This is a genomic window from Telluria sp. RT2P19 (assembly GCF_059685725.1).
Genome location: NZ_JCASIL010000004.1, coordinates 1 through 56,592, shown reverse-complemented (window position 1 = coordinate 56,592; position 56,592 = coordinate 1). Strand labels below are relative to the sequence as shown.

The window sequence follows — 56,592 nt, the reverse complement described above, 5'->3', positions numbered from 1 at the left end:
CTGACCAGCCTGGGCGGCCACCCGACGATGGTGCGGCCGCTGGTCGCGCCGATGGCCGAGGCGGCGGCCGAAACGCAGCACGGCGGCCTGCCCGAGCGCGTGCGCCACCGCATCCGCGCCATGTCGGCCGCCACGGATAATATCGGCCTGTTCTTCGGCGAAGACATCTTTGTCGCCTTCGGCGCCATCGTCCTGATGCACACCATCCTGCAGGCCGAGGGCATCGAGGTCAATCCGCTGCACATCGCGCTGTGGGGCATCCCGACCGCGATCACGGCCTTCGTGATCCATGCCTGGAACCTGCGCCGCCTGGACGCCGAGATCGAGCGCGAAGTCCAGGCCGAGGTCAAGCTGAAAGCGGCTGCCGCGAAGGATGCGCCATGACCCTCACCATCGAACATTTCTACATCCTGGTCGGGCTGCTGTTGTCGGCCGTGGCCATCATGAACCTGGTGGACCGCAGCAATCCACGCCGCTACACCACCGCGCTGTTCTGGGGCCTGTATGCCTTGCTTTACCTGGCCGGCGAGCGCATGGCGCCGGCCTGGGTGGGCGCCCTGATGATCGGCATGGCGCTGCTGGCCGGCTTCGGCGGGGTCAAAGCCGGCGCGCCGAAGACACTGGGCCCGGAACAGCGCCGCGCCAGTGTCGCCCGCCTGGGCAACCGCATTTTCATCCCGGCGCTGCTGCTGCCGCTGGTGACCGTGATCGGCGCCACCGTGTTGAAGGATGTCCGGTTAGCGGGGTCGCCGCTGCTCGACCCGGCCCACCTGACCCTGGTCAGCATGGGTTGCGGCGCCGTCGTGGCCCTGGTCGCCGCCTGCTGGCTGACGCGCGCCACGCCGCTGCAGGGCGTGCGCGAGGCGCGGCGCCTGGTCGACGCCATGAGCTGGGCGGTGGTGCTGCCGCACATCCTGGCGGTGCTAGGACTGCTGTTCTCGGAAGCCGGCGTCGGCAAGGCGGTGGCGCACCTGACGACCACGTATATCGGCATGGATTCGCGCTTCGTGGCGGTGGCCGTGTACTGCGTCGGCATGGCGCTGTTTACGATCGTGATGGGCAACGGCTTCGCCGCCTTCCCGGTGATGGCGGGCGGCGTGGGCATTCCGGTCCTGATCGGAATGTATGGCGCCAACCCGGCCGTGATGGCGGCGATCGGCATGTTCAGCGCCTATTGCGGTACCCTGATGACACCGATGGCGGCCAACTTCAATATCGTGCCGGCGGCGCTGCTCGAGCTGCCCGACAAGAATGCGGTGATCCGCGCCCAGATACCGAGCGCGCTGCCGATCCTGACAGCGAATATCTTCCTGCTCTATTTTTTGATGAATCTGTGAGGCCGTGATGATCAAGACCGTACTGCTGACCGGCTTCGAGCCGTTCAATGGCGCCACCATCAACCCCGCCTGGGAAGCCGTACGGGCGCTCGAAGGCTGGGAAGGAGAACACTTCCGGGTCGAGGTGCGCCAGTTGCCCTGCGTGTTCGGGCAGGCGATCGAAGACCTTGTGGCCATGGTCGACGAACTGCATCCCGACGTCGTGATCGCCGTCGGCCAGGCCGGCGGCCGGCCCGACATCTCGATCGAGCGGGTGGCGATCAACGTCGACGACGCCTCGATTCTCGACAATGGCGGCCAGCAGCCGGTGGATGCGGCGATCGCGGTCGATGGCCCCGCGGCCTATTTTTCGACGCTGCCGGTCAAGGCGATCGTGCGCGCGCTGCGCGACCGGGGACTGGCGGCCGGCGTGTCGCAGACCGCAGGCACCTTCGTGTGCAACCACGTGTTCTATGGCCTGATGCACCATGCGGCGCGCCAGCCGCAGCCGCAGCCCGTCAAGGCCGGTTTCATCCACGTGCCCTTCCTGCCGGAGCAAGCGGCCGCGCGGCCGGATGCGCCGCCATCGATGGCGCTGGAAGACATCATTGCCGGCATCAAGCTGGCGGTGGAGACGACCGTGAACGTCGACCTGGACGTGCGCGAAGTGGGCGGAGCCACGCACTAGGCCACAGGCCGAATCGCACCTGCCGTTTGTGGGTACGATAAATCTGACAAAGGAAGAGTCCATCGGCTGGCACCATTGCTGAGCACTTGGTGAATAAAATACGTTCACTGCGTGTCAAGCGAGAGATGATGAAGGCCTGGGCGGTAAATACATCAAGAAAGCTGCGGGAAGGAAGCTACTGCGGACGATGCAGTGCCCACAGCGGACTGCGCAAGCATGTGCGCAGCCAGACCTGCAATGGTCATCCTCCAGGGACGGGAAGCGCCGAACTGGAGGTGACCTGCCGACGCATTCGTCGCCAGCAGATCGCGTAGCGCCCTTCGCCACTGACCGCGAACGAGGTGCTCATTGCGCCGACCAGGGCCACCATCTCGGCTGAACCGGCCAGCGCCAGCAATACGTCGCCGCGATCGACACGGCCTTGTGCAAGCAGCCCGCCCGATCCGCCAGTTCGGTCGCCGTCGCGTCGCGTTCGAGCGCCGTCCGGGTCAACTGGGCGATGAACGTCGCGTCATCCAGCCCGGCCGACGGTTTCATCACCAGCGATGAACCGTCGGCGATGTCGGCCAGCGACACGCCGCCTTCGGAGCGCTTGATCCGACGTCATACCAATACCGAGGCAACAGGCCTTCAACTGACTGGAATCATGCTGGCGCCAGCGATTCGAGCACTTCAACGCAGCTTGATATGGCTGACCGCCTTCTCATCGCGCACGACGAATGCCGCATCCTCGAAACTCGGCGGTCCGAAGCGGCCCCGTGCATCGCGGCTGAAGGCGTAGCGCTCTTTGGGGATGCCCAGCACGTTGCGATCGAGTTCCCCGTTATCGTTCTCGTCCTGGTACGACAGCACGGCCCAGTTGCCGGGCGGCACATTGTCGACGGTCACGACCGTTTCGCCTTGCAGCGCCCGGGCCGACGCCGAATGCGGGCAATCCTTCAGGAAGGTCGCCTTGTCGCAGATGGCGACGCGCACCATGCCTTTGGGAGGGCTCGTGACGCCCTGGACCCTGACTTCGATCGACGCGGCCGAAGCGAGGCTGGCCGCGCCTGCGCCCGCTGCCAGGATGAGGATACGGCCCAGGGTACGATGAATCGACTGCATGAAAACTCCATAGATTAAGGGTGAATCGTGTTTGACCATCCGTATGGTGCTGCTGCGCAACCGTGCGGAGGCCTCGTCGTGATAGGCTGTGGACATCCTGTTTCCGTGTTCCCGAACCCACTATCATGCTTGCCAATGCGCTCATCGTCCTTGCCACCATTGCGTTCATGGAAGTATTTTCCATCGTCGCGCACAAGTACGTGATGCACGGCTTCGGGTGGGGCTGGCACCGCTCGCATCACGAGCCGCGCACCGGCTGGTTCGAGAAGAACGACCTGTACGCCGTAGTATTCGCCGGCGTCGCCATCGCCCTGATCTGGTACGGCACGCGCGGTTATCACCCGCTCGAATGGATCGGCGCTGGCATGACTGCCTACGGCGGCCTGTACTTCATCGCCCACGACGGCCTGGTGCACCAGCGCTGGCCGTTCCGCTATGTGCCGCGCAGCGGCTACCTCAAGCGGCTGTACCAGGCCCACCGCATGCACCATGCGGTGGAAGGCAAGGAGGGCACCGTGTCGTTCGGCTTCCTGTACGCGCCGCCGGTCGCCAAGCTCAAACGCCAGTTGCAGGCGCAGCATGGTCAGGTGCGCCGTCCGCGCGGCCAGGACGCAGCCACAGATCGCGCCGCCGCGGCCGCGCCGTCGCTGCCCGAGCAGGGCTGAGGCGCGACGCCAGCGCCTGGGCCCCACCCAGGGCCAGCAGGCGCAGCTTGGCCGCCTTCGAGGTGCCCACCCGTTCGTCCCAGGCGCGCGCGCCGCGCCGCTTTACTTCGATCCCGATCTGGCGATACACATTGCGCGCGGTGGCGATCGCCCAGGCCGAGCGCAGGGGCAGGGCGGCGATGCCCAGCGTGGCCGATTCGTAATACGGTTCGGCATGGTCGACCAGGCGCGCAGCGACCGTGGCCAGGGCCTCGCGGTGGCGCGGCAGGGCCACGTGGTCGGGCGGGATGCCGGCTTCCAGCAGCCACTCGGCCGGCACGTAGCAGCGGCCGATTTTCGCATCGTCGATGATGTCGCGCGCGATGTTCGTCAGCTGGAAAGCCAGCCCCAGGTCGCAGGCGCGATCAAGCACCAGCTCGTCGCGCGCGCCCATGATCGAGGCCATCATCAGGCCGACCACGCCGGCCACGTGGTAACAGTAGCGCATGGTGTCGTCGATGGTGCGGTAGCGCGCCTCGCCCACGTCCATCGCGAAGCCGGCCAGGTGGTCGAAGGCATAGCGCGGCGCGATCGCGTGGCCGAGCGCCACTTCCTGGAAGGCGGCGAAGGCCGGCACGCGCATCGACTCGCCCGCATAGGCGCGCCGGGTGTCGTCGTACAGGCGATCGAGCTCGAAGGTGGCGCCGAAGGCGCTCGGCGTGGCGGCGGCGAAGCCCAGCTCCTGGCCGTCGACCACGTCGTCGCAGTGGCGGCACCAGGCGTACAGCATCAATACGCTGCGCCGGGTGGCGGGCGGGAACAGCCGGGCGGCCGCCGCGAAGCTCTTGGAGCCCACCTCGATGGTCTGGGTCGCGTGCTGCATCAGGTCGGCGCCGGCGTGGGCGCCGGTGTTCATGGTCATGCGAGGACTCCTTCCAGCATCAGGCCGGCGGTCGCCTTGGCCGAGCCGATCACGCCCGGCACGCCGGCGCCGGGATGGGTGCCGGCGCCGACCAGGTACAGGTTGGGCACTTCGGCGTCGCGGTTGTGTGGGCGGAACCAGGCGCTTTGCGTCAGGATCGGCTCAAGCGAGAACGCCGAACCCAGGTGGGCATTGAGTTCGCTGCGGAAGTCGTTCGGCGTGAAGATGCGGCTGGTCACCAGCTGGCTGCGCAGCCCCGGCATATAGCGCTGCTCGAGATAGTCGAAGATACGGTCGCGGTAGCGCGGGCCTTCGGTCTCCCAGTCGATCGGCGCATTGCCCAGGTGCGGCACCGGGGCCAGCACGTAGTGACTGCCGCAGCCGGGCGGCGCCAGCGAGGGATCGGTGACGCAGGGCGCGTGCAGGTACAGCGAGAAATCGTCGGCCAGCTTGTCGCCGTTAAAGATATCCTTGATCAGCTCGCGGTAGCGCGGGCCGAAGCAGACCGTGTGGTGCTGCAGCTGCTCGTGGTGCTTGTCGAGGCCGAAGTACAGCACGAACAGCGAATTGCTGAAGCGTTTCTTTTTCAGCGCCTCGCCCTGGCTGCTGCCGCGGCCGTGGTTTTTCAGCAGGTCGGCGTAGGTGTGCACGACGTCGGCGTTGGATGCGACCGCGTCGGCCATGAACCAGCGGCCGTCTTCCAGCCGCACGCCGCTGGCGAGGTTGCCGGCGGTCTCGATGCGCGCCACCGATGCGTTCAGTTCCAGCTTGCCGCCCATGTCCTCGAACAGGCGTACCAGGCCGCGTACCAGGGCGCCGGTGCCGCCGCGCGGGAACCACACGCCCCAGCGCCGCTCCAGCGCATGGATCAGGGTATAGATCGACGAGGTGGCGAACGGGTTGCCGCCCACCAGCAGCGAGTGGAACGAGAACGCCTGGCGCAGCTGCTCGTCCTTGACGAAGCGCGACACCATGCCGTACACGCTCTTCCAGGCTTCGAGGCGCGCCAGTTGCGGGCCGGCCTGGATCATGTCGCGGAACGAGAGGAAGGGCACGGCGCCCAGCTTCAGGTAGCCCTCGTCGAACACCGCCTTCGAATAGGCCAGGAAGCGCTGGTAGCCGGCCACGTCGGCTGGATTACGCGCATGGATCTGGCGGTCGAGCGCTTCCTGGTCGTTGGCGTAGTCGAAGTGGCTGCCGTCTTCCCAGCACAGGCGGTAAAAAGGCGCGACCGGCAGCATCTCGACATAGTCGCCCATCTTCTTGCCGCACAGCGTAAACAATTCCTCGATCGCCGATGGATCGGTGATGACGGTGGGACCGGCATCGAACACGAAGCCCTGGTCTTCATAGACGTAGGCCCGACCGCCCGGCTTGTCGCGTTTTTCGAGCAGCGTCGTGTGCATGCCGGCGGCCTGCAGCCGGATGGCCAGCGCCAGGCCGCCGAAGCCGGCGCCGATGACGACGGCGCGTTTCGGTTCGATTTTCATCTGGTTCATTCTGCGGTCCTGATTTGATAGGGGTGAGTCTTGCGGACGGCGTCGAAGGCTTCCATGACGGGTACCGGCGGCTTGCCGGTCAACAGGCGCGCCTTGTCGCCCAGATGCAGCCGGCCGGCGTAGAAGCGGGCGATCAGCGGCGCGGGCAGGCGATAGAAGCGCTGCATCACGCGCCAGCGGTGATCCGGGCTGCCGGCCAGGAACAGCATGCGGTTGAGCATGCGAAAGAAGCGCTGTTCATTCCAGGCGTGCCGCGCCTGGCCGCGGATGGCGGCGAACAGCGTCGGCGCCGACAGGTCGGGTAGCTGGGCGATGCGTTCGGCCAGGCGCACCGCGTGCGGCAGCGAGTAGCCGGTGGTCGAATGAAACAGGCCGGCGCGCAGGCCGACGCTGGGCTGGCCCTGCAATTCATCCCAGTAGCGCTCGAAGTCGCCCGCCAGCACGATCGGCAGCGAGCCCTGTTCTTCGCGCAGCACTTCGCGCACCCGCCAGCCGCGTCCCTGCACATAGCTGGCGATGTTGGCGCGCAGCCGCTCGGGTTCCCAGGCGGCGTTGTCGACATAATGCGTGTCTTCGACCAGCACGCGATCCGGCCCGAACGGCAGCAGGTAGACGAAACGGTAGCCGCCTTGCTGGGCCACGCCGGCATCCATGATCACCGGGGCCGACAAGCCATGGGGGGCAGAGAGCTGCATCTCCTGGCCGAGGAAGGTCTGGTAGCCGAGCGCGAGGTGGGTGCTGGCGCGCATGCCGCGACCGTCGATGACGGCGTGCGCCTGCAGGGTTTCGCCACTGGCCAGGCGCACGCTGGTGGGTGTCACCGCGTCGATCCACACGCCGGTGCGCAGCGCGGCGCCGAGCGCCGGCGTGACCACTTGCGCCAGGTCGTCCGAGGCGATGCTGGCGTAGGCGCCGTCCAGCGTACGGGTAAGTTCGGGAAACACCACGTCATAGCGCGGCCAGCGGTGCGTCACCAGCGGTGCGATCCAGTGCAGCTGCGCCGCATCGAGGTCGGTTTCATGGAAGGACCAGGTATGGTTGCCGCCCAGGCGCGTGCCCTGCTCGAGCACCAGGATGCGCAGATGCGGGCGCTCGGCGCGCAGGCGCCAGGCAATCAGGCTGTTGGCCAGGCCACCGCCGGCCAGGATCAGGTCGTAGTCGACCGCGTTGCGCTCACCCATGGCTGGCCATCCTGTGTGGCGCCGGTTGCAGGCCGAGCACGGCTTCGATGATGTCGGCCGCACGCGGCGCGCCGCCGGCTTCGCGGATCTGGTCGGCCAGCGGCGCCATGCGCGCCTTGAAGCGCGGTTCGTCCAGCAGACGGCGCAGCTTGCGCGACAGTTCGTTCACGCTGGCGAAACGGGGCGAAGCGCGCAGGCCGACGCCGGCATACTCGACGCGGGCGGCGGCGCCCGGATGGTCGAAGGCGATCGGCAGCGCCAGGATCGGCGTGCGGGTGGCGACGGCTTCCATCACGGTGTTGGCGCCGGCATGCGAGATGACGGCGTCGGCCCGCGCCAGCACGGCCAGCTGGGGCACGAAGGCGTGCACGCGGGTGTCGCCGATGGCTTCCAGCGCCCGCACCTGCGCTGCATCCAGCCCGCCGCAGTGGGCGACCAGCAGCTGCGCGCCCTGGCGCTGGCAGGCTTGCGCAATGCGCTTGAACAGGCCGAAGCGCTGGCTGACCAGTGTGCCGAGCGAGGCGTAGACGAAAGGCCGCTGGCTCGACACGGGCGGCAGCAGCGTCGCGAACTCCTGCGCGTCCAGGCCCGGTGCGACCGTGCCCGAGTGCAGCGGGCCGACATGGTGAAAATGCGGCGGCAGCGCGCGGCGGGGGAAGTCGAAGCCAGGCACGATCTGCGCGACCTGGGCCAGCGGCGACAGGCATTCGTGCAGTTTTCCGCGCGGGCTCAAACCGAGCTGCTCGGCCGCGGCGGCGATGGCGCGTTCGTGCGGCCGCATCATCCAGTCGTAGACCATGGTGCTGCCTTCGACGATCTTGAAGGCGCGCTCGCTGTCCTCATGCATGAAGGGCATCACGGGCAGCGGGATGCCCGGCTCGCGGTTGACCGGCAGCGCGCAGGCGACCGACACGAACGGCATGCCGAGGCTTTCGGCCACCAGGCCGCCGGCCGCTTCCATCTGGTCGGCGAGCAGGTAGTCGACCTGCAGTCCGCGCAAGGCGGCCGGCAGTTCGCGGCACAGCATCGTGGTGCTGGCCGCCATGTCGAGGATCACGCGGCGCAGGCCCAGCGGCGAGCCGGGATTGGCGACCCTGGCGAGCATCGCCGGCAGCGAGCCGACCGGATGGGTGTCGCTGCCGACCGCATGGAAGCCGATGCGTGCATCCTTGACGTAGTCGATGGCGTCGGGGCGGTGCACGAAGGTGATGCGGTGCCCGCGCGCGACCAGTTCGCGCGCCAGTACCGATAGCGTGTTGAAGTGGCTGTAGAGGGCCGGAGCGACGACCGCGAAATGCGCCATGCGGACCCTCGCCGCTCAGGTAAGGCGCAATTCGGCCAGCTGGGCGCTCGGACGCGCTTCACGCGCCTTGGCCAGCTCGGGTGCGAAGCGCCTGGCCTTGCCTTCATTGGCAAATAGTTGGGACACGAAATGGCGCGTGCGGCCATTGGCGCCGATGGCGGCGCCGAGGCAGCGGTCGGCTTCGAGCAGGCAGGCGGCCAGGCGGCGCTTGGCCTCGTCGCGACCCAGAGTATTGATCAGGGTGGCCTTGCCGACGTCCTTCCCGCTGTCCTTGCCGGTCACGGCGCTGTCCTTGCCGTCCAGGAAGTCATCCTTGATCTGGAAGGCCTGGCCGGCCGCCAGCGCGAAGGCGCGCAACTGCTGCGCGACCTTGTCGTCGGCATGGCAGATGATGGCGGCCATGTCGACCGCCACGCCCAGCAGCAGGCCGGTCTTGAGTTCATTGGTGGTGGCGATGGCCTCGGGCGAACGCGCGCCGCCGTGCAGGTCTTCGAACTGGCCACGCACCAGGCCCTGGTCGCCGACCGTCTGGGCCAGGGTGGCGACCAGGCGCGCACGGGTGGCGGGAGCGATGTCCTGCGCCTGCGACAGCACCCCGAAAGCGCGGCTGAGCAGGGCGACCGAGGCAAGGATGGCGACGTCTTCGCCGAACTGGATATGGATGGCAGGCTTGCCGCGGCGCAAGCTGGCGTCGTCCATGCAGGGCAGGTCGTCCAGGATCAGCGATGCGGCGTGCACCATCTCGACCGCGCAGGCGACATCGATCAGGGCCGGAGACGAACAGCCGAGGTCGCGCGCAACCAGGATGAGCAGCAATGGCCGCATGCGCTTGCCGGCGCTGAGCGCGGAGACGCGCATCGCCCTGGATAGCTGGTCGGACGCGCCGTTCCCGGTCAATAATTGCTCGATTCGCTGGTCGACGGCGAGGCGCAGGGCCGCGATGTCATCGGTCTGCGGGCCATCGAACTGTTCCAGGCGAAGCCCGTCGTACCGCGGTGATGCTGTCGTCATGCGAGCCTCCATGGAATGTTGATGAACTTGATAATCATCATACCGGAGGTATTGTTAAAAAATACTCGGCCCAGCTCAATCGTGCGGTGGGTTTTGCTTGAAAAACATGCCGAAAAATTCATTACGGCAATTGTGGCGGGACAAAAACGGTTCGCCGCGCACCCGGTGGACGGGCGGTCGCGCCCGAATCGTTCAGTCTGGCTGCTGGTCCGGGAACAGGATCTTGAGGAAGGCGCGCACCACCGGCGCGTCGTCGAGCGCCGGATAGCTGATGTACAGGTTGGCCGACGGCGCGTGGGCATGGATCGGCAGGAAGCGCACGCCGGGCCAGCCGATGCGGCTGGTGGTTTCAGGCATCAGGGCCACGCCCAGGCCGGCGCCGACCATGGCCAGCAGCGTTTGCGGCTCGGCCGCCTCCTGGAAGATGGTCGGCTGGAAGCCGGCATTGACGCAGCACCCGATCAGGTAGCGCGGCTCGGCCGACTGGTCCAGGTGCAGGGTCAGCATCGGCTCGCCCGCGATCTCGGGCAGGGCGATCGACTCGCGCCCGGCCAGCGGGTGGCGTGCGTTGACCGCCACGCAGAACTGCTCCCTGAAGCACAGTTCCTGGCGCAGGTTGGCCTGCTTGAGCACATCCGATTCGATGCGCGGCTCACGCCAGAAGCCGACGTCGATCTGCTTGTTGCGCAGCGCTTCCCACTGGTCGTTCGGGCCCAGTTCGTGGATGGTCCAGGTCACGCGCGGAAACTGGCTCTGGAACTGCTCCAGCAGGCCGGGGATCGGCCCCCACATCGCCGAGCCGACGATGCCGACCCGCAGCCGCCCGACCTCGCCGCGGTCGATCTGGCGGATCGTGTCGATCGTCATGCGCATCTTGCCGAGCAGCTCGGCCGCCTCGACCATCAGCGCGCGCCCGGCCACCGTCAGTTCGAAGCTGCGCGTGGTGCGGGTGAACAGCTTCACACCCAGTTCGCTCTCGAGCTTCATGATCTGCTGCGAGAGCGGTGGCTGCGAGATGTGCAGGCGTTCGGCGGCGCGGCTGAAGCTTTTTTCTTCGGCCACCGCCAGGAAGTACTTCAGTTGTTTCAGGTCGATCGACATGGCGGCCCGGTCGTGTCAGGCGGCCTTGTGGTTCAGCGCCACGGCCAGGCGCGCCCCGACCAGGGCGTTGTGCTTGACCAGCGCGATATTGGTGGCCAGGCTGCGCCCGCCCGTCAGTTCCTTGATCCGGGCCAGCAGGAAGGGGGTGACCTGCTTGCCGGCCACGCCCTGGCTGTCGGCTTCGCTCAACGCCTGGGTAATGATGCTGTCGATTTCGTCCTGCGCCATCGCCTCGTCCGCGGGTACCGGGTTGCTGACCACCACGCCGCCTTTCAGGCCGAGCTGCCACTTGGTGCGGATGAAGGACGCCTGTTCTTCGGGCGTATCGAGCTGGAAGTCGGCCTGGTAGCCGCTGTCGCGCGTGAAGAAGGCGGGAAAGCCCGGCTGGCCGACGGAGAGCACCGGTACGCCATGGGTCTCGAGGTATTCGAGCGTCAGGCCAATGTCGAGGATCGACTTCACGCCGGCGCACACCACGGCCACGCTGGTATGCGCCAGCTCCTGGAGGTCGGCCGAGATGTCGAAGCTGGTTTGTGCGCCGCGGTGCACGCCGCCGATGCCGCCGGTGACGAAGACCTCGATGCCGGCCAGTTCGGCGCAGATCATGGTCGCGGCGACGGTGGTCGCGCCCAGGCGGCCCTGCGACAGCACGAAGGGCAGGTCGCGGCGGCTGACCTTGATGGCGTCGGGCGACGCGCCGAGGGTCTCGAGCTGGTCTTCCGAGAGGCCGACGCAGATCTTGCCTTTGATAATGGCGATGGTGGCCGGCACGGCGCCGGCGTCGCGGATGATTTGCTCGACTTCGCGCGCGGTGTGCACGTTCTGCGGGTAAGGCATGCCGTGCGAGATGATGGTCGATTCGAGGGCGACGATCGGCTTGCCGGCGGTGCGGGCGGCCGCCACTTCGGGCGAGAGCAGGAGGAAGGATTGCATGAGCGGGTCTCTACTTTTATTCAGTCGGTAACGATGTCGTGCACCGGGCTGTCGAACAGTCCCGGCGCCAGTTGCGGTGAAACGGTGTGCGCGCAGGCGATGGTCATGGCGGCCAGCGTCTGGCCGCGGCGGCAGGCCAGTTCCAGGTCTGGCTCGCCGTTGTACAGACTCCAGCAGACGGCGGCGGCGAAGGCGTCGCCGGCGCCGGTCACGTCGACGATGTCGGCGGGCAGGGCGGCCGCCGGCGCCTCCAGCAAGCGCGGGCCGCCGGCACGCGTAAACATGACGCCCTGGGCGCCGCGCGTGACGATCACGTCCTGCACGCCGTCGCGCTGCAGTTCGGCGCAGGCGGCGCCGATGTCGGTCTCGGTCGCAAGCGGGCGCCCCACGCGCGCCGCCAGTTCACCCAGGTTCAGGATCAGGAGGCGCAGACCATTCAGTTCGCGCGGCAGGCGCTCGATCTTCGGTTCGGAGACGGCGACGATCACCATCGGCACGCCATCGCGCCGGCTGCCTTCGAGCAGGGCGGCGACCGAGTCGCGCGGCAGGTTCAGGTCGGCCACGATCAGGGCGGCGCCGGCGCGCTGCTGCTCGCGGGTGGCGAAGAAGTCGGGGGTGAGCGCTTCGTTGATTTCCATGTCGGCCAACGCCACGCGCATGTCGCCGTCATGGTCGAGCACCGCGGTATAAGTGCCGCTGGCGGCGCCGTCCACGCGCAGCGCGCCGCGGGTGTCGATGCCGGTTTCGTCGGCGTACGAGAGCAGGGCGCGGCCGGACGCATCGCCGCCGACCGCCGTGACCAGCGCCGTGGGCGCGCCCAGGCGCGCCAGGTTCTCGGCGATGTTGCGCGCCACGCCGCCGAAGGATTCGGTCTGGCGCGCCGGGTTCGATGTGCCGAGGGCGAGCTTGCCCAGGGTGCGCAGCTTGCGGTCGAGATTGGCGGCGCCGATGCACAGGATCGGCCGGTGGTCGGGCAGCACATAGGCGCGGCCGAGGATGCGCCGCTCGCGCACCAGCGTCGCGATGTAATTGGCGACCGCGGAGCGCGACAGGCCCAGGTGGCCGGCGAGGTCTTGCTGCGAGATGAAGGGATTAGAACGGATCAGCTCGTATAACTGTTCTTTTTTCGGCATCGTGTTCGTGCGCCGTCAGGCGGATAAAACAAATGTACAATTATCCTAGACAATTGTTTTGGGGCTGTCAACGAATCTTTCACGTAGTGTAAGCACCTCTGCAGGTACCGCATGATTTATCCATAAAAGATATAAATCGGGAAGAAAAAGTGTATTTGCCATACATATCGGCATTCATGCATAGTTATAATATCTAGTTGTCCAAGTGCGCTGCGCGCGCGCGCCGGGCTCCTGCCTCTCTCATCCGCGATCCACTCCCAGCATTCAACAAGGAATATCATGTCCAGCAATACCCCATTCGAAGCCGCCGACATCATCCGCGCCCGCAAGCCAGATTTCGCGCCGCGTGTGGCGCTGATCCTCGGTTCCGGCCTGGGCGTGCTGGCCGAACAACTGGTGGATGCCGTGTCGATCAGCTACGCCGAGCTGCCGGGCTTCCCGATCAGCACCGTGCACGGCCACGCCGGCGAACTGGTGCTGGGCCTTCTGGCCGGCGTGCCGGTCGCCTGCATGAAGGGCCGCGGCCACTTCTACGAAGGCTACGGCCCTGGCGTGATGACCTCGGCGATCCGCACGCTCAAGCAGATCGGCTGCGAACTGCTGTTCGTGACCAACGCCGCCGGTTCGCTGCGCGTCGAAGCCGACGCCGGCAGCCTGGTCGCGATTACCGACCATATCAACTTCCTGCCGGGCAGCCCGATGGCAGGTCCGAACGACGAGCGCTTCGGCCCGCGCTTCTTCAGCATGTCGAATGCCTATGACGCCGAGACCCGCGAGCACGTGAAGGCGGTCGCCGCTGAGAAGGGCATCACGCTGCACGAAGGCGTGTACCTGGCCGCCGCCGGTCCGCACTTCGAGACGGTCGCCGAAATCCGCGCGTTCAAGACGCTGGGCGCCGATGTCGTGGGCATGTCGCTGATCCCGGAAGTGATCGCCGCTCGCCACTGCGGCCTGAAGGTCGCCGCCGTCTCGGCCATCACCAACCTGGCCGAAGGCCTGTCGCCGTTCGCGCTGTCGCACGAGCAGACCCTGAAGTACGCGGCGGTCGCGGCCAAGGACATGGTGACGCTGATCCACGCCTACATCGAGCGCGTCGGTTCGACCCCGCGCGCGGACGCTTAACTCCATCTGAAGAGCGAAGACCATGTCACGCGCATTCATCCTCCTGCTTGATTCCTTCGGCCTGGGCGCACTGCCCGACGCCGACAAATATGGCGACACGGGCGCCAACACCTTCGGCCACATCGCCGAGTGGGCCGCGCAAGAAGGCAAGCCGATGTCGCTGCCGAACCTCGAACGCCTGGGCCTGGCCGCCGCCGCGCACAAGGCCAGCGGCGCGTGGGCGCCCGGCTTCGACCAGCGCGAAGGCTTCACCGGCGCCTGGGGCGTCGCGCGCGAACAGTCGACCGGCAAGGACACCCAAAGCGGCCACTGGGAAATCGCCGGCGTGCCGGTGCTGTTCGACTGGGGTTATTTTCCAAAAACCGTTCCATCTTTCCCCCAAGCGCTCACCGACAAGCTGCAGGAGTTGACGGGCGTGCCGGGCTGGCTGGGCAACTGCCACGCCTCGGGCACCACCGTCATCAACGAGCTGGGCGACGAGCACGTCGCCACCGGCAAGCCGATCCTGTATACCTCGGCCGACTCGGTGCTGCAGATCGCGGCGCACGAGGAACACTTCGGCCTCGAGCGCCTGTATCAGGTCTGCGAAGCGGCCTACGAGCTGGTCAAGCCATATAACATCGGCCGTGTGATCGCGCGTCCTTTCGTGGGCGCCAACGGCGACTACAAGCGCACCGCGAACCGGCACGACTACGCCGTGCCGCCGATCGCACCGACGCTGCTCGACCACGTCAAGGATGCCGGCGGCGAGATGATCGCGCTGGGCAAGATCAGCGACATCTTCGCGGCCCAGGGCGTCACCCGCCTGGTCAAGGGCCCGGACAATATGGCGCTGTTCGACCGCCTGCTGGAAGTGGCGGATGAAGCGGGCGACAAATCGCTCACCTTCGTGAACTTCGTCGACTTCGACATGCACTTCGGCCACCGCCGCGACGTCGCCGGCTATGCGAACGCGCTGCACGAGCTGGACGCGCGCCTGCCCGAATTCATGGCCAAGCTCAAGGACGGCGACCTGGTCGTGATCACCGCCGACCACGGCTGCGACCCGACCGCGCCAGGCTCGGACCACACCCGCGAACACATCCCGATGATCTTCTTCGGGCCTGGCGTGCAGGCGCAGGAACTGCCGACCGCCGACACCTTCTCGAGCATCGGCGCCACCCTGGCCAAGCACCTCGGCGTCAAACCACTTTCGAACGGAACCGCACTGTTATGAGCCAGCCCCTGGATTTCAAACGTAATACCGGCATTGCGCTGGACCTGGGCCTGGTGGGCAGCGTCAAGGTCAACCGCAACGCGGCCGACCGCCGCGCCGCCAGCCTGGCCAACCGCCGCACGGTCAAGAAACAATACCAGGCCGCCTGGCTGGTCCGCGCCATCGAGTGCATGGACCTGACCACCCTGAGCGGCGACGATACCCCGGGCCGCGTCGAGCGCCTGTGCATGAAGGCCATGCGTCCGCTGCGCGCCGACCTGATGCAGGCCCTCGGCCTCGAGACCCTGTCGACCGGCGCCGTGTGCGTGTACCACGAGATGATCCAGCCGGCGGTGAAAGTGATCCAGGGCCGCCTGCCGATCGCCGCCGTGTCGACCGCTTTCCCGGCCGGCCTGTCGAGCATGGAAACCAAGCTGCGCGAGATCGAATTGTCGGTGGCCGCCGGCGCCACGGAGATCGACATCGTCATCACCCGCCAGCACGTGTTGACGGGGAACTGGCAGGCGCTGTACGACGAGATGGTGGCCTACCGCCAGGCCTGCGGCGAAGCGCACGTGAAGGCGATCCTCGCCACCGGCGACCTGGTCACCCTGGAAAACGTGGCCAAGGCTTCGATGGTGTGCATGATGGCCGGGGCGGATTTCATCAAGACCTCCACCGGCAAGGAAGGCGTCAACGCGACCATCCCGGTGTCGCTGGTGATGGTACGCGCGATCCGCGACTACCACGAGCAGACCGGCTTCCAGATCGGCTACAAGCCGGCCGGCGGCGTGTCGAGCGCGAAGTCGGCGCTGCAATACCTGACCGTGATGAAGGAAGAACTGGGCAATGACTGGCTGCAGCCGCACCTGTTCCGCATCGGCGCCTCCAGCCTGCTGACCGACATCGAGCGCCAGCTGGAGCACTACGTGACCGGGAACTACTCGGCCGCCCATCGCCACGCGCAACCATAACAACCGGACCCGTCATGCCAACAATCAAAGAGATTCTCAACACCATGGATTACGGTCCCGCACCTGAAAGCACCAAGGAAGCGCTCGCGTGGCTGGACCAGCACGGCCGCCGTTTCGGGCTGTTCATCGATAACGCCTGGAGCGACGCCGGCGAGACCTTCGCCACCAATAACCCTGCCGACGGCGCCGAGCTGGCGCAGGTCACGCAAGCGCTCGATGCCGACGTGGACCGCGCCGTCGCCGCCGCGCGCCGCGCGCAGCCGGGCTGGGTCGCCCTCGGCGGCCATGGCCGCGCAAAAATCATGTACGCGCTGGCGCGCCTGTTGCAAAAGCATGCGCGCCTGTTCGCCGTGCTCGAGACCCTCGACAACGGCAAGACCATTCGCGAAACCCGCGACGCCGACCTGCCGCTGGCCGCGCGCCATTTCTACCATCACGCCGGCTGGGCCCAGCTGCAGTCCGAGGAATTCGCCGACTACCGCGCCGTGGGCGTGGTCGGCCAGATCGTGCCGTGGAACTTCCCATTGTTGATGCTGGCGTGGAAAATCGCGCCGGCACTGGCCGCCGGCAATACCGTCGTGTTCAAGCCGGCCGAGTACACGCCGTTGACCGCGCTGCTGTTCGCCGAGATCTGCCAGCGTGCCGGCGTGCCGGCCGGCGTGGTCAATATCGTCACCGGCGATGGCCGCGTGGGCGAGGCGATCGTAAACCACCCCGGCATCGACAAGCTGGCCTTCACCGGCTCGACCGAAGTCGGCCGCCTGATCCGCAAGGCCACCGCAGGCAGCGGCAAGAAGCTGTCGCTGGAACTGGGCGGCAAGTCGCCGTTCATCGTGTTCGACGACGCCGACCTGGACGCGGCGGTCGAGGGGCTGGTCGATTCGATCTGGTTCAACCAGGGGCAGGTGTGCTGCGCCGGTTCGCGCCTGCTGGTGCAGGAATCGGTGTACGACCGCTTCATCGGCAAGGTCAAGGCGCGCATGCAGAACCTGCGCGTCGGCTCGCCGCTCGACAAGTCGAACGATATCGGCGCGCTGGTCGATCCGGTGCAGCAGCAGCGCATCCACGGCCTGGTCGAGTCGGCCCGCGCCGAAGGCTGCGAAGTGTGGCAGCCGGATGCCGAGCTGTCGGCGACCGGCTCGTGGTACCTGCCGACGCTGATCACCGGCGCCTCGACGTCAAACGCCGTGGCGCAGGCCGAGATCTTCGGGCCGGTGCTGGTGGCGATGAGCTTCCGCACCCCGCTCGAGGCGGTGCAACTGGCCAACAACACCGTGTACGGCCTGGCGGCCTGCGTGTGGAGCGAGTCGATCAGCCTGGCGCTGGACGTCGTCCCGCAGATCAAGGCCGGCGTGGTGTGGATCAACACCGCGAACCAGTTCGACGCCGCCTGCGGCTTTGGCGGCTACAAGGAATCGGGCTACGGCCGCGAAGGCGGTAAAGAGGGCATGTTCGAGTACCTGGTGCCGCTGGCCGAAGATGCGCGTCCTTCCGCTCCCGTGATGGCCGAGAAGGCCAAGGCCCAGCCAGCGCCGCAAGACAGCCCGTTCGCGGTCGACCGCACCGCCAAGCTGTACATCGGCGGCAAGCAGGCCCGCCCGGACGGCGCCTACAGCCGCGCCATCAACGGCGCCAATGGCGAGTTCCTGGCCGATATCGGCGAAGGCAGCCGCAAGGACATCCGCAACGCCGTCGAGGCGGCGCACAAGGCGGCCGGCTGGGCCAAGGCGACCGCGCACAACCGCGCGCAGGTGCTGTACTACATCGCCGAGAACCTGGCGATCCGCGCCGACGAATTCGCGCAGCGCATCGCCCAGCAGACCGGCTCGAAGGATGCGGCGCGCGAAGTGGCCGCCTCGATCGAGCGCCTGTTCTATTGGGCGGCGTGGGCCGACAAGTACGACGGTGCGGCGCACCAGCCGCCGATGCACGGCATCACCGTGGCGCTCAATGAGCCGGTCGGCGTGATCGGCATCGTGTGCCCGAACGAGAGCCCGCTGCTGGGCTTCATCTCGCTGGTCGCGCCGGCGCTGGCGCTGGGCAACCGGGTGGTGGCGGTGCCGTCGGAGCAGCATCCGCTGTCGGCGATCGACCTGTACCAGGTGCTCGATACCTCGGACCTGCCGGGAGGCGCGCTGAATATCGTCACCGGATCAAGCGATGAGCTGGCGCGTACGCTGGCGTCGCACGGCGACATCGATGCGGTGTGGCGCCATGACGGTTCGGCCGAGGGTTGCGCCGAAGTCGAGCGCTTATCAAGCGATTCGCTCAAGCGCACCTGGACCGGCGGCGCCCGTGGCCGCGACTGGTTCGATGTGAAGCAGGCCTGCGGCCGCGCGGTGCTGCAGCATGCGAGCCAGGTCAAGAATGTCTGGATTCCGTACGGCGTATAAGACACCGTAGCGTCGACCTACCGACAACCCGAAGCAAGGTCATTCCCGCGCATGCGGGAATCCAGGCCAGCCAGCATTGCGCTGACGCCCTGGATTCCCGCTTCCGCGGGAATGACGTTTTGAAGCTAACACCTGAAAGTAACGTTCATTATGTTCCTCCCCCAAGAAATCGTCCGCAAGAAGCGCGACGGCGGTGTCCTTTCCGCCGAAGAGATCCAGTTCTTCGTACGCGGCATCCCCGACGGCAGCGTGACCGAAGGCCAGATCGCGGCGTTCGCGATGGCGGTCTACTTCAAGGACATGACCATGGACGAGCGCGTCGCCTTCACGCTGGCGATGCGCGACTCGGGCCAGGTCATGGAGTGGAAATCCCTGAACCTCCCTGGTCCGGTGGTCGACAAGCATTCGACCGGCGGCGTCGGCGACGTGGTCTCGCTGATGCTGGGACCGATGATCGCGGCCTGCGGCGGCTTCGTGCCGATGATCTCGGGCCGCGGCCTGGGCCATACCGGCGGCACGCTCGACAAGTTCGATGCGATCCCGGGCTACAGCACCGTGCCCGACCCGGACACATTCCGCCAGGTGGTCAAGGACGTGGGCGTGGCCATCATCGGCCAGACCGCCCAGCTGGCGCCGGCCGACAAGCGCTTCTACAGCATCCGCGACACCACGGCGACCGTGGAATCGGTGGCCATGATTACCGGCTCGATCCTGTCGAAGAAGCTGTCGGCGGGCCTGGACGCGCTGGTGATGGACGTGAAGGTCGGCAGCGGCGCCTTCATGCCGACCCCGGAGAAATCGCTGGAGCTGGCCGAATCGATCGTCAACGTCGGCAACGGCGCCGGCACCCGTACCTCGGCCATCCTGACCGGCATGGACGAATCGCTGTGCCACGCGGCCGGCAACGCGGTCGAAGTGCGCGTCGCGATCGACTACCTGACCGGCAAGGCGCGCCCGGCGCGCCTGCACGCCGTGACGATGGCGCTGTGCGCCGAGATGCTGGTGATGTCCGGCCTGGCCTTGACCGATGACGAAGCTCACGCCAAGCTGCAGAGCGCGCTGGATTCGGGCGAAGCGGCCGAGCGTTTCGCGCGCATGGTGAGCGCCCTGGGCGGCCCGGCCGACCTGATGGACAAGCCGGATGCGTACCTGGAAACGGCGCCGGTCATCGTGCCGGCGCCAAGCGTGCAAGCAGGTTACGCGACGTCGGTCGACACCCGCGACCTGGGCCTGGCCGTGGTCGCGCTGGGCGGCGGCCGTGTGCGTCCGCAGGATGCGATCGACTTCGCCGTCGGCCTCACCGGCCTGGTCGAACTGGGCGACGAGATCGCCGTCGGCCAGCCGCTGGCGATGGTGCACGCGCGTACCCGACAAGCCGCCGAGCAGGCCATCCGCCAGGTGCAGGCCGCCTATCGGATCGGCGCCGGGAAACCGGCCGCGCAGCCGATGATCCACCGCACCATCCGTCCTTGAGAGTAGAAACATGAAATACACGAAACTGATCGACGAGGCGCGCGCCGCGCGCGAACTGGCTTACGCGCCGTATTCGCAATTCAAGGTGGGCGCGGCGCTCGAGTGCCGGGACGGCCGCATCTTTCGCGGCTGCAATGTGGAAAACGCCGCCTATGGCCTGTGCAACTGCGCCGAGCGCACCGCCTTCTTCAGCGCCATCGCCGCCGGCTACCAGCCGGGCGATTTCGCGGCGCTGGCCGTGATTGGCCAGACCGAGGGTCCGATCGCGCCCTGCGGCGCTTGCCGCCAGGTGATCCTGGAGCTCGGCGGCAACGCATTACCGGTGGTATTGACCAACCTGGAAGGCGCGCTGTTCGAGACCACCGCGGCGGCGCAACTGCCGAATGCTTTCGGCGGACGTGACCTGGGACATTGAACAGGCCTTGTGATCCGGGATTCGGCCACCACTGTGATGACATCCTTGCATGACCAACGTTGATTTGGAGGAAGCCATGAAGAAAGTCATCGTCCTGTTAAGTGGTCTCGTCATCGCGGCGAGCGCCGCGGCCCAGGCGGACAAGACCGGTTCGCATACCACCGAGGCAACGAGAACCGGCAATGTCGATCGGCAGATTCCGGCCAATACCGAGCGCGACAAACGCGAGAACCCGGCCGCCGAAGGGCCGGAAAGCGCGAATATCGTGGATCCTGATTTCCAGGGCAGCAGCAAGCAGGAAACCACGGCATCCGGCCTGGGCCAGCCGAAGAGGGAACGGGAACGGGCCCCGAACAAGACCCGGTCGGACACGCAAGACGTGGAAGACAAGACGAAACAATAGCGTTTCGCCATGGCGGCCCCGGCCGGGCCGCCATTGATCACCACATCAAGTCGTCAGGAATCTTGTAATCCGCGTAAGGATCGTCTTCTTCGACTTCCTGCACCTTCTTCTTGATCTGCACCACGATCGACGCGTCGCGCTGGGCGATCTTCTCGCCGATCACGCGCGGCACCAGCTCGAAGCTGCCGTTCATGTGGACGATCACCAGGCGGCCCGCCACCAGGTGCTCCACGATCTGGGCCGTCACGTGGATGCGCTCGATCTTGGTGCCGAAGGTAAAGTTATAGGGGACGTCGCCCTTGCCCTTGGATTGCTTGTTCTGCTGCACCAGCTGGGCGATCTGCGCCAGGATGGCCTTCTGGGCGGCGTCGGCGTCGCGCTGGGCGTTCAGCTCGCGCGCGCGCTCCGCATTCTTGCGCTGCATCTCGAGCGCGGCTTCACGCGACGCGTTGACTTTTTCCACGCCGGTGCGCAACACTTCCTTGTGTTGCTTGCTCTTGTCCTGGTTGACCTGCTTGACCTTCTTTTTGTCGACCAGGCCGGCTTTCAATAACTGCTCTTGCAGCGAGACCATGTTGTGCTTCCTTGAAATGATGAATGCCGCTCGCGGCGGAGCGGCGACCGTTCGCTAGCATAGCAAACTAGCCGCGCCCGGGCGAGCGTCAGGCCTGCCAGGGATCGTAGGTGCCGACCTGCCACACATGGCCTTCCGGGTCGCGGCAGGCAAAGGCGCGGCCGCCCTGCGGCACGTCATCGATCTTCATGAGGATCGTCGCGCCGCTCTCGACCACGCGCGAATAGACTTCGTCGGCATTGTCGACATGGATCCAGATGGTCTGCGTCTGCAGGCCGCCGGATCGCCCTGGGGTGGTCAGCAGTTGGCCGTAAGCATCGTCCGCCTGGCTGCCGATCATCACCATGCCGTCGCCCAGGGTAAGCTCGGCATGGCTGATCTCCGCGTTCCTGCCAGCTATGACCAGGCGTTGTTCAAAACCAAGATTTTTGCAAAGCCACTCCATGATGGCGGGAGTGTCGCGGTAGCGCAGGCAGGGAACAACGGTCGAGCTCATTGCAATCTCCTGTGAGTTGGGCCGCCTTCGATGGTAACGCAGGCCGGCTAGTCGCTTGAAATCTGGACAACTGAACCACAATATAAGGGATAGCCATACTTTGAACAGGAGCCCGCCATGAATCCGTCAGACGAAAAAACCTTGCAGGACTTCCTCGGCCAGCTCGTCGAGGCCAGGGGCGTCACGAAGGACCCCGATGCGAACGCGCTGATCCAGCGCGCCGTGGCCCAGCAGCCGGACGCGGCCTACCTGCTGGTGCAGCGCGCGCTACTGGTGGAGCAGGCGCTGGGCAATGCCAGGGCCCGTATCGCCGAACTCGAAAACCAGGGCGCCAAGGGCGGTGGGGGATTCCTCGACGCGAACCAATGGGGCAATTCCGCGCAGGGCGCGCCATCGAATCCGGTCCCGGGAGTCAAGCAGGGGGCCTACCAGCAAAACGGACCGACCGGGTCCGCAGCGCAGGCCCAGCCCGCGAAAGGGGGCGGCTTCCTGGGCGGCGCCGGCGGCGGCATGCTCGGCACGGTAGCGGCGACGGCGGCCGGCGTGGCCGCTGGCAGCTTCCTGTTCCATGGCATCGGCAACCTGCTGAGCAATGACGGGCAGGGCGCCTCGAACCATCTGCTGGCGGACAATGCCGCCGGGGGTGGCGCGGCCGAGGCGGCCGGCGGCGGGGCGTTGGCCGACCAGGCCGGCATCGGCGCCATCGACGAGCCGGGCGGCGCCGACGAGAGCCTGGCCGACAACAGTAACGAGGATAGCCTGGGCGGCTTCTTCGATGGCGACGGCTCCGATGAAGGGCTGTTCGGCTGATCCCGGGATCGGTGCATGCTCCTTGCAGGCAAGGATGACGGCGACTCGTCGACCTTCATGGAAGTGCAGCGGAAAACGCGTCAGGATGGCCGCCCCGGAACTATGCGGACCCCAGCAGCACACCCGCCGCGACCGACAGGATGACGACGCTCCACGATGGCGCCTTCCACCTTGCCAGCAGCAGGAAGAGCGCCAGCGCCACGCCGGCATCGCGCACGTCGCGCACGGCGCCTGTCCACACCGGATCGACCAGCGCGGCCCCAAGGATGCCGACCACGGCGGCATTGGCGCCCATCATCGCGTGGCGTGCGGCCGCGTGGCGGCGAAAATGGTCCCAGAACGGCAGCGTCCCGTAGACCAGCAGCAGGCCTGGCAGGAACAGCGCGAGCAGGGCGATCGCGGCGCCGGCCAGCGCACCGGCCGTCATGCCGGCTTGCGCGCCAAGGAAGGCGGCAAAGGCGAACAGGGGGCCGGGCAAGGCCTGGGCGAGCCCATAGCCGGCAAGGAAGGTCTGGTTTGGAATCCAGCCGGCGGCCACGGTCTCGGCTTGCAGCAAGGGCAGCACCACGTGGCCACCGCCGAACACCAGCGCGCCGCAGCGGTAGAAGGCATCGAACAGCGCCAATGGCGGATAGGCCGTGAGGCCAGCCAGCAGGGGCAGCCCGAGCAACAGGACGCCAGACAGCACGAGTGCGGCGACGCCGGCGGGGCGGCCGACCGGCATGGGAAATTCGGCGCTCGGCTGCACCAGGGGGTTCCCGCATAGCCAGTATCCGGCATATGCGCCAGTGGCGATAGCGGCCAGCTGTCCGGCCGGCCCATCGACCAGCACGACGACCGCAACGGCGGCGAGCGCGATCGCGATGCGCTGGCGGTCGGGCGTGAGCATGCGCGCCATCCCCCACACCGCCTGCGCCACCACGGCCACCGCGACCAGCTTGAGCCCATGCACGACGCCCGCTGCCAGTGGCCCGGCGAGGTTCGCGGTCCCCAGCGCGAAAGCGAACATCAGCAGCGCCGAAGGCAGCGTGAATCCAAGCCAGGCCGCCAGCCCGCCGGGCAGCCCCCCGCCGCGCAGGACGCCGAGCGCAAAGCCGACCTGGCTCGACGCCGGTCCGGGCAGGAACTGGCACAGCGCAACGAGGTCGCCGTAGCGCGCATCGTCCAGCCACCGGCGACGCAGGACGAACTCGTTGCGGTAGTAGCCGAGATGGGCGACCGGGCCGCCGAACGACGTCAGGCCGAGCTTCAGGAAGATCCAGAAGATGGACCAGATGGGCAGTGTGGCGGCGGTAGCAGTGGCTTGGGGCGGCATGGCGTGGACCGTGGACAAGACCGGTCGAGCATAGCAGTAATCAGGCCCACGTTAGAATGTCGCGTCCCAGTCATCCAGCGAACCACCATGCCGCTTGCATCCTACCTCGACGCCCGCCCGCAACTTGCCGATGGCGTCTATCTCCATGAATCGGCCCAGGTCATCGGCAACGTCCGCATCGGCGCCGATTCCTCGGTCTGGTGCAACGCCGTGCTGCGCGGCGACGTCAACGACATCGTGATCGGCCGCTGCACCAATATCCAGGACCTGGCGATGGGCCACGTCGCCCATCGCACGCCCCACAAGCCGCAGGGGTCGCCCCTGGTCATCGGCGACCATGTCACGGTCGGCCATTCGGTCATCCTGCACGGCTGCCGCATCGGCAACGACTGCCTGATCGGCATGGGCAGCATCGTGATGGACGATGTGGTGATCGACGACCTGGTGATGCTCGGCGCCGGCAGCCTGGTGGCGCCTGGCAAGCGGCTGGAAAGCGGATTCCTGTACATGGGCCGGCCGGCCGGGAAGGTGCGGCCGCTGACGGACGCCGAGAAGACCTGGCTGCGCTACTCGGCCGAGCACTACGTGCGGGTCAAGGACAACTACCTGAATCCACCACCGACGGCGGCCACCGGACAGCCCTGACGCACGTCACATCTGCTGGAACAGCGCCCCGTGGTTGCGGCTCACTTCCAGCTCTTCGGGATAGCCGCGCAGGCTGAGCATCTGGCGGCCGCGCAAGTCGCGCCTAACTTCGGCGATCGCGTCCACGCGCACCAGGGTCGAGCGGTGGATGCGCCAGAACTCGTCCGGGTCCAGCTCTTCTTCCAGTTCCTTGAGCGTCTTGCGGATCAGGTGCTGGGCAGTGGCCGTTTGCACCCGCGTGTACTTGTCGTCCGACTGGAAGAACAACACTTCGCGCGTGCTCACCATGCGCAGGCTGGCGCCGGATTGGGCCTGTATCCAGCGCAGGTAAGCCGGCTTGGCGGAGGGCGCACCGTTCTGCATCAGCAGCTGGTCGCCCAGCTGGGCAAGCCGCGCCAGTTGCGCGCCGATGTCCTGCGGCTTCTGTTCAAGCTGGCGGCGCAGGCGCGCCACCGTTGTTTCCAGGCGCGCCAGCGTGACGGGCTTGAGCAGGTAGTCGATGGCGCCCTGTTCGAAGGCCTCGACCGCATACTGGTCGTAGGCGGTGGCGAACACGATGTGGCAACGTTCATACATCTGGCGCGCCGCGTCGATGCCACCCATGCCCGGCATGCGGATGTCGAGGAAGGCGATGTCCGGCTTGTGTTCCAGGCCGAGGGCTACCGCCTCGACGCCGTTGGCCGCTTCGGCCAGGATGCGCAATTCGGGCCAGGCTTCTTGCAGGCGGGCGCGCAGCTGGTCGCGCAGGGCCGCTTCGTCGTCGGCGATCAGGGCCGTCGGGCGGGCGGCCGCCATCAGCCGTCTTCCGTCATGCGGTAGGGCAGGCGGATCGACACGCAGGCGCCGCCGCCCACCGGCGTTTCGATCACCAGTTCCGCATCCTTGCCGTACAACAGGGCCAGGCGTTCGCGGATATTCGCCAGGCCGACGCCGTTGCCGGCATGCAGGTTGAAGCCGACGCCGTCGTCGCGCACGTCGACATGCAGGGTGGCTCCCTCGACCCGCGAACGCACGACGATGGTGCCGCCGGCGACCTTCGGTTCCAGGCCGTGCTTGATCGAATTCTCGATCAGGGTCTGCAGCATCATCGGCGGGAACGGCGCGCTGCCGAGGAAGTCGGGCACCTCGAAGCGTACCGCCAACCGCTCCTTCATGCGCGCCTGCATGATGGACAGGTAGGCGCGCGACAGCTCGACCTGCTTGCCCAGGGTCCCGCCCGTTCCCTTGGCGCTGCGCATCTGCGGCAGCGAGGCGCGCAGGTATTCGATCAGGTGGCTGTGGACGCGCGCGGCTTCCTTCGCGTCGGTCTCGATCAGCTGGCCGATCAGGGCCAGGGTATTGAACAGGAAGTGCGGCTCGACCTGGGCCTGGAGCGTGGCCATCTGCGCCTCGGTCAGCCGTCGCTCGAGGTTGGCGACGTCGGCCTTGGTCGAGGCGTCGCGCGCCAGCAGCTCGGCGCGGCGCTTGCCGCCGGCCAGCACCTTGACGCCGAACGAGATCAGGATGAACCAGATCGCCGGCTCCGTCAGCTTGAGGAACATGCCCGTGACGAATACCAGGAACCAGACCAGGTAGAGCTGGCGCCACTCGATCAGGGCGAGCCAGTCGAAGAAGCGCCACCACAGGGCGCCCGCTTCGCGCAAGGCGTCGCGGACGAAGTCGAGCGCGCGGTTGATCTGGGCTGCGGCCATGGTGTTTACTCTTGCGTGTAATGCCTGATACGGCGCGGCTCACGGCCAAAGATGGCGATGGCGAGGAATTTGAGCAGCAGCAGGCCGACGAACAGCGCCAGCACGATCGGCACGATGGTGATCAGGGCGGCCAGCACGATTGCGATCACCAGCAGCACCGGCCACGGCATGCGGCGCAGCGAACGCGCGCTGGACTTGGCCAGGCGCCAGGTGGTGCGGCCGGCGACTTCCATATTGCGCAGGATCGACTGGAAGCGGCTGGTAGGCGTATGAATGGTTTTCATGCGAGCAAGTCCTTTCTGACATTGATGGCCCTACTGTAGGGATGCACCCATGTCATGCCAAGATCGATCCGACAAACGGTGCGATTGCGGGGCCGAGCGGTCGTGAGGACGGATGAACGGGGACTGTTCAAACCCGTCATACGCTCACTCGATCAGCTTGAGCGCTTCCTGGCGCATCACGTCGAGCATGCCGGCCTCGGGTGCGCGGGCGCAGGCCGCCACCGTCGCGTTCACGATCGCTTCCACACCCGGGAAAGCCTGGCGCGCCGAGCCGTTGCGGTGCAGGCTGTAGACCAGCATGCCGATGCTCTCTGCGATCGCCGGCAACTCGCGCAGGCTGCGCTCCGGGAAGGTCGCCGCCTGCCACGCCGCATCGGCGTTGAAATCGGCGCAGCTCTTGGCGGCGATGGTCGTCGTGTGGTCTTTCTTGAAGCGGATGGTGACCAGGCCGCTGCGCGCGCCGCCGGCGGCGATGTCCAGCCGCCTGGCCATGGCCAGCGCCAGCGCATCGAGCTCGGCCGAGCGCGAGGAATCGCGCACCAGGGCCGCCGCCGCGCGGTCCTTGTCGCCCTGCGCCAGTTCGACCGTCACGTCGCCCTGCACGCCGCGCGCCGCCAGCGCTTGCGGATAGCTGGCGTCGCTTGCATAGACCGTGATCTCGCGCCAGGTCGGCAAGGTGGCCTGGGCGGCCACCGATTGCGGCGCCAGCGCCAGCAGGGACAGCGTCAGCGTCGAACATGCCGCCAGGGTCTTCATCGTGGTGGCGGGCCTTGCCATCAGCGGGCCGTCCCGTGCAGCCAGTAGTCGCGCAGCAGGCCGTAGAATGCAGTGTCGGCATACTCGCCGTGCACCAGCCAGCGCTGCGGCATATAACCCTCCTGGCGAAAGCCCAGCTTTTCGAGCACGCGGCCGGAAGCCTCGTTGCGCGGATCGATATCGGCTTCGACCCGGTTCAGGCCCACCTCGCGAAAGCCATGGTCCAGCGCGGCGCGGGTGGCCTCGAAGGCATAGCCCTTGCCCCAGTGCGCGCTGCCCAGCGCATAGCCGAGTTCACAGCGGCGGTTCTGGTTGAAGAAGTGGTGCAGGGCCACGGTGCCGACCAGTTCACGGTTCGATGCGAGTTCGATCGCGAAGCGCAGCTCGGTCTCGTCGCGGTAGGCTTCCAGTGCGCGTGCGATGGCCGTTTCGGCGAACGAGATATCGGTCCACGGCTCGGCGCTCCAGTAGCGCACCACGGCCGGGTCGGAAAAGATCGTGTAGAGGGCCGGCGCATCGCTCGCGGCCAGCGGGCGCAGCACCAGGCGTTCGGTGGTGAGAACAGGGGTGGTATAAGTCGACATGGTTTGCATTGCCAGTGTGATAAGCGTTAGCATACCACTGCTCTGGGGACTGTAGACAGGGCCGTGGAGTGCTGCTTTCCTGTCATTAACATCATGCACGCCGCATGTTCTTGCGCCTGCATTGGGCGCCCTCCGGATGCCTGTTGCAATACGCGCCATTCTTGTTCAAACTTCAATGTCGACAAGGCGCCACCAGGCGAGGAGCGCACCATGCACGAATCCAGGCCCACCACGATGTCATCCTTCTGGATGCCATTTACCAATAACCGTGACTTCAAGCGCGATCCGCGCCTGTTGGTCTCTGCCGAGGGCATGTATTACCGCGACGTCGACGGCCGCCAGTTGCTCGACGGCGCCGCCGGCCTGTGGTGCGTGCCCTGCGGCCACGGCCAGCCGAAGATCGCGGCCGCCATTGCCGCCATGGCCGGCCAGCTCGACTACGCGCCGACCTTCCAGATGGGCCATCCGGCCGCCTTCGAACTGGCCGAGAAGCTGATGGAATTTTCCGGGCGCCGCTTCGGCCACGTGTTCTATACCGGGTCGGGCTCGGAAGCGGTCGACACCGCGCTCAAGATCGCGCTGGCCTATCACCGCGCGTGCGGGGAGGGCGGACGCACGCGCCTGATCGGCCGCGAGCGCGGCTACCACGGCGTCGGCTTCGGCGGCATTTCGGTGGGCGGCATCGGCGCCAACCGCAAGCATTTCGGTCCCTTGCTGCCGGGCGTCGACCACCTGCGCCATACGCATGACCTGGGGCGCAACGCCTACGCACGGGGCGAGCCGGAACATGGCGTCGAGCTGGCCGAGGATCTCGAACGGATAGTGGCCCTGCACGATCCGTCGACCGTCGCGGCCGTGATCGTCGAACCGGTGTCCGGCTCGACCGGCGTCCTGATTCCACCCAAGGGCTACCTCAAGCGCCTGCGCGAGATCTGCGACCGCCACGGCATCCTGTTGATCTTCGACGAAGTCATCACCGGTTTCGGGCGCCTGACGACACCGTTCGCCGGCGACTGGTTCGACGTCGAACCGGACATGATGACCACGGCCAAGGGCATCACCAATGGCGCGGTGCCGATGGGCGCCGTGTTCAGCAAGGCCTTCATCCACGACGCCTTCATGGACAGCCCGGCCGGCATCGAGCTGTTCCACGGCTATACCTATTCCGGCCATCCGCTGGCCTGCGCCGCCGCGCTGGCCACGCTGGAGGTGTTCCAGGAACAGGGGGTACTCGAGAACGCGGCGCGCATCCAGCCCTATTTCGAGGAAGCGCTGCAGTCGCTGCGCGGCCTGCCGCACGTGATCGACCTGCGCTCGATCGGCATCATCGCCGGCATCGAGCTCGAACCGGTCGCGGGCCTTCCCGGTGCGCGCGGCTATGCGGCGCTCAAGAAGGCCTTCGCCGACGGCCTCCTGATCCGCACCACGGGCGACATCATCGCGTTGTCGCCGCCGCTGGTGCTTGGCCGGGAACACGTCGACGAATTGTTCGGCAAGCTGGCGGCCGTACTGAAACAATTGGCCTGAAGCAGCGTCGAGCCACAAGAAAGAGGGACCGATGATCGCCATCGCCGACGCCCTGGCCTTGCCCGCATCCCCGGAATTGGCCGACACCGACACCGCCACGGCCGAACTGGCGGCGTTCGAGCGCCTGGTGGCGATGTGATTCATCCGCTGCGAATACGGCGGCAAGCAGGGCGCCAACCGCAAGCTGGCCGACCTGCGCCTGTGGCGCGACGCGGTCTTCCTGGGCGTCGGCCTGGCCTCCAGCCGGGTGCTGGCGCTGCGCCACGCCCTGGCGCCCGATGGCCGCGAACAAGAGGTGGCGCGCGCCGCCATCGTGCGTTTCGAGCAGACCCGCCTGCCGGGCGATCGCGTGGTCGATACCGGCGGCTTCACCGAGAGCGCGGCCCTCGCCGTGTTCAAGGTTGGAAGAACGGCCGGGCCTGCAAGCGATCCGGCCGTGCGCCAGCAGTCGCGCGAGGGCGGCCGGAGCCAGGTCGACGGGTGCTTCCGTACTGCGCTGGCGGGCGTCTATGCGGGCGGCGAGAGCGTGGCGCCGCTGGAACAGGCGCACGCGCCACGCCACGCCAGCAGGCGGCCCAGGCGATCCACGCCGATCTCCAGGCCCGAGTCTTCACGTCGTATTGACGTTTGCGTTACACTCGCGCGCATCGATTCGACTGGCGCGCACCGTGATACCCCCGATTTCCACCCATAACGACCTCTGGAACGACGACCTCGCTCCGACCACCGCAGCGCAGCGCACCTGGCGCTGGTATCACTTCGCCGCCCTGTGGGTCGGGATGGTGATGTGCATCCCGGCCTATACCCTGTCGGCCAGCCTGGTGGAGGCGGGCATGTCGGGCTGGCAGGCGGTGCTGACGGTCTTTTTGGCCAATACCATCGTGCTGGCGCCGATGCTGCTGATCGGCCACGCCGGGGCCAAGTACGGCATCCCGTACGCGGTGCTGGCGCGCACCTCGTTCGGCACTGGCGGCGCCAAGCTGCCGGCGCTGATGCGCGCCATCGTCGCCTGCGGCTGGTATGGCATCCAGACCTGGTTCGGCGGCAGCATGATCTACACCTTGCTGGGCGTGATGAACGGCGCGCCGATCGGCGGCGACACGCTGGCCTGGCTCGGCATCAACCTGGCGCAGCTGCTGTGTTTCCTCGCCTTCTGGGCGATCCAGCTGTATTTCGTGGTACACGGAATGGAGTCGATCCGCAAGCTCGAGACCTGGACCGCGCCGCTCAAGATCGCGATCTGCTTCGTACTGCTGTGGTGGGTGCACGATAAAGCGGGCGGCTTCGGTCCGCTGCTCGAGCAGCGCTCGCAGTTCGCCCCCGGCGGGCCGAAGGAAGGGCAGTTCTGGAGCACATTCTGGCCGTCGCTGACCGCCATGATCGGGTTCTGGGCCACGCTGGCGCTGAACATTCCCGACTTCACCCGCTTCGCCAGGTCGCAGCGCGACCAGGTGGTCGGCCAGACCGTCGGCCTGCCGCTGCCCATGGGCTTGCTCGCGGCGCTGGCGGTGATCGTCACCTCGGCCACCGTCGTCTTGTACGGCAAGGCGCTGTGGGACCCGGTCGACCTGGCCAGCCGCATGACCGGCGTCGCGGTGCTGGTGGCCCTGATCGTGCTGCTGGTCGATACGGTCAGCGTCAACCTGGCGGCCAACCTGGTCGGCCCGGCCTATGATTTCTCGGCGCTGGCGCCGCGCCGCATCAGCTACCGCACCGGCGGCTACATCACGGCCGCTCTGGCACTGGTCATGATGCCGTGGAAGATCCTGGAATCGACCCAGAACTACATCATGACCTGGCTGGTCGGCTACTCGGCCTTGCTGGGACCGATCGCCGGCGTGCTGGTGGTCGACTACTACCTGGTGCGCAAGACCAGGCTCGACGTCGACCAGCTGTATCGCCATGACGGCATCTATTCGTATCCCAACGGCTTGCTGGGTGGCTGGAACAGCGCCGCGCTGGCGGCCTTCGCGGCCGGCGTGCTGCCCAATATCCCGGGCTTCCTGAATGCGGCCTTCCCGGCCAGCTTCCCCGACGTGGGCGAGGCTTTCAAGACGATCTACACCTACGCCTGGTTCGTCGGCGTCGCGATCGCGGCCGTGGTCTATGGCCTCATGATGAAGGGACGCGGCGCGCAGCACTAGGACGACATTTTCTGCGCCGAAGAGCGCCGCATGCGCAGCATATTCCGAGACGCGGTTGTCTGGCTCGCAGCCTGGCGGCAGGTGGCGCCCAGGCAGCGAGCTTCGACGCAGTCGCCGGTGAAACCATGGCTGCGCTTCCAGCTACTGCACTGCGGGCACGCTTGCCCGAGAAGCTGCTCACGGCCCTGATCCTGCCGGCGTCGCAGGCGGAGCGAATCCGCGCAGGAAGTCGAGCAGCACGGCGCCGGCGATATCCGCATCGTCGGCGGTCATGGTCTCGAGCGGGTTGTGGCTGATGCCGCCATTGCCGCAGCGGACGAACAGCATTGCGACCTGGGTCAGCTGCGCCATGCGCATCGCGTCGTGGCCGGCGCCGGAGGGCAGGTCAAAGCGCGGCAGGCCGGCGCGTTCGAGCGCGGCGCCCAGGCCGTCCATCATCTGCGGCGCGCAGGGCACGGCGTCGATCTCGAGCAGCTTGTACAGTTTTTCCTGGATGCCGCGTCGCGTGCAGATGGCGGTGATGCCGGCCAGGATGTCGTCGACCGCGGCCAGCCGGGTTTCGTCGTCGGCGGCGCGGATGTCGAGCGACAGGCGGCAGGCGCCAGGCACCACGTTGACCGAGCCCGCCGGTACCTCCAGCTGGCCGACCGTGCCCACCAGCGATCCATGGCTACGGCAACGGCTTTCCACCAGCAGCACGATCTCGGCGGCCGCCGCGGCCGCATCGCGCCGCAGGTTCATCGGCGTGGTGCCGGCGTGGCTGGCCACGCCTTTCAATTCGACCAGGTAGCGCGAGCTGCCCGCGATCGCGCTCACCACGCCCAGCGGCAGGCCGCGCTCGAGCAGTCTGGGCCCCTGTTCGATATGGACTTCGACGAAGCCCAGCACGGTGGCGGGATCGCGTGCGATGGAGGCGATCGCCGCCGGATCGTGGCCGGCGCCCGCCAGCGCGTCGCGCAGCAGGACGCCATCGAGGTCGCGCGCATCGAGCAGCGCCAGGTCGAAGCCGCCGGCCACCGCGCTGCTGCCGAGGAAGGTGCTGCGATAGCGCACGCCTTCTTCTTCGGCGAAGGCGATCACTTCGAGATCATAGGACAGGCGCTGGCCGCGCGCGGCCAGTTGCCCGACCAGGGCGATGGGCAGCAGGATGCCGAGCCGGCCGTCGTACTTGCCGGCGTTGCGCACGGTGTCGTAGTGCGAGCCGGTGACCAGGGTCCGCGCGTCCGGCTGGGCGGCGGCGTAGCGGCCGACGACGTTGCCGACGGCGTCGATATGGACCGTCATGCCGGCGCCGACCATCCATTCGGCGATCTGCGCGGCGGTACGCCGGTGCGCCGGCGTCATGTAGGCGCAGGTCAGGCCGGTCCCGGTATCGCTGATGGCGCCGAGCGCCTCGCACCACCCCATCACGGTGGCGCCGACCGATGGCGCGACACCGAGCAGGGCGTTGAGGCGGATCTCGGCGATCCGGTGCACCTGGCGCAGCGCTTCGCGCAGCTCGTCGTCAGGCGCGTTGTCGAGGCGGCGCTCGAAGGTGTCGATGATGCTTTGCCGCGCCAGGCCGCGTCCTGTCGGCCCTTTCACGGCCAGGATGAAGGGAAAGCCGAAGCGTTCGTTGTAGCGCGCGTTGAGCGCGCGCAGCCGTGCGTATTCGCCAGGCGAGCAGCGATCGAGGCCGGAGCTGGCCTGTTCATCGCTGGACTCCGCCGTCAGCTCGCCGGCGATGGCGGCCTTGCCGGCCAGCTCGGGGTGGGCGCGCAGCAGCGACAGGCGTTCTTCGATGCTCGCGCCGTCGACCGCCGCCTGCAAGGAGAGCTTGAGCGCCGCCAGGGTGGCGAAGGGGCGGGCCGCGGCGGCGCGCGCCGCGATCCAGGGTGAGTGCTCGTAGACGCCATGCAGCGCGGCGGTAAAGGCGCCGGCGTCGAGCCGGTTCAGGTCCTGGATGGTCGGCATGCACTACTCCTGGTTGAGTGAGCGCGCCGCGCTGCTGACCTGGTCGCGCAGCCATTTGTGCTCGGTCGACTGGTGCACGCGCTGGTGCCATAGCTGGTAGAAGCGCATCGGCGGAAACTTGACCGGCACCGTGAAACTCTTCAGCGGCAGCGTCTTTTCAAACGCGCGGATGAACTGGCGACCGGTCGTCAGCACCAGGTCGCTCTGGGTCAGCATATACGGGATCACGCCGAAATAGGGGGATTCGACAGCAACCCGCCGCTGCAGGCCGTGGCGCTCGAGATAAGCGTCGATCACGCCATGGTAGCCCGGCAGCATCTGGGTCGGGGCGACGTGGGGCAGGTCGAGGTAATCCTCCAGCGTCATCGCGTCGGACGCGGTGCGCCTGGCATATGGGCTGTCGGCGCGCATGGTGCAGATGATCGGGTCTTCGAACAGCTTGGACATGTGCAGGTGGGCCGGCGGCTCGTCCCAGTTGGCGATGACGAGGTCCATGTCGCCGTCGGACAGCATGCGCAGGTAGTCCAGGCCGGGGCCGAGGGCGTGGATGACGACCTTGCTGCCGGGCGAACCGCGCCGCAGCAGCGCCACCACGTTCGGCAGGAAGCGTGCGTCGAGGTAGTCGGGGGCGGCGATGTGGAAGGTGCGCGTCGCCTGCTCGGGCACGAAGGGCGCCTTGCGCACGAACAGGCTCTCGGCCTCGTCGAGGATGCGCTTGGCCGGCTTGAGAAGGCTCTCGCCATGCTGGGTCGGCACCATGCCGCGCGCGCCGCGCACCAGCAGCGGGTCGCCGGTCAGTTCACGCAGCTTGCGCAGCGAGGCCGAGATCGAAGGCTGCGGCTGGTTCAGCTTGAGCGCTACCCGCGAGACGTTCTTCTCCACCAGCAGCAGGTAGAGGATGCGGATCAGGTGCAGGTCGAGGTTGCGGGGCAGGCTGGACATCGGAGGCGGCCGCAGTGGCACGTATAACAGGGTGAATATGTCGAATATACGCTACATTTCATGTCGCAGAAATTGGAATCGGCGTATCGTCGATTCATCTCAGCCGCACCGCGCTCACAAGGGAAGCCCATGTTCGACCCCGGATACCTGTCGCCGTATGCTCTCGAGTGGTGCAATCTGCTGCTGCGCTGGCTGCACATCATCACCGGCATCGCCTGGATCGGCGCTTCCTTCTACTTCGTCTGGCTCGACAACACCATCAAGCCGCCGCCCGCTGGCTCCGAGCTCGAACGCAAGGGCGTGTCCGGCGAGTTGTGGGCGGTCCATGGCGGCGGCTTCTACAACCCGCAGAAATACCTGGTGGCCCCTGGCGCGTTGCCGAAGGAGCTGCACTGGTTCAAATGGGAAGCCTATTCCACCTGGCTGTCGGGCTTCGCGCTGCTGGTGGTCGTCTACTACCTGAACGCGAAAGCGATGATGGTCGACCGCAGCGTGGCCGACCTCAGCAGCGGGCAGGCGATCGGCATCGGCATCGGCAGCCTGGTGGTCGGCTGGATCGCATACGACCTGCTGTGCAAGACCAGGCTGGTGCAGCGCCCGCTGATGTTCGGCGCCACGGTGTTGCTGTTCCTGGTCGCAAGCAGCTGGCTGCTCACCCACCTGCTGAGCGGACGCGCGGCCTACCTGCATGTGGGCGCGATGATCGGCACCATCATGGTGGCGAACGTGGCGATGCTGATCATTCCCGGCCAGCGCAAGATGGTGAACGCCATGCTGGCGGGGCGACAGCCCGACCCGAGCCACGGCATCAAGGCCAAGCAGCGCAGCGTCCACAACAACTACTTCACCTTGCCGGTGCTGTTCATCATGATCAGCAATCACTATGCGATGACCTACAACCACCCGCATGCCTGGGCGGTGCTGGGGGCGATCATGCTGGCCGGGGTGCTGATCCGCCACTTCTTCAACCTGCGCCACAAGGGCCGCACCGAATGGCGTTATCCGGCCGCGGGCGTGGCCCTGCTGCTGGCGCTGGCGGTCGCGCTGGCGCCGCCAACACCGCGCGCCAACGCCGGTACCGCCGCCCGTCCTGACGCCGCGGCGCGCTTCGCCGAAGTGCGCACGATCATGGACCAGCGCTGCGTGTCCTGCCACGCCCGGCAGCCGACGCAGGCCGGCTTCGCGGCGGCGCCGGGTGGTGTGATGCTCGACACGCCCGAACTGGTCAGCCAGCATGCGGCCCGCATCTACCAGCAGACGGTGCAGCTCAAAGCGATGCCGCTGGCAAACCTCACCCACATGACCGACGCCGAACGCGTCCAGGTCGGCGCCTGGTTCGAAGCCGGCGCGGGCACAGGAAAAACACCATGAACAATCCCTTGCACGACCGCTTGACCCAATGGATCGACGCGCATTTCGATGCCCAGGTCACGTTTTTACAGGACGTGGTGCGCATCCCGACCGATACGCCACCCGGCAATAACGCGCCGCATGCCGAAGCGGTAGCCGGCATGCTCGAAGCGGCCGGCTGGCCGGTCGAGCGCCATGCGGTGCCGGCACGCGAAGTGCGTGACCAGGGGCTCGAGAGCATCACGAACCTCATCGTGCGCCGGCCCTATGGCACCGGCGGACCGACGCTGGCGCTGAACGCCCACGGCGACGTGGTGCCGCCCGGCGAGGGCTGGACCCGGCCGCCGTATGGCGCCGCCATCGAGGATGGCTGCCTGTACGGCCGTGGGGCGGCGGTGTCCAAGAGCGACTTCGCCACCTATGTGTTCGCGGTGCGCGCGCTCGAAGCGCTGGACGCGCCGCTGGCGGGCGCGGTCGAACTGCATTTCACCTACGACGAGGAATTCGGCGGCCTGCTCGGGCCGGGCCGCTTGCTGGCGCAGGGCCTCACGCGGCCCGACTACGTGATCGCCGCCGGCTTCGCCCATGGCATCGTCACCGCCCACAACGCCTGCCTGCAGCTGGAAGTGACCGTGCACGGCAGGGCAGGGCATGGCGCGATGCCCGAGACGGCGGTCGACGCACTGCAAGCGGCCACGCGGGTCTTGAACGCGATCTATGGCGAGCTGCCGGCGCTGAAGAACATCCACAGCGGCGTGCCCGGCATCGGTTCGCCGACCATGATCGTCGGCCGCATCGACGGCGGGACGAATACCAATGTGGTGCCGGGGAAAGTGGTGCTGCGCCTGGACCGGCGCATGATTCCGGAAGAAGACCCCGAAGTGGTGGAAAGCCAGGTGCGCGGCCTGGTCGAGGATGCGGTGCGTGGCATGCAGGGCATCCGGCTCGAGATCCGGCGCCTGCTGCTGTCCCGGGCATTGCGGCCCTTGCCGGCGGTGGCGCCGCTGGTGGACAGCCTGCAGCGCCACGCCCGCGCGATCATGGGCGAGGTGATTCCAGCACACGGCACGCCCCTGTACGCCGATGCGCGCCTGTACGGGGAGCACAGCATCCCGGCGGTGCTGTATGGCGCCGGTCCGCGCACGGTCGCGGAATCGAACGCCAAGAAGGCCGACGAGCACCTGCTGCTGGAGGATTTGCGCCGTGCAACCAAGGTGGTAGCGCTGACGCTACTCGATTTTCTCGGCCCGCGGGGCTGACGCCTGGTCATCGCGCGGGACGATCGCGAACTGGGCGCCGTTTTCATAGTCCGGCTTGACGCTACGCTCCATAAATTGTTTCCAAGCTTTTCTGCCCGGCTCGCCCAATGCATCCACGGCATAGGCCAGGGCTGGCTGCATATTCGAGGGATACCCAGCCGTGCTACTGGAGTAACCGGTCATTTCACCGGGGCGCAACTTGAGCGCGGATGCCATGGCGCCGCTCGCGCACGCAAGCCCTTTCAGCTCCGGCTCATGGCTCTTGGCGAAGGCCTCGCCGATCGTCGAATAGAACGGCGCATCGGCCGTATCCCGAACACGCATCGCGTACATCGCCCCTGTAATCCAGCAACTGCCCTTGCCGATCATTCTGGCAACCGGGAACTTCGACTTCCAGCGCAGCAGCGGCACTGCCTTTTTGAAGCCGAGTTCCGCCGCGCGCCCCACTGCCGACGTGAAGAAGTCGTCTTGCCAGGGAGCGAGGCCGACGCCATCGTTATACACCATGGCATAGCCATTGGCGATGAAACCAAGCGCGTTGGCGCGCGGGTTGTTGGTGTATTCGGTGTTATACCAGTCCAGGTTACTGTTCAGGATCTGCAAAAAGTGGTGCTTGAGAGGGTGCTCATCAGGCGAAATATAGGCGGCGTCGGTCAGCGTGCGCAGTGCCCAGGCCTGGCCACGCACCTGCTCCGGCTTGAGCAGTCCCTTGCGGTTTCCCCGATAGCCGGGATTGGATGCAAAAACATCGTACATTGCCCAGAACTGCAGCTCTTCGAGATAATAGTAGTCGCCTGTAAGCAGGTAGGGAAGATAGGCGAAATTTGGCTGGTGCGGGATGTCATGCTCGTTGGGCGTCCGGCATGCCTCGTGGCTGACACACTCTGGAAACGCCTCGAGTTTTTTTGTGGCGGGATTGTGGGTGTCGGTCGAACGTCCGACTATCGTCATGTAGGGATAGTCGAGCAGGCTGACCGGCAGGCCCGTGCGGCGATCGCGATAGTGGATCGACCAGGTGCCGGCCAGGTCGGCCGTCCCCAGGGTGAAGGTCTTCGCGCGCGGATCCATGCTGAGCAGATAACTGACCGCCCACGCCGGCTGGAGTCCGATGTCTTCCCGGCCGCCCGTCGTCGGCATGCCTGGCATGGCCAGGCCTACGCCCATCGGTTCGGTCCTCGGGCCAGTCCATATGGCGTTGGTCTTCGACAGTATGCTTTCGCTGATCGCGACCGTGCGATCGTAGTTGGGCAGGGCATAGGAATCGATCAGCTGGCGGCTGTCATGGCGCAGGTGCAGCGCCGGATCGCCCCCCCACCACGCAAGCTTGCGCCACCGTGCATGATGGTAGTGCGTGAGGTTTTGCTTGCGGTAGACGGTCTTGCCGCCGACCTCGATCTCGGCGTCGTAGGTAAAGTTCTGCGGCGCCGGTTCGTAGGCCCAGTTGTTCTCGATCGTGACGTCGACGCGGGCCTTCTTGATCCCTGGATACCAGCGCACCGCGAAGCGCGCGGCCAGGTGCGGATGCTGGCTGCCGTTGCGGTCGGCCAGCGGCGCGCTGACATGCCACTCGTGCGCGACCGGACCCTTGAGCCAGGAAGCCGGCTTGCCTTTCGCCAGCAGCCGTTCGAGCGATGCGCTGTAATGCTTCTCGCCGAGAGCGAGCTTGACGCTGGCTGTCAGCCCGGTGCGCACCAGCGCGGCCGGCGACGCATCGACCGGCGCGGCAAATCCTGGTTCGGCGTGACCGCGAGACGCGCTTTTCACCAGGCCGAATGCGAGCGGTTTGGCGCCTGGCGCCGGCAGGATGCCCGAGATGACCGCATGCCGCACCGAGCCATCGTCGTGGAAGGCCTTCGCGTCGACCTGCAAAGCGATCGGCTCGCCGTCGGCCAGCCTGGCGACCAGCCGGGTTTCGCGCGCCAGCTTGCCCGGCCCGAAGACCTGTCCGAATGTCAGCGGCACCTGGTCGTCGGCGCCGGTTGCCGCGGTGCGCTCCAGCCACAGCGTCGCCAGTGCGCCATCGATCCGGGGACGGTTGGCCACGCCCGGTGCGGACGCTACGCGCGCCGCACCGGGCGCCAACTGGCGTTCGTCTGGCGTCGCGGTCGTCGAGGTCGTGGCCACGGCGCCGTAGCGCAGCTCGGTCACTCGCTGTGGATCGAGTCCGCCGCCGGCCGGCAGGCCCTGTGCAGATGCCTGGTAGGCGTGCGCCGGCGCTGCCGCAAGAAGCAGGACGAAACTGATGGTCGAAGCTGGACGTGGCATAGGCATAGGCATAGGCATTGGCATTGGAGATGAAAAAAGGCGCCCGGGGGCGCCTTGCGATCTTACCGCGTTACTGCTTGAGCGCGCGCTCGAACAGCTCATGGATGCGGCGATACTGGTCATACCACGCCTCCGGCTGCACATAGCCGTGGCGTTCCAGCGGATAGCTCGCCAGTTCCCACTTGTCCTTCTTCATCTCGATCAGGCGCTGCGCCATGCGCACCGAGTCCTGGTAGAACACGTTGTCGTCGATCATGCCGTGCGAGATGAGCAGGTGGCCCTTCAGGTTCTGTGCATACTCGATCGGCGACGACTTCTTGTACGCCTCCGGATCGATGTCCGGGGTGTTCAGGATGTTGGCGGTGTACTCGTGGTTATAAGTGGTCCAGTCGGTCACCGGGCGCAGCGCGGCGCCGGCCTTGAAGGTATCCGGTGCGCGCATCAGCGCCATGAAGGTCATGAAGCCGCCGTAGCTGCCGCCGTAGATGCCGACATTGGCCGCGTCGCCCTGGTGCTGGCCGACCATGTACTTGACGCCGTCGATGTAGTCGTCCAGCTCCGGATGGCCCATCTGGCGATAGATCGCGGTGCGCCACTTGCTGCCGTAGCCTTTCGAGGCGCGGTAGTCCATATCCAGCACCACGTAGCCGTTCTGCACCAGCAGGTTGTGGAACATCTGCTCGCGGAAGTAGTTCGGATAGCGCTTGCTGACGTTCTGCAGGTAGCCGGCGCCGTGCACGAACATCACGACCGGATACTTCTTGCCCGGCTCGAGCTGGGCCGGACGATACAGCTTGGCCCAGACCGGATCGCCGCCGGCGCTCGACGGCACCGCCACGTATTGAGGCTCCATCCATTCGCGCGCCTTGAACTCGGGCTTGCGGGTGTCGGTCAGCCTGGTCGCTTCGCCACCGGAAACCGGTACGGTCGCGATCTGGATCGGGGTGTAGCTGGCCGACCAGTGCACCAGCAGCTTCTTCTGGTCCGGCGACAGGGCGAACTTCTCGACGCCATCGAGCTTGGTCACTTCGCGCACGTTGCCGCCATTGGCGTTCGCGGCGCAGACTTCGTAGTCGCCCGGGGTCTCGCGGTTGCACAGCATGTAGGCGGTGCTGCCGTCATAGGTCCAGCGCACGTCGCTGGCTTCCCACTTGCCGGTGGTGAGCGCGCGCGGGGCGGCGTCGGTCAGGCTGTCCCTGGTATACAGGTGCGAGTAGCCGCTTTCTTCCGACAGGTACCACAGCGTGCGGTTGTCCGGCAGCCAGCCGAATTCGGCGTTGTCGTAGTTGACCCAGGCGCTATCGGTCAGGCGGTGCAGGGGTTTCAGCTTGGCGGAGCCCAGGTCGACGCCGGCGATCCAGCGGTCCTTGTTGTCCACCGAGCGCAGCATGACGGCGACCTGGGCGCCGTTCGCGCTCCAGTCGATCGCGTTGCGCCCGCCCGAGACCACCAGCGGGCGGTTGCCCTTCAATGGGTCCTTCTTGGCGGCGGCGCGCAGCTCGGCCAGCGGGTCGACGTTGATACCCGGCAGTGCGTCGAAGGCGATGTCCTGCACCTTGTTGGTGCGCAGGTCGACCAGCTTCAGTGCGTGCGGCACCGGCATGTTGCGGCCGACGCGGGTGCGCACGTCTTCGGTTTCCTCGTAGCCCGACTCGTTGACGTAGCGCGGCATCTTGCCGGCGCGGCCCTTATCGGCGCCCTTGGCGGCGGTGACCACCAGCAGCCAGCGGCCATCCGGCGACAGCGAACTGCCTTCGATGGTGACCTTGTCGCCCAGGTAGATCTGGCCGGGACCCATCGAGGCGTCGACGCGGCGCAGCTCGTCGGCGCGCGCGCGCAGGGCATCGCGGTCATCCTTCTGGCGCTTGAGGTGTTCGATCAGGCGCAGCTCGGTCGAACGGTAGGGATCCTCTTCAGGCGCGTTCGGGTCCTTGGCGGCGCGCGGCAGGGCGGCCGGGCCGGTAACCTTGCTGGCACGGTTCCACACATACCAGTCGGTGCCGATGCGGTACTGGACCGATGCCTCGTCCGCCGAGTACTGGGCGGCGGTGATGCGGCTGGCGCCGCGCGTGACCTGCACCAGCTGGCCCGACTTGAGGTCGCGCTCGAACAGGTCGTTATTGCGCAGGACCAGCATGCGGGTGTTGTTGCGGTTATAGACCACGTCGGCGCTGTCGATCTTCGGCAGCTCGGCGTCGTTTACGCGCTGGATCTTGCCGGCGGCGACCTGGAACACATCGCGCACGGGCGATCCGGTGCGCTTCTGCTTGTAGTACACCTGCTTGCCGTCCCAGCTGAACCAGGCGTCTTCCACTGGGGTGCCGATCCAGTCGGGATGGCTCATGGCCTGGTCGAGGGTGATGGGGGTGGATGCCGCTGCCGGCAACGCGATCAGTGCGGCGAAGGAGGCCGCAAACAGGGTAAGTGCAGGTGTTCGCATGTGGAGTCTGATGAGTGAAGAAATGGCTTTCTGGCCAGAAATGCGCTTGCATTCTAGCGCAGGCACTCACCGGGACCGCGATATGTGGCAGGTTTTTTTTGCTGTAAAGACAAGCCCCGGCAGTACCTCAGTACGGCCGGGGCTGGATGCATTGCGCATACTGCAGCGGTGGTGCGCTGCAATGAAAGCTGTCTTACATGGCCTTGAACGGACCTTTTGGCGGACGCGGCAGGAACATGGCGACGCGCGCTGCGACGGCGACGACGGCCAGGGCGATGGTGACGTATTCGAGCGGGCTCATATCAACCCCGTACTGCTGGAGCGTAGCCGCCGTGGGCGACGTACAGGTCTTGCGAGAAGGTGCGGATGGCCGAGATGGCTGCCGCGAAGAAGCTGGTGCCTTGGATGGCTGCAGTCATGATTGTTCCCCTGAGATAATTCTTCAATGTTGCAGTGCAGTGTAGCGGCGTCTTCATCATAAACAAACTTTAGATTGGTGATTCCCGCGATTCGCCTGGTGAATGATTGTATGGTTGCTCTTATGCAAGATATTTGTTGCACGTATATCTGGAGCAATGGGCGGCGCATAAGAAGGGCTGGCTCACGCCTCGGCCTGACGCTGGTGTGAATCTTGCATATCGTTAGCACATGAAATCGCGAGACAGTGCTTCACCACACCTGCGGATCGTCGTCGTGCTTTCCGCAACACCCGCCGGCACCGACCCTGACGCCGCCCAGGCCGCGCAGTCGCGGCGCAGCACCGCGCTGCGCATCGGCTTGCTCGAATCGGGCTACGACCTGATCGCGTCGCTGCCGGCGGATATCTTCCTGCCCGAGCGCATCGCGCAGCTGCAGCCCGACCTGATCATCGCCGACAGCGAGTCCGACGCGCGCGACGTGCTCGAACACATCGTGATCGCGACGCGCGACGCGCGCCGGCCGATCGTGATGTTTACCGAAGACGACGCTCCCGCAAGCATGGACGCGGCGATGGACGCCGGCGTGTCGGCCTATATCGTGGCCGGCCTGCAGGCCGAGCGCGTCAAGCCGGTGCTGGACGTGGCGCTGGCGCGTTTCAGGCGCGAGCAGAAGCTGCTCGATGAACTGAGCGACACGCGCCAGAAGCTGGTTGACCGCAAGACGGTCGACCGCGCCAAGGGCTTGCTCATGAGCCGCTACAAGCTGAGCGAAGAGCAGGCCTACCAGCGCCTGCGCAGCCTGGCGATGAACAAGAACCTGAAGTTGGCCGAGGTCGCGCAGCGCCTGATCGACGTCGAAGACTTGCTCGGCTGAGCCGGCACGTACATATAAAGACAAGGACATGTATGACTTTGGCAGGCAGGGGCGCCTGGATCGCCGGCACCGACCGCCCCGAGATCGAGATCGTCCGCATCGGCTTCATGCCGCTGGCCGACAGCGCGCCACTGGTGATGGCGTCGGTGCTGGGCTTCGACGAACAATATGGCGTACGCTTCGCACTGTCGCGCGAGCTGTCCTGGACCAGCATGCGCGACCGCCTGATCGGCCAGCAGCTCGACGCGGCCCACGCCCTGTACGGGATGCTGTATGGGGTCCAGAACGGCATCGGCACCCAGCAGTGCGATATGGCGGTGTTGATGAACCTGAACCAGAACGGCCAGAACATCACGCTGTCGCGCGCGCTGGCCAATGCCGCCCGGGATCCGGGCCTGCTCAGGCGCGAGATCGATGAAAAGGGGCGCAAGCTCACCCTGGCCCACACCTTCCCGACCGGGAACCACGCGATGTTCCTGTATTACTGGCTGGCGGCGCACGGCGTCGATCCCCTCGATCACTGCCAGGCGGTGACGGTGCCCCCCGGCCAGATGGCGGCCAGTCTCGCCGCCGGCCATATGGATGGCTTCTGCGCCGGCGAGCCGTGGGGCCAGCGCGCGCAGCGCGACGGCGCCGGGGTGCAGGCCGCATCGAGCGAACAGGTATGGCCGAACCACCCGGGCAAGGCGCTCGGCACGCGCGCCGATTTCGCCGCCACCCATCCCAATACCTGCCGCGCCATGATCGCCGCGCTACTGGAAGCGACGCGCTGGCTCGATGCCTCGCGCACCAACCGCGAAGCCGCGGCCGAGGTGCTGGCCAGTCCCGCCTACGTCAACGCCAGCCGCGAGACGCTGCAGTTCTGCCTCGCCGGGCGCCATGTGGAAGGTAACGGCGTGCGCGGCCACAACGGCCTGCGCTTCCATGCCGACGGCGAGGCCAACTTCCCCTGGCTCTCGGACGGCATGTGGTTCCTGGCCCAGCACAGGCGCTGGGGGCTGCTGCGCGAAGACCCGGCCTGCCTGGCGCTGGCGGCGCAGGTCAACCGCATCGACCTGTACCGCGAGGCGGCCGAACGCACTGGAACGATGCTGCCCTCGTCCTCGATGCGCAGCTCGACGCTGATCGACGGGCGCGTGTGGGACGGCAGCAACCCGCATGCGTGGGCAGGGGCGGGCGCACCTGCATGATCCTGAACGCGGTGCACGCTCCTGCATCATTGTGGGGAATGGCGCACCGCGATGCAGCATTTTCATTTCCATCATCCGTTCGCCGCCCCTAGGGCAGCGGTGGCACGCCTCTTGCTCATACCAATCACAGGATCAATGGCGATTCTCTTCACGACTATTTTCACTTAGCGCTGGCCCAATGCAGGGACGGCACAGGACAACGGCGTCCGCAGCTACTGCCCCCGGCAGCAAGCGCGGACGCCTTTTCGTTTTTCAAAGGAAGAAAAATGGCCAGCAAAGCGGACAGCATCAAGCTCTTTTCATTCCAGGGTGCGCCCATGCGCGCCTTCCACCTGACCTGGGTAGCCTTCTTCATCTGCTTCTTCGCCTGGTTCGCCTGCGCACCGCTGATGCCGGTGATCAAGGGCGAGTTCGGGCTCTCCATGGAGCAGATCGCCAACATCAATATCGCGGCCGTCGCGATCACCATCTTCGTGCGCCTGCTGGTAGGACCCCTGTGCGACCGCTATGGCCCGCGCAAGACCTACACCGGCCTGCTCCTGATCGGCGCGGTCCCCGTGCTGGGCGTGGCGCTGGCGCAGAGCTACGAGGCTTTCCTGCTGGCGCGCCTGGGCATCGGCGCGGTCGGCGCCAGCTTCGTCATCACCCAGTACCATACCTCCGTCATGTTCGGACCCAAGGTGGTCGGCACCGCCAACGCGGCGGCGGCCGGCTGGGGCAATGCCGGCGGCGGCGCGGCGCAGGCGGTGATGCCGCTGATGCTGACCGCGATCGTGATGCTGGGCGTGAGCCAGTCGCTGAGCTGGCGCCTGGCGCTGGTGGTGCCGGGCGTGATGATGATCGTGATGGCCTACTTCTATTGGCGCTACACGCAGGATTGCCCGGCCGGGAACTACGACGATCTGCGCAAGACGGGCCTGATGCTTGACGCTGGCGGCAAGGACGGCAAGGGCGGCTGGGCGAGCTTCGCCGCCGGCTGCCGCAACCACCGCGCCTGGCTGCTGTTCGTCACCTACGGCGCCTGCTTCGGCATCGAGATCTTCATCCACAACATCGCCGCCGTGTACTACGTCGAGCACTTCGACCTGTCGCTGGCGCAGGCCGGCATGGCGGCCGGCAGCTTCGGCCTGCTGGCGCTGTTCGCCCGCGCCCTGGGCGGCTGGCTGTCCGACAAGGCCGCGCTTGGCGGTGACCTGAACCGCCGCGTGACCGTGCTGTTCGTGCTGATGATCGGCGAAGGTCTGGGCTTGCTGTGGTTCGCCCAGGCCGAGGGCGTCGTGTTCGCGGTGGTCGCGATGCTGGTGTTCGGCCTGTTCACCCACATGGCTTGCGGCGCGACCTACGCGCTGGTGCCGTTCATCGCGCCGAAGGCCCTGGGCGGCGTGGCCGGCATCGTCGGCGCCGGCGGCAACGTCGGCGCGGTGGCGGCCGGCTTCCTGATGAAGGGCACCGGCGACATCAAGCAGACGTTCACGATCCTCGGCGGCCTGGTGCTGGTCGCCAGCATCTGCGCCATCGCGGCCCGTTTCACCAATACCACCACCGCCACCGGCAGCGCGCCGGCCGCGGCGGCAGTCTGAGAAGGAGCAGCAAATGCATATCGTCGTCATTGGCCATGGCATGGTCGGCCATAAATTCCTCGAAACCCTGGCCGCCAGCGGCCGGCACGACCTGCGCGTCACGGTATTGGGCGAAGAGCCGCGTCCGGCCTACGACCGCGTGCACCTGTCGGAATTCTTCGCCGGCAAGAGCGCGGACGACCTGTCGCTGGTCGCGCCGGGCTTCTTCGAGCGCGCGGATACTGGGCTGGGCATGGTGCTGCGCCTGAATGCCAAGGTGGTGGGGATCGACCGCGCGGCCCAGAGCGTTTTCCTGGCCGACGGTTCGCACGTCGCTTATGACCGCCTGGTGCTGGCCACCGGCTCCTATCCCTTCGTGCCGCCGGTGCCCGGAGCCGACCGCAAGGACTGCTTCGTCTATCGCACCATCGAAGACCTGGAAGCCATGCAAGAGGCGGGAGCGCGCTCGAAGTCGGGCGTCGTGATCGGCGGCGGCCTGCTGGGCCTCGAATGCGCCAAGGCGCTGCGCGACCTGGGCCTGAACGCCCATGTGGTCGAATTCGCGCCGCGCCTGATGGCGGTGCAGGTCGACGACCCCGGTGCGCGCATGCTGCGCACCCGCATCGAGGAACTGGGCGTCGGCGTCCATACCGGCAAGAACACGCTGGCCATCGTCGATGGCGAAGAAACCACCCACCGCATGCAGTTCGCGGACGGCACGCACCTGGACACCGACATGATCGTGTTCTCGGCCGGCATCCGCCCGCGCGACGAGCTGGCGCGCGCGTCAAGCCTGGAGATCGGCCCGCGCGGTGGCGTCGTGATCGACGACCGCTGCCTGACCTCGGACCCGCACATCTACGCCATCGGGGAGTGCGCCTTGTGGAATGGCCAGCTGTTTGGCCTGGTCGCCCCAGGCTACGACATGGCGCGCACCGCCGCGCGCCATTTGCTGGGCGGCGAATGCGGATTCCTGGGCGCCGACATGAGCACCAAACTGAAACTGATGGGCGTGGATGTGGCCAGCATCGGCGACGCCCATGGCGCCACGCCGGGCAGCCGCAGCTACCAGTTCATGGACGAGCGCAAGCAGGTCTACCGCAAGATCGTCGTCTCCAGCTGCGGCAAATACCTGCTGGGCGGCGTGCTGGTGGGCGAAGCGTCCGCCTACGGCGCGCTGTTGCAGACGATGCTGAACAGGATCGAGCTGCCGGAAGCGCCGGAATACCTGATCCTGCCCGAGAGCGGCGGCGCGGCCCGTCCGGCCATCGGCGTCGACAAGTTGCCGGCCACGGCCCAGGTCTGCTCGTGCAACGACATCAGCAAGGGCGCGCTGTGCGAGGCCGTGGCCGGCGGCGCCACCACGATCGGCGCGCTCAAGAGCTGCACTTCGGCCGGCACCGCCTGCGGCGGCTGCGTGCCGCTGGTGACCCAGGTGCTTAACGCGGAGCTCAAGAAGCTGGGCGTGGCGGTCAACAACCACCTGTGCGAACACTTCCCGTATTCACGCCAGGAGCTGTACCACCTGGTGCGGGTCGAGTCTATCCGCGATTTCGGCGAGCTGCTGGCGCGCCACGGCAAGGGCCTCGGCTGCGACGTCTGCAAGCCGACCGCCGCCAATATCCTGGCCTCGGTGTGGAACGATTTCGTGTTGAAGCCCAAGCACGCCAGCCTGCAGGATTCCAACGACTACTACCTCGGCAACATCCAGAAGGACGGCACCTATTCGGTGGTGCCGCGCATGCCGGGCGGGGAAGTCACGGCCGACGGCCTGATCGCGGTGGGCATGGTGGCCAAGAAGTACAAGCTCTACACCAAGATCACCGGGGGGCAGCGGGTCGACCTGTTCGGCGCCCGCGTGGACCAGCTGCCCGCGATCTGGGAAGAGCTGATCGCGGCCGGCTTCGAATCGGGCCACGCCTATGGCAAGTCGCTGCGCACCGTGAAATCCTGCGTCGGCTCGACCTGGTGCCGCTACGGGGTGGGCGACAGCGTGGGTTTCGCCATCGCGCTCGAAAACCGCTACAAGGGCTTGCGCGCGCCGCACAAGATCAAGTTCGGCGTCTCGGGCTGCACCCGCGAGTGCGCCGAAGCCCAGGGCAAGGACGTGGGCCTGATCGCCACCGATAAAGGCTGGAACCTGTACGTGTGCGGCAACGGCGGCATGAAGCCTCGCCACGCCGAGCTGATCGCTTCGAACCTCTCCGAAGAAGACGTGGTGCGCCTGACCGACCGCTTCCTGATGTTCTACGTGCGCACCGCCGAACGCCTGCAGCGCACCAGCACCTGGCGCGAAAACCTGGAGGGCGGCCTCGACTACCTCAAGGCGGTCGTGGTCGACGACAGCCTCGGCATCGCGCAGGAGCTCGAGGCGCAGATGCAGCACGTGGTCGACACCTATGCCTGCGAATGGAAGGAAGCGGTCACGGATCCGGACGTGCGCCGCCGTTTCCGTCATTTCGTCAACAGCGCGCAGGCTGACGAGAACGTCGTGTTCGTGCCGGAGCGCGGCCAGGTGCGTCCCGCCACGCCGGACGAACGTCGCCGCACCATCCCCATCGCCGCCGCAGTCTAACGAAGCTGAAACAGGAGAACCTCCATGCACCGTGATCTTCAACTCGAACACTGGACCGCCATCTGCAGCGTGGACGACATCGTGCCCGACACCGGCGTGTGCGCCTTGCTGAACGGCCGCCAGGTGGCGGTGTTCCGCGTCGGCGACAACACGCCACGCGTGTTCGCCATCGATAACTTCGATCCGAACTCGCAGGCCGCCGTGCTCTCGCGCGGGCTGGTGGGCAGCATCGGCGAACGCATCGTGGTCGCCTCGCCGATCTACAAGCAGCACTTCGACCTGCAAAGCGGCGAATGCCTGGAAGCGCCGGCGCAATCGGTCGCCAGCTATCCGGCCCGGATCGACGCCGGGCAGGTGTGGGTCGCCGCATGACAGCGGCCGTCAAGCCCGCCCTGGTGGTGGTCGGCAACGGCATGGCCGGGATGCGCACCGTCGAGGAGCTGCTGGCGCTGGCCCCGGAGCGGTTCGACATCACCGTGTTCGGCGCCGAGCCGCGCGTGAACTACAACCGCATCATGTTGTCGCCGGTGCTGGCGGGCGAGAAGACGGCCGAGGAAATCGTGCTGCACCCGCGCAGCTGGTACGACGAGCACGGCATCACCCTGCATGCGGGCGACCCGGTAGTGGCGATCGACCGCAAGCGGCGCATCGTGCGCGCGCGCTCGGGCAAGGAGGTGCAGTACGACCGCCTGCTGCTGGCCACCGGTTCGCAGCCTTTCATCGTGCCGGTGCCTGGCGCCGATCTGCCGGGCGTGGTGGGTTTTCGCGACCTGGACGACGTCGACACCATGCTGCGGGCGGCGCGCGCCGGCCGCCATGCGGTCGTGATCGGCGGCGGCCTGCTCGGGCTCGAAGCGGCGAACGGCCTGCTGCGGCAGGGCATGGACGTCACCGTCGTCCACCTCACCCAGAGCCTGCTCAACCAGCAGCTCGACGTCGACGCTTCGCTGCTGCTGAAGAGCGCACTGGAGGGGCGCGGCCTGCGTATCCTGCTCGGCGCCCAGACCGAGGCCATCCTGGGCGACGGCAAGGTACAGGGTGTGCGCTTCAAGGACGGCGCCGAGGCGCCGGCCGACCTGGTGGTGATGGCGGCGGGCGTGCGCCCCAATGTGGCGCTGGCGCGGGACGCCGGCCTGCACGTCGAGCGCGCCATCGTGGTCGACGACACGCTGCAGAGCTACGACCCGCGCGTGTACGCGGTGGGCGAGTGCGTCCAGCACCGCAAGGCGACCTTCGGGCTGGTGGCGCCGATCTGGGACCAGGCGCGCGTGTGCGCCGCCCACCTGGCCGGCCTGGGCCACCGCCGCTACGTGCAGCAGGCCACCGCCACCAAACTCAAGGTCACCGGCATCGACCTGTACTCGGCCGGCGACTTTTGTGGCGGACCGGGCACGCAAGACCTGGTGCTGCGCGACCGCCGCGCCGGCGTCTATAAACGCCTGGTGCTCGATGGGAACCGGATCACGGGCGCCGTGCTGTACGGGGACGTGCTCGACGGCCCCTGGTATTTCGACCTGATCCAGCGCGGGGCCGATATCTCGGCGCTGCGCGATCGATTGTTGTTCGGGCCTGCCATGTGTGAAGCGCAGGCCGCGTAGAAGAGAGTCACTTATGTCGCAGATGCCGATCCCGCTGAAAGAAGTCCGCACCACCTGTCCCTACTGCGGCGTCGGCTGCGGCGTCAAGGCCACGCCGCTGGGCGATGGCGGCGCGCTGATCGAAGGCGACGCCGGCCATGCCGCGAACCGCGGCCGCCTGTGCGTCAAGGGCTCGGCCCTGGGCGAGACCCTCGGCCTCGACGGCCGCCTGCTGTACCCGGGCGTTCGACGCGATGGCGTGATGGCGCGCGCCAGCTGGGATACGGCGCTGGATACCGTCGCCGACGGTTTCAGGCGCATCATCGCCGAACACGGGCCGGATGCGGTCGCGCTGTACGTCTCGGGCCAGATCCTCACCGAGGATTATTACGTCGCCAACAAGTTCATGAAGGGCTACGTCGGCAGCGCCAATATCGACACCAACTCGCGCCTGTGCATGTCGTCGGCAGTCGCCGGCCACAAGCGCGCCTTCGGCGAAGACGTGGTGCCGGGCTGCTACGACGACTTCGCGCTGGCCGACGTCATCGTGCTGGTCGGCTCCAACGCCGCCTGGTGCCACCCTACGCTGTTCCAGCGCATCGTGAAGGTCAAGGAAGCGCGCCCCGACTTGCAGATCGTCGTGCTCGACCCGCGCCGCACGGCCACCTGCGAACTGGCCGACCTGCACCTGCCGCTCAGGCCGGGCAGCGACGTGCGGCTGTTCAATGGCCTGCTGGCGTATCTGGCACAAGAGGGAGCCATCGACCACGGCTTCGTCGCGGCGCATACGAGCGGGCTGGAGGCGGCGCTGGACGTCGCCGGCGTGGACAGCGACGTGGACGCGGTCGCGCGTGCCTGCGGTGTCGATCCGGCGCAGCTGCGCGCATTCTATGCACTGTTCGCGGGCACCGAGAAAGTGGTCACGGCGTTCTCAATGGGCGTGAACCAGTCCTCGAGCGGCACCGACAAGGTCAACAGCATCATCAACTGCCACCTGCTCACCGGCCGTATCGGCCGGCCCGGCATGGGCCCGTTCTCGCTGACCGGCCAGCCGAACGCGATGGGTGGACGTGAAGTCGGTGGCCTGGCGAACATGCTGGCGGCCCATCTCGACCTGGACAACGCGCAGCACCGCGAGGCGGTGCGCACGTTCTGGGACGCGCCGCGCATCGCCGGCACGCCAGGGCTGAAGGCGGTCGATCTGTTTCGCGCGGTGGAACAGGGCAAGGTCAAGGCGGTGTGGATCATGGCCACCAACCCCGTTGTCAGCATGCCGGACGCCGACCAGGTGCGGCGCGCCTTGGCGGCCTGCGAACTGGTGGTGGTGTCGGACGTGGTCGCGAACACCGACGTCGGCCAGTATGCGCACGTGCTGCTGCCGGCCCTGGCCTGGGGCGAGAAGGATGGCACGGTGACCAATTCCGAGCGCTGCATCTCGCGCCAGCGCGCCTTCCTGCCGGCGCCGGGCGAGGCGCGCGCCGACTGGCAGGCGTTGTGCGACGTCGCCCGGCGCATGGGCTACACCGGCTTCGGCTACGACGGCGCGCATGCGATCTTCGACGAGCATGCGCGCCTGTCGACCTGGAAGAATGGCGAAGACGGCTACCGCCGCGCCTTCCGGCTCGACCCGCTGGTCGGCATGGACCGCACCGCCTACGACGCCCTGGAGCCGGTGCAGTGGCCGCTGCGCTCGCCGGGAGAGGGCACGGCGCGCCTGTTCGGTGACGGCCGTTTCTCGCACCCTGACGGCAAGGCGCGGTTTGTCGCGACGCCGCCGCGCGCGCCGGTGCATGCGCCAGGTGGCGCGTATCCGCTGGCGCTCAATACCGGCCGCCTGCGCGACCAGTGGCACACGATGACGCGCACCGGCAAGTCGCCGCGCCTGGCCGGCCATGCGCCGGAATCCTTCGTCGACCTGCACCCGCACGACGCGCTGCTGGCCGGCGTGCGCGAAGGCGAGCTGGCCCGCGTCAGCTCGCAATGGGGGGCGATGGTGGCGCGCGTGGCGCATGGCGGGGGCATCGCGCGCGGCGCGGTGTTCGTGCCGATCCACTGGAATGGCCAGACGGCGTCGGATGCGCGCGTCGGGGCGCTGGTCAATCCGGAAGTCGATCCGGTGTCGGGAGAACCCGAGTTCAAGCACACGCCGGTGCGGGTGGAACCCTTTGGCGTGGCCTGGTATGGATTCATCCTCAGCCGCGACGAACTGAAGCTGGAGCGGGTGGCGCACTGGACGCGCGTGCGCGGCAGCGGCTTCGTGCGCTATGAACTGGGCGGGCGCGAGCCGATGTCGCCCGACCTGGCGCGCAACCTGCTGGGGGCCGGCGAGGATGACGACTGGATCGAGTACGAGGACAAGGCGGAAGGCATGCTGCGCGCTGCGCTCGTCAAGGATGGGCGACTGGACGCCTGCCTGTTCGTGTCGCGCCGGCTGGATTTGCCGGCGCGGGCCTGGCTTGGCGGCCTGTTCGCCCAGCCAGCACTGGACGCGCGCGAACGCGCCACCTTGCTGGCCGGCCGCGCGCCGGCGCTGGGGCCGGACCCGGGGCCGACCGTCTGCGCATGCTTCGGCGTCGGCCGCAACACGATTTGCGCGGCGATCGAACAGCAGGGCTTGACGACGCCGGCCCAGGTGACGGCCTGCCTGCGGGCCGGCGGCAATTGCGGGTCATGCCTTCCAGAGATCAAGACACTGCTGCAGGAAGCTCGCGCTGCCGTGGCGTAGGGTGGGCGGCTAGCCGCCCACGCGGTGATGGTTGGCAGCCAGATCATCCGGCACGAAAGCGGAGCCGCCGTCCACACCACGGGTAGACGTTGCATACGGCGCAGCCGTCCACCCCACGGTTAGACGTTGCATACGGCGCCGCCGTCCACCCCACGGTAGACGTTGCGTACGGCGCCGCCGTCCACCCCACGGGTAGACGTTGCATACGGCGCCGCCGTCCACCCCACGGTAGACGTTGCATACGGAGCCGCCGTCCACCCCACGGGTAGACGTTGCGTACGCCTCTACCGTCCACCCACTGGCAGACGTCGTCTACGGCCCAGCCAACCACCCTACGATCTACGACGCGTTATTGCGGCACTCCGGATGCAACCCACGCCCCCGCACCACCGGCGCCTCGCTGCCGAACAAGGGCAGTTCGATATACGGCCGCTCGGTGCCCGGCACCGCCAGCACATAAGCCTGGCGCTCGAGCCGGTGCTGCAGCACGACCTGCGCGACATAGGCCGGCGCCAGCACGCGCTGGGCTTTGCGCTTGCCCAGGTCGAGGTAGCCGAAGCGCATCGTGGCCGACTGCACCAGGTCACCCGGCAGCCGCTCTTTCGACTGGCCAAGCACGCTGACCAGGCGCTCGGCCAACTGGCGCGCCGCCAGTTCGGCTTCGATCACGGGGGCGGTATCGAGCACTTCGGCATCGCGGTGCCGGATTCGCAGCGCGAGCGTATCGACGCTGCCATCGCCGGCCAGCCGTAGCGCCACCGAGGCCGCGCCCAGCACCGGGATCTCGCCCACCGCATGGCGCCAGGCGCCGGTGGCGCGCAGCAGCAGGGTATCGGACAGCTTCTGCTCGCGGTCGGCGCCGCGCGCCTTGGTCTGCCACAGGCGTTCGAAGGCGAGACTGCCGCGCTCACCCACCCAGGCCGCGAGGTCGAGCCGCTGCGCCGCCTGTTCCAGCTGGCGCACCAGCAGCGGCGTTTCTTCGAGGCGTTCGTACGGCGCCTGGAACGGTGCCAGGCCGGACACGTATTGCAGTGCGCCCGAGGCGTGGTAGACCACGGCGCGCGCGCCATCGGGCAGGTGCACGACGCTGCGTTCGCCGCGCTCGGCCAGGTTGGCGCGGTCGTGGCGGCAAATGTCGGCTTCGTGCAGCGCGGTCAGGAAGCGGTTCATGCTCGCGCGCGCATCGTCGCGGGTGAGCGGGGTGAGCGCGATCACGTCGGCGCGGCCGGGCGTCGCATCGGCGCCGGTCTTCATCAGGGTATCGATCAAGGTTTGCTGGTTCATGGTTCAGCCCTCCGTCCACTTCCACAAGAGACATGCCTGCTGCGCCGGCGCCAGGTCGGGACTCACGCTGCCATGGCCCCACAGGTGGTCGCGGTTCAGGGCGGAGAGATTCCAGCGGATGTTGCCGCCGTTCCAGGTGGCGGCGTCGCCGACGCAGACCGTAATGGGGTGGTTATCGATCCACCAGTCGGACACGCCGTCGTGCCAGGCGCCGGACACGGTGTCGCCGTCGACCAGGTTGTCGGCCACGTCCTCGCCGCACTCGTCGGTGGTGATACCGTCGACCATATCGCCCCAGGCGCCGCAATAGATGTGCAGGCGCGCGAAGATATTCCACAGGCCGGCGATGGCGTCCAGGTTGACCGTGTGGCAGGAATAGGCCATCACCCATTCGCTGTTCCAGTCCTCGCCCAGTTGCCAGCGGTCGGACCAGGTGCGCCAGTCGGTGCGCGCGATGTCGTACAGCATGCGTGCCCGTCCGTCGGCCTTGGAATTGCCATGGGTCTCGATCCAGAGCAGGTCGACGTCATCGACCCAGCTGCTGTCGTTTCCGCCCTGGTCGGTGTCGCGGATATCGGTTTCCCAGACATCCGTGTTGGACCAGTAGAAGGCGCGCGCGTGCCCGGCCGAGCGCAGCTTGCTGTCGAAACCATTACTTCTATTGAAGGTGTACGTCAGGTCTCCCGCCGTGCTCACGCCGGCGGCGCGCGCATGGTTGAAGTACCGGATTGCTTCTACACCGAACCTTGCCATGAGGTTCTCCTTTCGTGTCGGAAAGCCATGCCGCCGCACCCGGGTGGGCACGGCGGGGTGGCTCGGGATACAGTAGTCGGAGCGTACGCGGCGGTTCTGGCGAAGATCAGGCTTCGGGAGGGTTGACGTGCCGGGTGGATAGAAACGGCGGTCGGGCTTGCGTGGCGTCGTGCCAGGAGCCGCGCGAGGAGAGCGGAGCGCCTGCCGGACTGGCGCCGGCAGGCGTTGAAGCGATTAGCGCAGGGTGCGGGCGAAGAATTCGTCGGTGCGGCTGTTGGCCAGCGTCGCATCGTCGTGGTCGTAGTGGCCGCCGCCCGGACGGGCGAAGGCGTGGTCGCGGCCCGGATAGACATGGACCTCGGCGTCGGCCTTGCCTTCGAGCGCGGCCTTGATCTGCGCCTGGGCTTCCGGGCCGATGTATTCGTCGGCGCCGGCCAGGTGGTACAGCAGGGGAGCGCCGATATGCTTGGCTTCGTGCAGGTAGTTGTCGGTGCCGCCACCGTAATAGACCGCGAAGGCGTCGCCGTCGGTACGGGCCGCGGCCAGGTAGGTCATCAGGCCGCCCAGGCAATAGCCGGTGACGCCGACCTTGCCGGTGCTGCCTTGCATCGTGCGCGCAGCGCTGATGGTGGCGGCGATGTCTTGCACGCCATGGTCGAAGTCGTAGGCCTGGTACATCGAGAAGGCCTTGGCGACGTCGGCTTCATTTGCTTCGGACAGCTGGATGCCGGGATCGGTGCGCCAGAACAGGTCGGGGGCGACGGCGATATAGCCCTTGGCGGCGTAGTTGTCCGCGATGCTGCGGATGCCGCCGTTCACGCCGAAGATTTCCTGCAGCACGACGATGACCGGATAGGCGCCGACCACGTCGGGACGTGCGACGTAGCACTCGAAGCTGCCTGCGCCGGTGGTGACGGTGAGTTGTTCGGACATGGGGTTCCTTATTGTTAAAAATTGGAATGCCAGCCGGTGGGAATCGTGGTAACCGGCCGTTGCAAGCCATATCATAAGATGGAAAGCCCGATCCGAACAGATTCGCTCTCGAGGGTGACGCGTCGGCCGGCGCCGCAAGCAATATCGGATGTTGTCCAGGCATTGCCTGGCAATACAAGGGAGTGGCCGCTGGTTTGGCGAGCGGCAGAAGCCTGTCGAGCGCTTGTCATGACAAGCATTCGTGCGTCGACAAGCGGAGGCGGAAACGACAAAGCCCCAGATCGCTGGGCTTCGTGGGTCCTTGGCTATCAAGGTAGTTCTGGTCGGGGTGAGAGGATTCGAACCTCCGGCCTCTACGTCCCGAACGACCTAACAGCATCAATAGACCCGCTCCGTTGACGGGTCTAACCATTATAAATCAATGGGTTGCGTTTGGCTGCGTTCAGATTCGCGTAGCTTCGTGCAAGAGCTCCCGGCACGAATTTTCCACGAATTTCGGTTCAGTGGGAGTCGGAAACTACTGTTTAGGAAAGCATGGCGTCCAATTTTTCCTGGTCTCGAGCGCGCCGCTTTTCAAGCTCGGTCTTTGGCGCTTTGGCGGCCACTTTGGACTTGCGGCCGTGTTCCCCGTTGGTCGGGAGCGCGCAGCTTTGGGCAACTAAGTCATCCTGCGCATCTATGGTGCTCAAGCGTAGGTCGAGCCAGGTGTAGAACACGCTGGGATGCCAATACACTCGGTTTCCGGTGGTTGTCAAGCTAGTTGTCGCCTGACCTGATAATCATGCTGCTTCTTTGAGCGGTGTGTCTCCCTCGATTTCTGCTGCATTTCTGTTCATCTGCTCGGGATTGAGATGGACG

At 66.9% G+C, this 56,592-nt stretch carries 50 protein-coding genes (1 of these 50 only partly in view); 25 read left to right on the top strand and 25 right to left on the bottom strand.

What is annotated here, in order from left to right; all coding sequences use genetic code 11:
- The 3 genes in view from AC56KW_RS06500 to pcp are tightly spaced (at most 10 nt apart) and all read left to right on the top strand, a layout consistent with a single transcriptional unit that may run on beyond the window.
- Positions 1-384 carry the 3' portion of a DUF969 domain-containing protein gene (locus tag AC56KW_RS06500; protein WP_497169924.1) on the top strand. It extends 345 nt beyond the left edge of the window, so 384 of the gene's 729 nt are visible here — the last part of the coding sequence; its start codon lies off the left edge, out of view; it ends in the stop codon at positions 382-384.
- A complete protein-coding gene (locus AC56KW_RS06495) occupies positions 381-1,337 on the top strand; it encodes a DUF979 domain-containing protein (protein WP_497169923.1) in 957 nt (318 codons plus the stop codon). Before AC56KW_RS06500 ends, AC56KW_RS06495 begins: the two co-directional genes overlap by 4 nt.
- A 10-nt stretch (positions 1,338-1,347) precedes the next feature.
- Positions 1,348-2,004 carry a pyroglutamyl-peptidase I gene (gene pcp / locus AC56KW_RS06490; RefSeq protein WP_497170224.1) on the top strand — a complete coding sequence of 219 codons (657 nt, stop codon included), beginning with the start codon at positions 1,348-1,350 and terminating at the stop codon, positions 2,002-2,004.
- A 345-nt stretch (positions 2,005-2,349) separates the two neighbouring features.
- On the opposite strand, the gene AC56KW_RS06485 is transcribed toward pcp, so the two are convergent.
- Together AC56KW_RS06485 and AC56KW_RS06480 are read right to left on the bottom strand one after the other, a co-directional pair.
- A complete protein-coding gene (locus tag AC56KW_RS06485) occupies positions 2,350-2,580 on the bottom strand; it encodes a hypothetical protein (protein ID WP_497169922.1) in 231 nt (76 codons plus the stop codon).
- 96 nt (positions 2,581-2,676) lie between these two features.
- Positions 2,677-3,108 (bottom strand): DUF2141 domain-containing protein, encoded by a 432-nt coding sequence (locus AC56KW_RS06480; RefSeq protein WP_497169921.1) that lies wholly within the window; start codon positions 3,106-3,108, stop codon positions 2,677-2,679.
- Between the two features lie 125 nt (positions 3,109-3,233).
- Between AC56KW_RS06480 and AC56KW_RS06475 the strand changes: the two genes are divergently transcribed.
- A complete protein-coding gene (locus AC56KW_RS06475) occupies positions 3,234-3,773 on the top strand; it encodes a sterol desaturase family protein (protein ID WP_497169920.1) in 540 nt (179 codons plus the stop codon).
- Here AC56KW_RS06475 and crtB read toward each other — a convergent pair.
- The 8 genes from crtB to AC56KW_RS06435 form a co-directional block, all read right to left on the bottom strand.
- Complete coding sequence (crtB, locus tag AC56KW_RS06470; protein ID WP_497169919.1) at positions 3,664-4,674, bottom strand: 15-cis-phytoene synthase CrtB; 1,011 nt, start codon at positions 4,672-4,674, stop codon at positions 3,664-3,666. The two genes, AC56KW_RS06475 and crtB, sit on opposite strands and share 110 nt — an antisense overlap.
- Positions 4,671-6,173: a phytoene desaturase gene (locus AC56KW_RS06465; protein ID WP_497169918.1), complete on the bottom strand. Its 1,503-nt coding sequence runs from the start codon at positions 6,171-6,173 to the stop codon at positions 4,671-4,673. Before AC56KW_RS06465 ends, crtB begins: the two co-directional genes overlap by 4 nt.
- Positions 6,170-7,354 (bottom strand): lycopene beta-cyclase CrtY, encoded by a 1,185-nt coding sequence (crtY, locus tag AC56KW_RS06460; RefSeq protein ID WP_497169917.1) that lies wholly within the window; start codon positions 7,352-7,354, stop codon positions 6,170-6,172. Before crtY ends, AC56KW_RS06465 begins: the two co-directional genes overlap by 4 nt.
- Complete coding sequence (locus AC56KW_RS06455; RefSeq protein WP_497169916.1) at positions 7,347-8,657, bottom strand: glycosyltransferase; 1,311 nt, start codon at positions 8,655-8,657, stop codon at positions 7,347-7,349. The genes crtY and AC56KW_RS06455 overlap by 8 nt, the downstream gene beginning before the upstream one ends.
- Positions 8,658-8,672: 15 nt before the next feature.
- Entirely contained in the window at positions 8,673-9,668 is a 996-nt protein-coding gene (locus AC56KW_RS06450; RefSeq protein ID WP_497169915.1) for a polyprenyl synthetase family protein, read from the bottom strand.
- A gap of 192 nt (positions 9,669-9,860) precedes the next feature.
- Complete coding sequence (locus AC56KW_RS06445) at positions 9,861-10,769, bottom strand: LysR family transcriptional regulator (protein WP_497169914.1); 909 nt, start codon at positions 10,767-10,769, stop codon at positions 9,861-9,863.
- Positions 10,770-10,784: 15 nt separating this feature from the next.
- Positions 10,785-11,702 (bottom strand): pseudouridine-5'-phosphate glycosidase, encoded by a 918-nt coding sequence (locus AC56KW_RS06440; RefSeq protein WP_497169913.1) that lies wholly within the window; start codon positions 11,700-11,702, stop codon positions 10,785-10,787.
- A gap of 20 nt (positions 11,703-11,722) precedes the next feature.
- Positions 11,723-12,835, bottom strand: coding sequence for a carbohydrate kinase (locus AC56KW_RS06435; protein ID WP_497169912.1), 1,113 nt, complete (start codon positions 12,833-12,835; stop codon positions 11,723-11,725).
- Between the two features lie 279 nt (positions 12,836-13,114).
- On the opposite strand from AC56KW_RS06435, the gene xapA reads away from it, so the two are divergent.
- From xapA to AC56KW_RS06400, 7 genes are all read left to right on the top strand, one after another.
- Positions 13,115-13,957 carry a xanthosine phosphorylase gene (gene xapA, locus AC56KW_RS06430; protein WP_497169911.1) on the top strand — a complete coding sequence of 281 codons (843 nt, stop codon included), beginning with the start codon at positions 13,115-13,117 and terminating at the stop codon, positions 13,955-13,957.
- Between the two features lie 22 nt (positions 13,958-13,979).
- Positions 13,980-15,173 (top strand): phosphopentomutase, encoded by a 1,194-nt coding sequence (locus AC56KW_RS06425; protein ID WP_497169910.1) that lies wholly within the window; start codon positions 13,980-13,982, stop codon positions 15,171-15,173.
- Complete coding sequence (gene deoC / locus AC56KW_RS06420; RefSeq protein ID WP_497169909.1) at positions 15,170-16,126, top strand: deoxyribose-phosphate aldolase; 957 nt, start codon at positions 15,170-15,172, stop codon at positions 16,124-16,126. The genes AC56KW_RS06425 and deoC overlap by 4 nt, the downstream gene beginning before the upstream one ends.
- Positions 16,127-16,140: 14 nt before the next feature.
- Positions 16,141-18,519 (top strand): aldehyde dehydrogenase family protein, encoded by a 2,379-nt coding sequence (locus AC56KW_RS06415; protein ID WP_497169908.1) that lies wholly within the window; start codon positions 16,141-16,143, stop codon positions 18,517-18,519.
- Between the two features lie 150 nt (positions 18,520-18,669).
- The gene (gene deoA, locus AC56KW_RS06410) at positions 18,670-19,992 is read left to right on the top strand and encodes a thymidine phosphorylase (protein WP_497169907.1); all 1,323 of its coding nucleotides are present in this window, start codon (positions 18,670-18,672) and stop codon (positions 19,990-19,992) included.
- A gap of 10 nt (positions 19,993-20,002) precedes the next feature.
- Positions 20,003-20,407, top strand: coding sequence for a cytidine deaminase (locus AC56KW_RS06405; protein ID WP_497169906.1), 405 nt, complete (start codon positions 20,003-20,005; stop codon positions 20,405-20,407).
- A gap of 76 nt (positions 20,408-20,483) precedes the next feature.
- Positions 20,484-20,810 carry a hypothetical protein gene (locus AC56KW_RS06400; protein ID WP_497169905.1) on the top strand — a complete coding sequence of 109 codons (327 nt, stop codon included), beginning with the start codon at positions 20,484-20,486 and terminating at the stop codon, positions 20,808-20,810.
- A gap of 37 nt (positions 20,811-20,847) precedes the next feature.
- Here the strand turns inward: AC56KW_RS06400 and AC56KW_RS06395 are convergent, their stop codons facing one another.
- A complete protein-coding gene (locus tag AC56KW_RS06395) occupies positions 20,848-21,384 on the bottom strand; it encodes a DUF2058 domain-containing protein (protein ID WP_497169904.1) in 537 nt (178 codons plus the stop codon).
- A gap of 88 nt (positions 21,385-21,472) precedes the next feature.
- Positions 21,473-21,880 (bottom strand): VOC family protein, encoded by a 408-nt coding sequence (locus AC56KW_RS06390; protein ID WP_497169903.1) that lies wholly within the window; start codon positions 21,878-21,880, stop codon positions 21,473-21,475.
- A gap of 117 nt (positions 21,881-21,997) precedes the next feature.
- Here AC56KW_RS06390 and AC56KW_RS06385 point away from each other — a divergent pair, with 117 nt between their 5' ends.
- Positions 21,998-22,690 (top strand): DUF2076 domain-containing protein, encoded by a 693-nt coding sequence (locus tag AC56KW_RS06385; protein ID WP_497169902.1) that lies wholly within the window; start codon positions 21,998-22,000, stop codon positions 22,688-22,690.
- Positions 22,691-22,790: 100 nt separating this feature from the next.
- Here the strand turns inward: AC56KW_RS06385 and chrA are convergent, their stop codons facing one another.
- Positions 22,791-24,005 (bottom strand): chromate efflux transporter, encoded by a 1,215-nt coding sequence (gene chrA / locus AC56KW_RS06380; protein WP_497169901.1) that lies wholly within the window; start codon positions 24,003-24,005, stop codon positions 22,791-22,793.
- An 87-nt stretch (positions 24,006-24,092) separates the two neighbouring features.
- Between chrA and AC56KW_RS06375 the strand changes: the two genes are divergently transcribed.
- Positions 24,093-24,650 (top strand): gamma carbonic anhydrase family protein, encoded by a 558-nt coding sequence (locus tag AC56KW_RS06375; RefSeq protein WP_497169900.1) that lies wholly within the window; start codon positions 24,093-24,095, stop codon positions 24,648-24,650.
- Between the two features lie 6 nt (positions 24,651-24,656).
- On the opposite strand, the gene AC56KW_RS06370 is transcribed toward AC56KW_RS06375, so the two are convergent.
- The 5 genes from AC56KW_RS06370 to AC56KW_RS06350 all read right to left on the bottom strand — a co-directional run bounded on the left by AC56KW_RS06370 (position 24,657) and on the right by AC56KW_RS06350 (position 27,965).
- Entirely contained in the window at positions 24,657-25,445 is a 789-nt protein-coding gene (locus tag AC56KW_RS06370; RefSeq protein ID WP_497169899.1) for a LytR/AlgR family response regulator transcription factor, read from the bottom strand.
- On the bottom strand, positions 25,445-26,341 hold the full coding sequence (locus AC56KW_RS06365; protein WP_497169898.1) for a sensor histidine kinase: 897 nt from the start codon (positions 26,339-26,341) through the stop codon (positions 25,445-25,447). Before AC56KW_RS06365 ends, AC56KW_RS06370 begins: the two co-directional genes overlap by 1 nt.
- Positions 26,342-26,346: 5 nt before the next feature.
- On the bottom strand, positions 26,347-26,625 hold the full coding sequence (locus AC56KW_RS06360; RefSeq protein ID WP_497169897.1) for a hypothetical protein: 279 nt from the start codon (positions 26,623-26,625) through the stop codon (positions 26,347-26,349).
- Positions 26,626-26,769: 144 nt separating this feature from the next.
- Positions 26,770-27,402 carry an energy transducer TonB gene (locus AC56KW_RS06355; protein ID WP_497169896.1) on the bottom strand — a complete coding sequence of 211 codons (633 nt, stop codon included), beginning with the start codon at positions 27,400-27,402 and terminating at the stop codon, positions 26,770-26,772.
- Entirely contained in the window at positions 27,402-27,965 is a 564-nt protein-coding gene (locus tag AC56KW_RS06350) for a GNAT family N-acetyltransferase (protein WP_497169895.1), read from the bottom strand. The genes AC56KW_RS06355 and AC56KW_RS06350 overlap by 1 nt, the downstream gene beginning before the upstream one ends.
- 210 nt (positions 27,966-28,175) lie before the next feature.
- Between AC56KW_RS06350 and aptA the strand changes: the two genes are divergently transcribed.
- The 3 genes from aptA to AC56KW_RS06335 all read left to right on the top strand — a co-directional run bounded on the left by aptA (position 28,176) and on the right by AC56KW_RS06335 (position 31,636).
- Complete coding sequence (gene aptA / locus AC56KW_RS06345) at positions 28,176-29,492, top strand: omega-aminotransferase AptA (protein WP_497169894.1); 1,317 nt, start codon at positions 28,176-28,178, stop codon at positions 29,490-29,492.
- Between the two features lie 247 nt (positions 29,493-29,739).
- The gene (locus AC56KW_RS06340; RefSeq protein ID WP_497169893.1) at positions 29,740-30,186 is read left to right on the top strand and encodes a hypothetical protein; all 447 of its coding nucleotides are present in this window, start codon (positions 29,740-29,742) and stop codon (positions 30,184-30,186) included.
- On the top strand, positions 30,161-31,636 hold the full coding sequence (locus AC56KW_RS06335) for an NCS1 family nucleobase:cation symporter-1 (RefSeq protein WP_497169892.1): 1,476 nt from the start codon (positions 30,161-30,163) through the stop codon (positions 31,634-31,636). Before AC56KW_RS06340 ends, AC56KW_RS06335 begins: the two co-directional genes overlap by 26 nt.
- A 177-nt stretch (positions 31,637-31,813) precedes the next feature.
- Here the strand turns inward: AC56KW_RS06335 and AC56KW_RS06330 are convergent, their stop codons facing one another.
- The gene (locus AC56KW_RS06330) at positions 31,814-33,589 is read right to left on the bottom strand and encodes an allantoate amidohydrolase (RefSeq protein WP_497169891.1); all 1,776 of its coding nucleotides are present in this window, start codon (positions 33,587-33,589) and stop codon (positions 31,814-31,816) included.
- 3 nt (positions 33,590-33,592) lie between these two features.
- Positions 33,593-34,531 (bottom strand): LysR substrate-binding domain-containing protein, encoded by a 939-nt coding sequence (locus AC56KW_RS06325; RefSeq protein ID WP_497169890.1) that lies wholly within the window; start codon positions 34,529-34,531, stop codon positions 33,593-33,595.
- Positions 34,532-34,660: 129 nt separating this feature from the next.
- Here AC56KW_RS06325 and AC56KW_RS06320 point away from each other — a divergent pair, with 129 nt between their 5' ends.
- Together AC56KW_RS06320 and AC56KW_RS06315 are read left to right on the top strand one after the other, a co-directional pair.
- Positions 34,661-35,902 (top strand): urate hydroxylase PuuD, encoded by a 1,242-nt coding sequence (locus AC56KW_RS06320; RefSeq protein ID WP_497169889.1) that lies wholly within the window; start codon positions 34,661-34,663, stop codon positions 35,900-35,902.
- Entirely contained in the window at positions 35,899-37,140 is a 1,242-nt protein-coding gene (locus tag AC56KW_RS06315) for a M20/M25/M40 family metallo-hydrolase (RefSeq protein WP_497169888.1), read from the top strand. Before AC56KW_RS06320 ends, AC56KW_RS06315 begins: the two co-directional genes overlap by 4 nt.
- Here the strand turns inward: AC56KW_RS06315 and AC56KW_RS06310 are convergent.
- Positions 37,111-39,288: a hypothetical protein gene (locus tag AC56KW_RS06310; protein ID WP_497169887.1), complete on the bottom strand. Its 2,178-nt coding sequence runs from the start codon at positions 39,286-39,288 to the stop codon at positions 37,111-37,113. The two genes, AC56KW_RS06315 and AC56KW_RS06310, sit on opposite strands and share 30 nt — an antisense overlap.
- A 187-nt stretch (positions 39,289-39,475) precedes the next feature.
- Positions 39,476-41,845, bottom strand: a complete 2,370-nt coding sequence (locus AC56KW_RS06305) for a S9 family peptidase (RefSeq protein WP_497169886.1) — start codon at positions 41,843-41,845, stop codon at positions 39,476-39,478.
- Positions 41,846-42,493: 648 nt separating this feature from the next.
- Here AC56KW_RS06305 and AC56KW_RS06300 point away from each other — a divergent pair.
- The 7 genes from AC56KW_RS06300 (at position 42,494) to AC56KW_RS06270 (ending at position 52,764) form a co-directional block, all read left to right on the top strand.
- Positions 42,494-43,138: an ANTAR domain-containing response regulator gene (locus AC56KW_RS06300; RefSeq protein WP_497169885.1), complete on the top strand. Its 645-nt coding sequence runs from the start codon at positions 42,494-42,496 to the stop codon at positions 43,136-43,138.
- A 32-nt stretch (positions 43,139-43,170) separates the two neighbouring features.
- Positions 43,171-44,328, top strand: coding sequence for a CmpA/NrtA family ABC transporter substrate-binding protein (locus AC56KW_RS06295; protein ID WP_497169884.1), 1,158 nt, complete (start codon positions 43,171-43,173; stop codon positions 44,326-44,328).
- Positions 44,329-44,594: 266 nt separating this feature from the next.
- On the top strand, positions 44,595-45,908 hold the full coding sequence (locus AC56KW_RS06290; RefSeq protein ID WP_497169883.1) for an MFS transporter: 1,314 nt from the start codon (positions 44,595-44,597) through the stop codon (positions 45,906-45,908).
- 13 nt (positions 45,909-45,921) lie between these two features.
- Positions 45,922-48,462: a nitrite reductase large subunit NirB gene (gene nirB / locus AC56KW_RS06285; protein ID WP_497169882.1), complete on the top strand. Its 2,541-nt coding sequence runs from the start codon at positions 45,922-45,924 to the stop codon at positions 48,460-48,462.
- 24 nt (positions 48,463-48,486) lie between these two features.
- A complete protein-coding gene (gene nirD, locus AC56KW_RS06280) occupies positions 48,487-48,834 on the top strand; it encodes a nitrite reductase small subunit NirD (protein ID WP_497169881.1) in 348 nt (115 codons plus the stop codon).
- Complete coding sequence (locus AC56KW_RS06275) at positions 48,831-50,060, top strand: NAD(P)/FAD-dependent oxidoreductase (protein ID WP_497169880.1); 1,230 nt, start codon at positions 48,831-48,833, stop codon at positions 50,058-50,060. Before nirD ends, AC56KW_RS06275 begins: the two co-directional genes overlap by 4 nt.
- Positions 50,061-50,073: 13 nt before the next feature.
- The gene (locus AC56KW_RS06270) at positions 50,074-52,764 is read left to right on the top strand and encodes a molybdopterin-dependent oxidoreductase (protein WP_497169879.1); all 2,691 of its coding nucleotides are present in this window, start codon (positions 50,074-50,076) and stop codon (positions 52,762-52,764) included.
- A 339-nt stretch (positions 52,765-53,103) separates the two neighbouring features.
- Here AC56KW_RS06270 and AC56KW_RS06265 read toward each other — a convergent pair whose 3' ends face one another.
- From AC56KW_RS06265 to AC56KW_RS06255, 3 genes are all read right to left on the bottom strand, one after another.
- Positions 53,104-54,048, bottom strand: a complete 945-nt coding sequence (locus tag AC56KW_RS06265) for a hypothetical protein (protein ID WP_497169878.1) — start codon at positions 54,046-54,048, stop codon at positions 53,104-53,106.
- Positions 54,049-54,051: 3 nt separating this feature from the next.
- Positions 54,052-54,801, bottom strand: a complete 750-nt coding sequence (locus AC56KW_RS06260) for a DUF6345 domain-containing protein (protein ID WP_497169877.1) — start codon at positions 54,799-54,801, stop codon at positions 54,052-54,054.
- Between the two features lie 234 nt (positions 54,802-55,035).
- Entirely contained in the window at positions 55,036-55,734 is a 699-nt protein-coding gene (locus AC56KW_RS06255; protein WP_497169876.1) for a dienelactone hydrolase family protein, read from the bottom strand.
- Between the last annotated feature and the right edge of the window lie 858 nt (positions 55,735-56,592).

Bases quoted from the DNA above. Each gene is read 5' to 3' on its own strand.
- AC56KW_RS06360 (WP_497169897.1), bottom strand. From the start codon at position 26,625: ATGAAAACCATTCATACGCCTACCAGCCGCTTCCAGTCGATCCTGCGC.
- AC56KW_RS06255 (WP_497169876.1), bottom strand. From the start codon at position 55,734: ATGTCCGAACAACTCACCGTCACCACCGGCGCAGGCAGCTTCGAGTGC.
- AC56KW_RS06495 (WP_497169923.1), top strand. From the start codon at position 381: ATGACCCTCACCATCGAACATTTCTACATCCTGGTCGGGCTGCTGTTG.
- AC56KW_RS06320 (WP_497169889.1), top strand. From the start codon at position 34,661: ATGTTCGACCCCGGATACCTGTCGCCGTATGCTCTCGAGTGGTGCAAT.
- AC56KW_RS06445 (WP_497169914.1), bottom strand. From the start codon at position 10,769: ATGTCGATCGACCTGAAACAACTGAAGTACTTCCTGGCGGTGGCCGAA.
- AC56KW_RS06265 (WP_497169878.1), bottom strand. From the start codon at position 54,048: ATGAACCAGCAAACCTTGATCGATACCCTGATGAAGACCGGCGCCGAT.
- AC56KW_RS06330 (WP_497169891.1), bottom strand. From the start codon at position 33,589: ATGCCGACCATCCAGGACCTGAACCGGCTCGACGCCGGCGCCTTTACC.
- AC56KW_RS06395 (WP_497169904.1), bottom strand. From the start codon at position 21,384: ATGGTCTCGCTGCAAGAGCAGTTATTGAAAGCCGGCCTGGTCGACAAA.
- AC56KW_RS06315 (WP_497169888.1), top strand. From the start codon at position 35,899: ATGAACAATCCCTTGCACGACCGCTTGACCCAATGGATCGACGCGCAT.
- AC56KW_RS06405 (WP_497169906.1), top strand. From the start codon at position 20,003: ATGAAATACACGAAACTGATCGACGAGGCGCGCGCCGCGCGCGAACTG.
- AC56KW_RS06455 (WP_497169916.1), bottom strand. From the start codon at position 8,657: ATGGCGCATTTCGCGGTCGTCGCTCCGGCCCTCTACAGCCACTTCAAC.
- AC56KW_RS06295 (WP_497169884.1), top strand. From the start codon at position 43,171: ATGACTTTGGCAGGCAGGGGCGCCTGGATCGCCGGCACCGACCGCCCC.
- AC56KW_RS06355 (WP_497169896.1), bottom strand. From the start codon at position 27,402: ATGGCAAGGCCCGCCACCACGATGAAGACCCTGGCGGCATGTTCGACG.
- AC56KW_RS06480 (WP_497169921.1), bottom strand. From the start codon at position 3,108: ATGCAGTCGATTCATCGTACCCTGGGCCGTATCCTCATCCTGGCAGCG.
- AC56KW_RS06390 (WP_497169903.1), bottom strand. From the start codon at position 21,880: ATGAGCTCGACCGTTGTTCCCTGCCTGCGCTACCGCGACACTCCCGCC.
- AC56KW_RS06325 (WP_497169890.1), bottom strand. From the start codon at position 34,531: ATGTCCAGCCTGCCCCGCAACCTCGACCTGCACCTGATCCGCATCCTC.
- nirD (WP_497169881.1), top strand. From the start codon at position 48,487: ATGCACCGTGATCTTCAACTCGAACACTGGACCGCCATCTGCAGCGTG.
- xapA (WP_497169911.1), top strand. From the start codon at position 13,115: ATGTCCAGCAATACCCCATTCGAAGCCGCCGACATCATCCGCGCCCGC.
- AC56KW_RS06350 (WP_497169895.1), bottom strand. From the start codon at position 27,965: ATGTCGACTTATACCACCCCTGTTCTCACCACCGAACGCCTGGTGCTG.
- crtY (WP_497169917.1), bottom strand. From the start codon at position 7,354: ATGGGTGAGCGCAACGCGGTCGACTACGACCTGATCCTGGCCGGCGGT.
- AC56KW_RS06440 (WP_497169913.1), bottom strand. From the start codon at position 11,702: ATGCAATCCTTCCTCCTGCTCTCGCCCGAAGTGGCGGCCGCCCGCACC.
- AC56KW_RS06385 (WP_497169902.1), top strand. From the start codon at position 21,998: ATGAATCCGTCAGACGAAAAAACCTTGCAGGACTTCCTCGGCCAGCTC.
- AC56KW_RS06475 (WP_497169920.1), top strand. From the start codon at position 3,234: ATGCTTGCCAATGCGCTCATCGTCCTTGCCACCATTGCGTTCATGGAA.
- AC56KW_RS06270 (WP_497169879.1), top strand. From the start codon at position 50,074: ATGTCGCAGATGCCGATCCCGCTGAAAGAAGTCCGCACCACCTGTCCC.
- AC56KW_RS06425 (WP_497169910.1), top strand. From the start codon at position 13,980: ATGTCACGCGCATTCATCCTCCTGCTTGATTCCTTCGGCCTGGGCGCA.
- AC56KW_RS06300 (WP_497169885.1), top strand. From the start codon at position 42,494: ATGAAATCGCGAGACAGTGCTTCACCACACCTGCGGATCGTCGTCGTG.
- AC56KW_RS06290 (WP_497169883.1), top strand. From the start codon at position 44,595: ATGGCCAGCAAAGCGGACAGCATCAAGCTCTTTTCATTCCAGGGTGCG.
- AC56KW_RS06260 (WP_497169877.1), bottom strand. From the start codon at position 54,801: ATGGCAAGGTTCGGTGTAGAAGCAATCCGGTACTTCAACCATGCGCGC.
- AC56KW_RS06375 (WP_497169900.1), top strand. From the start codon at position 24,093: ATGCCGCTTGCATCCTACCTCGACGCCCGCCCGCAACTTGCCGATGGC.
- AC56KW_RS06275 (WP_497169880.1), top strand. From the start codon at position 48,831: ATGACAGCGGCCGTCAAGCCCGCCCTGGTGGTGGTCGGCAACGGCATG.
- AC56KW_RS06450 (WP_497169915.1), bottom strand. From the start codon at position 9,668: ATGACGACAGCATCACCGCGGTACGACGGGCTTCGCCTGGAACAGTTC.
- nirB (WP_497169882.1), top strand. From the start codon at position 45,922: ATGCATATCGTCGTCATTGGCCATGGCATGGTCGGCCATAAATTCCTC.
- crtB (WP_497169919.1), bottom strand. From the start codon at position 4,674: ATGACCATGAACACCGGCGCCCACGCCGGCGCCGACCTGATGCAGCAC.
- aptA (WP_497169894.1), top strand. From the start codon at position 28,176: ATGCACGAATCCAGGCCCACCACGATGTCATCCTTCTGGATGCCATTT.
- AC56KW_RS06370 (WP_497169899.1), bottom strand. From the start codon at position 25,445: ATGGCGGCCGCCCGCCCGACGGCCCTGATCGCCGACGACGAAGCGGCC.
- AC56KW_RS06465 (WP_497169918.1), bottom strand. From the start codon at position 6,173: ATGAACCAGATGAAAATCGAACCGAAACGCGCCGTCGTCATCGGCGCC.
- deoA (WP_497169907.1), top strand. From the start codon at position 18,670: ATGTTCCTCCCCCAAGAAATCGTCCGCAAGAAGCGCGACGGCGGTGTC.
- AC56KW_RS06305 (WP_497169886.1), bottom strand. From the start codon at position 41,845: ATGCGAACACCTGCACTTACCCTGTTTGCGGCCTCCTTCGCCGCACTG.
- chrA (WP_497169901.1), bottom strand. From the start codon at position 24,005: ATGCCGCCCCAAGCCACTGCTACCGCCGCCACACTGCCCATCTGGTCC.
- AC56KW_RS06435 (WP_497169912.1), bottom strand. From the start codon at position 12,835: ATGCCGAAAAAAGAACAGTTATACGAGCTGATCCGTTCTAATCCCTTC.
- deoC (WP_497169909.1), top strand. From the start codon at position 15,170: ATGAGCCAGCCCCTGGATTTCAAACGTAATACCGGCATTGCGCTGGAC.
- AC56KW_RS06415 (WP_497169908.1), top strand. From the start codon at position 16,141: ATGCCAACAATCAAAGAGATTCTCAACACCATGGATTACGGTCCCGCA.
- AC56KW_RS06400 (WP_497169905.1), top strand. From the start codon at position 20,484: ATGAAGAAAGTCATCGTCCTGTTAAGTGGTCTCGTCATCGCGGCGAGC.
- AC56KW_RS06365 (WP_497169898.1), bottom strand. From the start codon at position 26,341: ATGGCCGCAGCCCAGATCAACCGCGCGCTCGACTTCGTCCGCGACGCC.